At 35.4% G+C, this 57,671-nt stretch carries 55 protein-coding genes, 9 tRNA genes, 2 pseudogenes and 1 riboswitch (1 of these 67 running past the window's edge); of the genes and pseudogenes, 59 read left to right on the forward strand and 7 right to left on the reverse strand.

Features of this window, described 5'->3' with window-relative positions; genetic code table 11:
- Nucleotides 1-171: 171 nt before the first annotated feature.
- The 57 genes and pseudogenes from RDV78_09245 to RDV78_09525 all read left to right on the forward strand — a co-directional run bounded on the left by RDV78_09245 (nucleotide 172) and on the right by RDV78_09525 (nucleotide 54,724).
- On the forward strand, nucleotides 172-1,182 hold the full coding sequence (locus RDV78_09245; protein ID MDS1030648.1) for an acyl-CoA dehydratase activase-related protein: 1,011 nt from the start codon (nucleotides 172-174) through the stop codon (nucleotides 1,180-1,182).
- Nucleotides 1,136-2,245, forward strand: coding sequence for a CoA protein activase (locus RDV78_09250; protein MDS1030649.1), 1,110 nt, complete (start codon nucleotides 1,136-1,138; stop codon nucleotides 2,243-2,245). The genes RDV78_09245 and RDV78_09250 overlap by 47 nt, the downstream gene beginning before the upstream one ends.
- A complete protein-coding gene (locus tag RDV78_09255) occupies nucleotides 2,230-3,201 on the forward strand; it encodes an acyl-CoA dehydratase activase (GenBank protein MDS1030650.1) in 972 nt (323 codons plus the stop codon). The genes RDV78_09250 and RDV78_09255 overlap by 16 nt, the downstream gene beginning before the upstream one ends.
- A gap of 107 nt (nucleotides 3,202-3,308) precedes the next feature.
- Nucleotides 3,309-3,500, forward strand: a riboswitch (Lysine riboswitch).
- An 85-nt stretch (nucleotides 3,501-3,585) separates the two neighbouring features.
- Nucleotides 3,586-4,932 (forward strand): diaminopimelate decarboxylase, encoded by a 1,347-nt coding sequence (gene lysA / locus RDV78_09260; protein MDS1030651.1) that lies wholly within the window; start codon nucleotides 3,586-3,588, stop codon nucleotides 4,930-4,932.
- Between the two features lie 85 nt (nucleotides 4,933-5,017).
- Nucleotides 5,018-7,609: a CBS domain-containing protein gene (locus RDV78_09265; protein MDS1030652.1), complete on the forward strand. Its 2,592-nt coding sequence runs from the start codon at nucleotides 5,018-5,020 to the stop codon at nucleotides 7,607-7,609.
- A complete protein-coding gene (locus RDV78_09270) occupies nucleotides 7,600-8,217 on the forward strand; it encodes a site-2 protease family protein (protein MDS1030653.1) in 618 nt (205 codons plus the stop codon). The genes RDV78_09265 and RDV78_09270 overlap by 10 nt, the downstream gene beginning before the upstream one ends.
- A gap of 24 nt (nucleotides 8,218-8,241) precedes the next feature.
- Entirely contained in the window at nucleotides 8,242-9,228 is a 987-nt protein-coding gene (gene trpS / locus RDV78_09275) for a tryptophan--tRNA ligase (protein ID MDS1030654.1), read from the forward strand.
- A 19-nt stretch (nucleotides 9,229-9,247) separates the two neighbouring features.
- Nucleotides 9,248-9,976: a segregation/condensation protein A gene (locus RDV78_09280; GenBank protein MDS1030655.1), complete on the forward strand. Its 729-nt coding sequence runs from the start codon at nucleotides 9,248-9,250 to the stop codon at nucleotides 9,974-9,976.
- 19 nt (nucleotides 9,977-9,995) lie between these two features.
- A complete protein-coding gene (scpB, locus tag RDV78_09285) occupies nucleotides 9,996-10,529 on the forward strand; it encodes an SMC-Scp complex subunit ScpB (protein MDS1030656.1) in 534 nt (177 codons plus the stop codon).
- 30 nt (nucleotides 10,530-10,559) lie between these two features.
- Complete coding sequence (locus RDV78_09290) at nucleotides 10,560-11,306, forward strand: DUF2953 domain-containing protein (GenBank protein ID MDS1030657.1); 747 nt, start codon at nucleotides 10,560-10,562, stop codon at nucleotides 11,304-11,306.
- The gene (gene ytfJ, locus RDV78_09295) at nucleotides 11,299-11,733 is read left to right on the forward strand and encodes a GerW family sporulation protein (GenBank protein MDS1030658.1); all 435 of its coding nucleotides are present in this window, start codon (nucleotides 11,299-11,301) and stop codon (nucleotides 11,731-11,733) included. The genes RDV78_09290 and ytfJ overlap by 8 nt, the downstream gene beginning before the upstream one ends.
- 107 nt (nucleotides 11,734-11,840) lie before the next feature.
- The gene (locus tag RDV78_09300) at nucleotides 11,841-12,611 is read left to right on the forward strand and encodes an epoxyqueuosine reductase (GenBank protein ID MDS1030659.1); all 771 of its coding nucleotides are present in this window, start codon (nucleotides 11,841-11,843) and stop codon (nucleotides 12,609-12,611) included.
- Nucleotides 12,612-12,663: 52 nt separating this feature from the next.
- Nucleotides 12,664-13,566, forward strand: a complete 903-nt coding sequence (gene rarD, locus RDV78_09305; GenBank protein ID MDS1030660.1) for an EamA family transporter RarD — start codon at nucleotides 12,664-12,666, stop codon at nucleotides 13,564-13,566.
- 61 nt (nucleotides 13,567-13,627) lie between these two features.
- Nucleotides 13,628-14,218 carry a nucleoside recognition domain-containing protein gene (locus RDV78_09310; GenBank protein ID MDS1030661.1) on the forward strand — a complete coding sequence of 197 codons (591 nt, stop codon included), beginning with the start codon at nucleotides 13,628-13,630 and terminating at the stop codon, nucleotides 14,216-14,218.
- A 4-nt stretch (nucleotides 14,219-14,222) separates the two neighbouring features.
- Nucleotides 14,223-14,756, forward strand: coding sequence for a spore maturation protein (locus tag RDV78_09315; GenBank protein ID MDS1030662.1), 534 nt, complete (start codon nucleotides 14,223-14,225; stop codon nucleotides 14,754-14,756).
- A 185-nt stretch (nucleotides 14,757-14,941) separates the two neighbouring features.
- Nucleotides 14,942-15,655, forward strand: a complete 714-nt coding sequence (locus tag RDV78_09320) for a pseudouridine synthase (protein ID MDS1030663.1) — start codon at nucleotides 14,942-14,944, stop codon at nucleotides 15,653-15,655.
- Nucleotides 15,656-15,729: 74 nt separating this feature from the next.
- Entirely contained in the window at nucleotides 15,730-15,969 is a 240-nt protein-coding gene (locus RDV78_09325; GenBank protein MDS1030664.1) for a hypothetical protein, read from the forward strand.
- Between the two features lie 26 nt (nucleotides 15,970-15,995).
- Nucleotides 15,996-16,532, forward strand: coding sequence for a cob(I)yrinic acid a,c-diamide adenosyltransferase (gene cobO, locus RDV78_09330; protein ID MDS1030665.1), 537 nt, complete (start codon nucleotides 15,996-15,998; stop codon nucleotides 16,530-16,532).
- Between the two features lie 56 nt (nucleotides 16,533-16,588).
- Nucleotides 16,589-17,047: a hypothetical protein gene (locus RDV78_09335; GenBank protein MDS1030666.1), complete on the forward strand. Its 459-nt coding sequence runs from the start codon at nucleotides 16,589-16,591 to the stop codon at nucleotides 17,045-17,047.
- 76 nt (nucleotides 17,048-17,123) lie between these two features.
- Nucleotides 17,124-18,101, forward strand: a complete 978-nt coding sequence (gene ilvC / locus RDV78_09340; protein ID MDS1030667.1) for a ketol-acid reductoisomerase — start codon at nucleotides 17,124-17,126, stop codon at nucleotides 18,099-18,101.
- A 130-nt stretch (nucleotides 18,102-18,231) separates the two neighbouring features.
- Nucleotides 18,232-19,509: an NAD(P)/FAD-dependent oxidoreductase gene (locus RDV78_09345; GenBank protein ID MDS1030668.1), complete on the forward strand. Its 1,278-nt coding sequence runs from the start codon at nucleotides 18,232-18,234 to the stop codon at nucleotides 19,507-19,509.
- Nucleotides 19,506-19,922: a HutP family protein gene (locus RDV78_09350; protein ID MDS1030669.1), complete on the forward strand. Its 417-nt coding sequence runs from the start codon at nucleotides 19,506-19,508 to the stop codon at nucleotides 19,920-19,922. Before RDV78_09345 ends, RDV78_09350 begins: the two co-directional genes overlap by 4 nt.
- Nucleotides 19,900-20,289 (forward strand): chorismate mutase, encoded by a 390-nt coding sequence (gene aroH / locus RDV78_09355; GenBank protein ID MDS1030670.1) that lies wholly within the window; start codon nucleotides 19,900-19,902, stop codon nucleotides 20,287-20,289. The genes RDV78_09350 and aroH overlap by 23 nt, the downstream gene beginning before the upstream one ends.
- A 277-nt stretch (nucleotides 20,290-20,566) precedes the next feature.
- On the forward strand, nucleotides 20,567-21,592 hold the full coding sequence (gene aroF, locus RDV78_09360) for a 3-deoxy-7-phosphoheptulonate synthase (protein MDS1030671.1): 1,026 nt from the start codon (nucleotides 20,567-20,569) through the stop codon (nucleotides 21,590-21,592).
- Nucleotides 21,593-21,595: 3 nt separating this feature from the next.
- A complete protein-coding gene (pheA, locus tag RDV78_09365) occupies nucleotides 21,596-22,435 on the forward strand; it encodes a prephenate dehydratase (protein ID MDS1030672.1) in 840 nt (279 codons plus the stop codon).
- Between the two features lie 5 nt (nucleotides 22,436-22,440).
- Nucleotides 22,441-23,538, forward strand: coding sequence for a prephenate dehydrogenase (locus RDV78_09370; protein ID MDS1030673.1), 1,098 nt, complete (start codon nucleotides 22,441-22,443; stop codon nucleotides 23,536-23,538).
- Nucleotides 23,539-23,542: 4 nt separating this feature from the next.
- On the forward strand, nucleotides 23,543-24,832 hold the full coding sequence (aroA, locus tag RDV78_09375) for a 3-phosphoshikimate 1-carboxyvinyltransferase (GenBank protein ID MDS1030674.1): 1,290 nt from the start codon (nucleotides 23,543-23,545) through the stop codon (nucleotides 24,830-24,832).
- Between the two features lie 15 nt (nucleotides 24,833-24,847).
- Nucleotides 24,848-25,534, forward strand: coding sequence for a (d)CMP kinase (cmk, locus tag RDV78_09380; protein MDS1030675.1), 687 nt, complete (start codon nucleotides 24,848-24,850; stop codon nucleotides 25,532-25,534).
- Complete coding sequence (locus tag RDV78_09385) at nucleotides 25,524-26,126, forward strand: lysophospholipid acyltransferase family protein (GenBank protein MDS1030676.1); 603 nt, start codon at nucleotides 25,524-25,526, stop codon at nucleotides 26,124-26,126. The genes cmk and RDV78_09385 overlap by 11 nt, the downstream gene beginning before the upstream one ends.
- Before the next feature lie 178 nt (nucleotides 26,127-26,304).
- Nucleotides 26,305-28,266 carry a bifunctional 4-hydroxy-3-methylbut-2-enyl diphosphate reductase/30S ribosomal protein S1 gene (locus RDV78_09390; protein ID MDS1030677.1) on the forward strand — a complete coding sequence of 654 codons (1,962 nt, stop codon included), beginning with the start codon at nucleotides 26,305-26,307 and terminating at the stop codon, nucleotides 28,264-28,266.
- On the forward strand, nucleotides 28,238-29,326 hold the full coding sequence (gene fni, locus RDV78_09395) for a type 2 isopentenyl-diphosphate Delta-isomerase (GenBank protein MDS1030678.1): 1,089 nt from the start codon (nucleotides 28,238-28,240) through the stop codon (nucleotides 29,324-29,326). The genes RDV78_09390 and fni overlap by 29 nt, the downstream gene beginning before the upstream one ends.
- A gap of 773 nt (nucleotides 29,327-30,099) precedes the next feature.
- Entirely contained in the window at nucleotides 30,100-30,864 is a 765-nt protein-coding gene (locus RDV78_09400; GenBank protein ID MDS1030679.1) for a DUF1614 domain-containing protein, read from the forward strand.
- On the forward strand, nucleotides 30,861-32,075 hold the full coding sequence (gene spoIIP, locus RDV78_09405; protein ID MDS1030680.1) for a stage II sporulation protein P: 1,215 nt from the start codon (nucleotides 30,861-30,863) through the stop codon (nucleotides 32,073-32,075). Before RDV78_09400 ends, spoIIP begins: the two co-directional genes overlap by 4 nt.
- Nucleotides 32,076-32,141: 66 nt before the next feature.
- The gene (locus RDV78_09410; GenBank protein ID MDS1030681.1) at nucleotides 32,142-32,603 is read left to right on the forward strand and encodes a DUF3189 family protein; all 462 of its coding nucleotides are present in this window, start codon (nucleotides 32,142-32,144) and stop codon (nucleotides 32,601-32,603) included.
- Nucleotides 32,604-32,624: 21 nt separating this feature from the next.
- On the forward strand, nucleotides 32,625-33,047 hold the full coding sequence (locus tag RDV78_09415) for a DUF3189 family protein (protein ID MDS1030682.1): 423 nt from the start codon (nucleotides 32,625-32,627) through the stop codon (nucleotides 33,045-33,047).
- A 79-nt stretch (nucleotides 33,048-33,126) separates the two neighbouring features.
- Nucleotides 33,127-34,431, forward strand: coding sequence for a DUF512 domain-containing protein (locus tag RDV78_09420; GenBank protein MDS1030683.1), 1,305 nt, complete (start codon nucleotides 33,127-33,129; stop codon nucleotides 34,429-34,431).
- Between the two features lie 24 nt (nucleotides 34,432-34,455).
- Nucleotides 34,456-35,778 (forward strand): ribosome biogenesis GTPase Der, encoded by a 1,323-nt coding sequence (gene der / locus RDV78_09425; protein MDS1030684.1) that lies wholly within the window; start codon nucleotides 34,456-34,458, stop codon nucleotides 35,776-35,778.
- Between the two features lie 23 nt (nucleotides 35,779-35,801).
- The gene (locus tag RDV78_09430; GenBank protein ID MDS1030685.1) at nucleotides 35,802-36,827 is read left to right on the forward strand and encodes an NAD(P)H-dependent glycerol-3-phosphate dehydrogenase; all 1,026 of its coding nucleotides are present in this window, start codon (nucleotides 35,802-35,804) and stop codon (nucleotides 36,825-36,827) included.
- Between the two features lie 211 nt (nucleotides 36,828-37,038).
- The gene (gene spoIVA / locus RDV78_09435) at nucleotides 37,039-38,517 is read left to right on the forward strand and encodes a stage IV sporulation protein A (GenBank protein ID MDS1030686.1); all 1,479 of its coding nucleotides are present in this window, start codon (nucleotides 37,039-37,041) and stop codon (nucleotides 38,515-38,517) included.
- 156 nt (nucleotides 38,518-38,673) lie between these two features.
- Complete coding sequence (locus RDV78_09440) at nucleotides 38,674-39,123, forward strand: ACT domain-containing protein (GenBank protein MDS1030687.1); 450 nt, start codon at nucleotides 38,674-38,676, stop codon at nucleotides 39,121-39,123.
- A gap of 34 nt (nucleotides 39,124-39,157) precedes the next feature.
- Nucleotides 39,158-40,450, forward strand: coding sequence for a homoserine dehydrogenase (locus RDV78_09445; protein MDS1030688.1), 1,293 nt, complete (start codon nucleotides 39,158-39,160; stop codon nucleotides 40,448-40,450).
- A gap of 18 nt (nucleotides 40,451-40,468) precedes the next feature.
- A complete protein-coding gene (thrB, locus tag RDV78_09450; protein ID MDS1030689.1) occupies nucleotides 40,469-41,365 on the forward strand; it encodes a homoserine kinase in 897 nt (298 codons plus the stop codon).
- A gap of 19 nt (nucleotides 41,366-41,384) precedes the next feature.
- Nucleotides 41,385-42,632: an aspartate kinase gene (locus RDV78_09455; GenBank protein ID MDS1030690.1), complete on the forward strand. Its 1,248-nt coding sequence runs from the start codon at nucleotides 41,385-41,387 to the stop codon at nucleotides 42,630-42,632.
- 53 nt (nucleotides 42,633-42,685) lie between these two features.
- Nucleotides 42,686-42,762 (forward strand) — tRNA-Pro (locus tag RDV78_09460).
- A 156-nt stretch (nucleotides 42,763-42,918) separates the two neighbouring features.
- Nucleotides 42,919-43,488, forward strand: coding sequence for a hypothetical protein (locus RDV78_09465; protein ID MDS1030691.1), 570 nt, complete (start codon nucleotides 42,919-42,921; stop codon nucleotides 43,486-43,488).
- 105 nt (nucleotides 43,489-43,593) lie between these two features.
- Entirely contained in the window at nucleotides 43,594-44,727 is a 1,134-nt protein-coding gene (locus RDV78_09470) for a glycosyltransferase (protein ID MDS1030692.1), read from the forward strand.
- A 126-nt stretch (nucleotides 44,728-44,853) separates the two neighbouring features.
- Nucleotides 44,854-45,771: a UTP--glucose-1-phosphate uridylyltransferase GalU gene (gene galU / locus RDV78_09475; GenBank protein ID MDS1030693.1), complete on the forward strand. Its 918-nt coding sequence runs from the start codon at nucleotides 44,854-44,856 to the stop codon at nucleotides 45,769-45,771.
- Nucleotides 45,772-45,925: 154 nt separating this feature from the next.
- A pseudogene (locus RDV78_09480) lies at nucleotides 45,926-46,304 on the forward strand (group II intron maturase-specific domain-containing protein).
- A 361-nt stretch (nucleotides 46,305-46,665) separates the two neighbouring features.
- Complete coding sequence (locus tag RDV78_09485; protein MDS1030694.1) at nucleotides 46,666-47,352, forward strand: metal-dependent hydrolase; 687 nt, start codon at nucleotides 46,666-46,668, stop codon at nucleotides 47,350-47,352.
- Nucleotides 47,353-47,403: 51 nt separating this feature from the next.
- Nucleotides 47,404-48,036: a bifunctional precorrin-2 dehydrogenase/sirohydrochlorin ferrochelatase gene (locus RDV78_09490; GenBank protein ID MDS1030695.1), complete on the forward strand. Its 633-nt coding sequence runs from the start codon at nucleotides 47,404-47,406 to the stop codon at nucleotides 48,034-48,036.
- Nucleotides 48,021-49,337, forward strand: a complete 1,317-nt coding sequence (gene hemA, locus RDV78_09495; GenBank protein ID MDS1030696.1) for a glutamyl-tRNA reductase — start codon at nucleotides 48,021-48,023, stop codon at nucleotides 49,335-49,337. Before RDV78_09490 ends, hemA begins: the two co-directional genes overlap by 16 nt.
- A 24-nt stretch (nucleotides 49,338-49,361) precedes the next feature.
- Nucleotides 49,362-50,303 carry a hydroxymethylbilane synthase gene (gene hemC / locus RDV78_09500; protein ID MDS1030697.1) on the forward strand — a complete coding sequence of 314 codons (942 nt, stop codon included), beginning with the start codon at nucleotides 49,362-49,364 and terminating at the stop codon, nucleotides 50,301-50,303.
- Entirely contained in the window at nucleotides 50,293-51,810 is a 1,518-nt protein-coding gene (gene cobA / locus RDV78_09505; protein ID MDS1030698.1) for a uroporphyrinogen-III C-methyltransferase, read from the forward strand. The genes hemC and cobA overlap by 11 nt, the downstream gene beginning before the upstream one ends.
- A 33-nt stretch (nucleotides 51,811-51,843) precedes the next feature.
- Nucleotides 51,844-52,824, forward strand: coding sequence for a porphobilinogen synthase (gene hemB / locus RDV78_09510; protein MDS1030699.1), 981 nt, complete (start codon nucleotides 51,844-51,846; stop codon nucleotides 52,822-52,824).
- A 14-nt stretch (nucleotides 52,825-52,838) separates the two neighbouring features.
- Nucleotides 52,839-54,137, forward strand: coding sequence for a glutamate-1-semialdehyde 2,1-aminomutase (gene hemL / locus RDV78_09515; GenBank protein ID MDS1030700.1), 1,299 nt, complete (start codon nucleotides 52,839-52,841; stop codon nucleotides 54,135-54,137).
- A gap of 163 nt (nucleotides 54,138-54,300) precedes the next feature.
- Nucleotides 54,301-54,387 (forward strand) — tRNA-Leu (locus RDV78_09520).
- A 116-nt stretch (nucleotides 54,388-54,503) separates the two neighbouring features.
- Nucleotides 54,504-54,724 (forward strand): annotated as a pseudogene (locus RDV78_09525) (beta-eliminating lyase-related protein).
- A 93-nt stretch (nucleotides 54,725-54,817) separates the two neighbouring features.
- Here RDV78_09525 and RDV78_09530 read toward each other — a convergent pair.
- The 7 genes from RDV78_09530 to RDV78_09560 form a co-directional block, all read right to left on the reverse strand.
- A tRNA-Gln gene (locus RDV78_09530) sits at nucleotides 54,818-54,892 on the reverse strand.
- A gap of 7 nt (nucleotides 54,893-54,899) precedes the next feature.
- A tRNA-Tyr gene (locus RDV78_09535) sits at nucleotides 54,900-54,985 on the reverse strand.
- A 7-nt stretch (nucleotides 54,986-54,992) separates the two neighbouring features.
- A tRNA-Thr gene (locus tag RDV78_09540) sits at nucleotides 54,993-55,067 on the reverse strand.
- 38 nt (nucleotides 55,068-55,105) lie between these two features.
- A tRNA-Thr gene (locus tag RDV78_09545) sits at nucleotides 55,106-55,180 on the reverse strand.
- Nucleotides 55,181-55,187: 7 nt separating this feature from the next.
- Nucleotides 55,188-55,264, reverse strand: a tRNA-Asp gene (locus RDV78_09550).
- Nucleotides 55,265-55,269: 5 nt separating this feature from the next.
- Nucleotides 55,270-55,345: transfer RNA gene (locus tag RDV78_09555), tRNA-Glu, on the reverse strand.
- A 15-nt stretch (nucleotides 55,346-55,360) separates the two neighbouring features.
- A tRNA-Pro gene (locus RDV78_09560) sits at nucleotides 55,361-55,437 on the reverse strand.
- Nucleotides 55,438-55,962: 525 nt separating this feature from the next.
- Here RDV78_09560 and RDV78_09565 point away from each other — a divergent pair.
- Together RDV78_09565 and cooS are read left to right on the forward strand one after the other, a co-directional pair.
- Complete coding sequence (locus RDV78_09565) at nucleotides 55,963-56,724, forward strand: P-loop NTPase (GenBank protein MDS1030701.1); 762 nt, start codon at nucleotides 55,963-55,965, stop codon at nucleotides 56,722-56,724.
- Between the two features lie 198 nt (nucleotides 56,725-56,922).
- Nucleotides 56,923-57,671 carry the start of an anaerobic carbon-monoxide dehydrogenase catalytic subunit gene (cooS, locus tag RDV78_09570; protein ID MDS1030702.1) on the forward strand. It continues 1,264 nt past the right edge of the window, so the window shows 749 of its 2,013 coding nt (coding positions 1-749); it begins with the start codon at nucleotides 56,923-56,925; its stop codon lies beyond the right edge, outside the window.

Below are 57,671 nucleotides of genomic sequence, written 5' to 3' on the forward strand. Positions count from 1 at the left end.
AGTACATTAATTCTATTGAACCGCCGTATACCGAACGGTACGTACGGTGGTGTGAGAGGACGCTGAATTAATTAATTATTCAGCTCCTACTCGATTGCTTAAAATTACAAATAAGGAATCAACTATATCGTTTATGGTAATACTAGAGAGGTTTAAAAGGAGGTTTGTAAATTGAAAGTAGGAATACCAAGGTCACTTTTTTATTACTACTATTACCCTTTATGGGCGGCTTTTATCAATGAACTAGGAGGTGAAATAATTTTATCGCCACCGACTTCTAAAAAAATCCTTAATAAAGGCTTAAGTATTGCTGTAGATGAAATTTGCTTGCCAATAAAAGTATTTTATGGGCATGTAGATTATTTAATTGATAAAGTTGATTTGTTATTTATTCCACGTATTGTAAGTGTTGCCCCAAAAGAATTTATTTGTCCTAAGTTTATGGGTTTGCCCGATATGGTTAGACAAAATTTTAAGGTTTTACCTAAGGTGATTGATTTAACAGTGGACTTAAGTAAAAACCCTCTTCTTTTGGCACCTATAGTACAAAAAGTTGGTTCCTATTTCACATTAAGTTTAGAAAAAATCAACAAAGCTTGGGCTTATGCTTTACAACAGCAGCGTTATTTTAAAAAATTAAGCAAAGAATTTGTGCAGCCAGAGGAAGCCTTCAAACAACTAAACGCACAAGATACTATAAGTAAAAAATCAAAAAATAATAAACTTACTTTGGGATTCTTGGGACATGGCTATACAATTTACGATCCTTTTTTAAGTATGGAGCTGATTGATCGTTTAGAAAAGATGAATATTAAGATTTTAACTGCAGAAAGCATTGACGATAGCATAATCAATGCTTATGCAGCGAATTTGCCCAAGAAAATGTATTGGACCGTTGCTAAGAAAATTTTAGGAAGCACTTTCTACTGGTTAGAAAACAAAGCAATCCATGGACTAGTTTATTTATCTGTGTTTGGTTGTGGTCCAGATTCTCTAGTAGTCAACATGGTTCAACGTTATTGTCACCAGCAAGGATTACCTTTTCTTAATTTAACAATTGATGAGCATACGGGAGAAGCAGGTACTTTTACAAGAATAGAAGCATTCCTAGATATGCTGGAAGGAGGTTTTCAGCTTGAAGGTAACATATCCGCATATGGGCAATCTATATCTGGCAGCTAATGCCTTATTAGAAGGACTAGGCTGTGAGGTTATTATGCCGCCTTTTTGTAGTAAAAAAACTCTTAGCCTAGGAACAAAATATGCCCCTGAGTCAGCTTGTTTGCCTTTAAAAATAAATTTGGGCAATTATTTGGAGGCCATTGAAAAGGGAGCTGATACTATAGTTATGATTGGTGGAGTGGGCCCTTGTCGAATAGGCTTTTATGGTCAAACACAAAGTGATATTTTAAATGATTTAGGGAAAAATATTAAGATGGTCGTAATAGAACCTCCTGACGTTAGTTTTAAGGAAGTTTGGCAAAAGATAATGGAACTTAAAAACGCTAGTTGGGTTAAAGTAATAAAAGGAGTTCATCTGGCCTGGGAAAAAATTTATAGTGCAGATAGGCTTGAAAAATATATGGAATGGTTAAGGCCTAGAGCCATTAAGCAAGATGAAGCAGAAAAAATTTATAATGAGGCTTTGATCCTATTAGATAAAACTAAAAATATCAGGCAAGTAAAAAATATAGTTAAGAATACGTTACATAAGCTAGAAGAACTAGCAGATTATCAAGCAGAAAATATTATTAAAATTGGAATTGTTGGAGAGGTTTATACTGTTATCGAACAATATGCAAATTTACAATTAGAGCGTCAATTAGGAAAACTAGGCGTGGAAGTTGAAAGATCGATTTATCTAAGTGAATGGATAAATGATCATCTTCTGTCCGGAATATTGCCCATTAAGTCTTCAAAAAAGATTGATCAACTGGCAAGCCCTTTTTTAAACCATTTTATAGGTGGCCATGGCAAACAGACAATTAGCCATAGTGTTGATTTTGCTCGTCGAGGTTTTGATGGAATTATCCAGGTTGGCCCTCTTACTTGTATGCCCGAAATTGTGGCAGAATCAATTTTACCTGCCATTAATGAAACTTATGGTGTACCTATTATGACTATTTTTGTTGACGAACAATCGGGAGAAGCAGGTTTAAATACTCGGTTAGAAGCCTTCACAGATATGATTAAATATAAAAAAGATCTAAACTTCAAGGGGTGTGAGTTATGTCAGTCTATTTAGGAATAGATGTAGGTTCTGTAAGCACAAATATTGTAGCAATGAGTGAAGACGATAAAATACTGCAAAAAATTTATTTAAGAACCAAGGGACAACCAATTCAAACCTTACTTGAGGGATTAAAACTAATAAAAGAAAAATTGCATAATCCCGAGGTTAAAGGAGTAGGGACTACAGGTAGTGGCCGCCAGTTGGCTGCTGTTATTATTGGAGGAGATGTGGTTAAGAATGAAATTACTGCCCATGCCGTTGCAGCAGCTAAAATGGTACCCGGAGTTAAAACGGTTATAGAGATTGGGGGACAGGACTCAAAAATTATTATTATGAAAAATGGCATAGTTAATGATTTTGCCATGAATACAGTATGTGCGGCAGGGACAGGTTCTTTTTTAGATCAACAAGCTAGTAGACTAAATATCCGTATAGATGATTTTGGTTCTATTGCTTTAAAGGCTAAAAATCCAGTACGAATTGCCGGTAGATGTACAGTTTTTGCTGAATCAGATATGATCCATAAACAACAAATGGGGCATTCCTTAGAGGATATTTTAGCTGGACTTTGTGAAGCTTTAGTTCGAAATTATCTTAGTAACCTAGGTAAAGGCAAATCCCTCTTGGAGCCTGTTGCTTTTCAAGGAGGAGTAGCAGCTAACATTGGTATTAAGCATGCTTTCGAGAAAGCCCTTAGTCTTAATGTTATCGTACCACCTAACTTTGATGTAATGGGAGCAATAGGTGTTGCTTATCTAGCTAAAAGTGCCGTTCAAAATGGGAAATCCAAATTTAAAGGTTTTGATATAAGTGAAGCTCAGTTTCAAGCAAGCAGCTTTGAATGTTCTAATTGTTCAAATGCTTGCGAAGTTGTTCAGATAGCAAAAGATAAGAAAATTATTGCCCGTTGGGGAGACCGTTGTGGCAGGTGGACTGCTTTAGATAAAACCGATAAAATGATTGGCTAATTTTCACTTATTAAGCATTGTAAAGTTAATAATTTTAATATTGACATAGCAACATAATAATGCTAACATAAACCACAACAAATGAATACATTATACCTCATCCAGTGCGGTGAGGTAGAGGCGCGAAGGATCAATAGTACTTACAATGATTATGGGAAAAAAATGATTTGTAAAGAAAGGGGTATTCGCCGAAGTGCAACAGCTTACCTATCTGTTGTGCTGGGTCTGCATTTAATAAATGCAGGACTGTCATCCAGTTATTGTGTATCCTGGTTGCTGGATGGAGTGCTATCTCATGGACAGGATGGTGAGTCATGACTTTTTTGGCTATGGTTTACCATAGCCTTTTATTATTTGTAAATAAATGGCAAAGGAGCTTGGCAGATGAAATTTCACGGTACAATGAAAATCAATGAATTAGGTCACTTGGAAATTGGAGAATGTGATACAGTAGAACTTTCCAAAAGATTTGGAACTCCCCTTATTATTATGGACGAATCACAAATAAGACAAACTTGTCGAAAATACTATCATTATTTTACTGAACGTCATCAAAATACGGAAGTAATTTATGCCAGTAAAGCTTTTATTTCTCCGGCCATTTGTAAAATTATAGAGTCTGAAGGACTAGGTCTAGATGTTGTATCTGGTGGAGAACTTTATACAGCTCTTGAAGCTGATTTCCCTGCTGAAAAAATATATTTTCATGGCAATAATAAAAGTCCCCAAGAACTATCCATGGCCCTTGAAAATAAAGTTGGAAGAATTGTTATAGATAACTTTTACGAATTAGACATGCTGAACAAGCTAGCTGAAGTATTTAAAGTCAAAGCTAATATTTTATTAAGGATTACTCCAGGAATTGAGGCCCACACGCATGAGTATATCAAAACAGGGCAAATCGATTCTAAATTCGGTTTTACAATGCCTAACGGACAGGCATTGGAAGCTGTAAAAACTGCCATTAGTCTGCCTAACATTGAATTGCATGGTTTACATTGTCACATTGGATCTCAAATTTTTGAAATGGAGTCCTATCGTCATGCAGCTAAGGTAATGATGAAATTTATCCAAAAAATTAATAAGGAATTAAATTTTGTTGTTTCGGAACTTAATTTAGGCGGAGGCTTTGGCATTTATTATAAAGATGGAGACAATCCGGCACAATTAAAAAATTATGCAGAAACAGTAATTAATACAGTTAAGGACGAAGCCAGGATTAGAGGATTAGTCATTCCTAAAATAATTGTTGAGCCTGGGAGATCAATTGCGGGTCCAGCGGGGACTACAATATATTCCATAGGTTCAATTAAAGATATACCTGGTGTACGTAAATATGTAGCTGTAGATGGTGGCATGGCTGATAATATTAGACCCGCTCTTTACGAAGCAGTTTATGAAGCAATTGTAGCAAATAAAGCAAATGAACAACCTGAGGAAGTGGTTTCTATCACAGGTAAATGTTGCGAATCCGGTGATATGCTAATTTGGGATATTAAACTACCTAAAGTTGAGGCTGGCGATATACTTGCTGTTGCTTGTACTGGTGCTTATGGTTATTCTATGGCTAGCAATTATAATTCCCTCGGCAAACCTGCAGTAGTTTTAGTTAATGAAGGTGAAGCGGATATAATAATAAAAAGAGAAGCCTATAAAGATATATTAAAAAATCATGTTATTCCAGAAAGATTGAAAAATAATAAAGGTATTTCTTGCGAGTATATGAGCTAGGGCGGTTTTTGGCCGCACCTTTATTTTTGTTGAGCAGACTATAGAAAAATGATATAATCAAAAAAAATGTGGCAGGTGTAGGGTAATGGAAATTATTTGTTCACATCCTAATTTAGATTTTGATGGATTAGGAGCTATGGTAGCAGCTAAAAAAATATTTCCAGATGCTCAATTGATTTTGCCTAACAAACTAAGTCCAGTAGTACGCGACTACCTTGCTTTATACAAAGACGTTTTGCCCATTGGATCACAGAATGAAATCGTTTGGGATGAAGTATCTAAGGTTATTGTTGTTGATACGGCAAATATAGCTCGTTTAGATTTTGCTAAGAATTTAGTTAAGGACGATATAGAGTACATTATTTATGATCATCATCCGTTTAATTATAATGTAAATTCAAATGTTATTTATAAAATCGAAAATATTGGATCGGCAACTACAATCTTAGTAGAGCTTCTGCAAGCACAAAACATAGAAGTTGCGCAACATGAGGCCACTTTGTTTCTACTAGGTATTTACCAAGATACAGGATCCATGCTCTATAATAATACAACTGCTAGGGATGCCCGGGTAGTTGCTTTTTTGCTACAGAAGGGCGCTAATTTAAATACTGTTGCTTTATTTTTAAATCGCCCTTTAAGCTTTCAGCAGCAACAGCTTTATAATTGTTTGCTGCAATCAAAAGAAGAAATAGAATGGCAAGGAACGACAGTTCTACTTTGTTCTACTGAAAGTTTAGAATACATTTCCGGTTTAAATGTTGTTACTACAAGAATTTGTGAACTAGCTAATGCAGATGTTGTTATATGTGTTGTGAAGACACAAAAGCAGATTGATATAGTCCTTAGAAGTAAAACAGAATGGGCAAATGTGGATAAAATTGCAGTGGCCTTAGGGGGAGGAGGGCATCCAAAGGCCTCTTCAGTCAAATTAAAAAATAGCAATCTAGAAGATATCTTGCCTAAAATAAAAGAATTAATCAATGAAATAGTTGCTCCAAGTATTTTGGCTAAAGATATTATGTCAAATCCAGTTCGTTCCTTGGAAGCCAATTGTACTATCAATGAAGCAGCTAAAATTATGCTCCGTTATGGTCATAGTGGAATGCCTGTTTTAAATAATGATGATTTAGTTGGAATCATTTCTAGGAGAGATTTGGATAAAGCAATTCGTCATAAGCTTGGACACGCGCCAGTTAAGGGCTTTATGAGTCGAAAGGTAATATGGATAAGTAAGAATACTACTCTCGCAGCTATTCAAGATTTAATGATAAAGCATGATGTGGGACGGCTACCTGTAGTAGAAGCTGGAAAAATAATTGGAATAGTCACTAGGACTGATGTGTTAAGAGCTACATATGGATTCGACCCTGCTTTTAATGCCTACCGCGTTAAAAGTGATATTCAATTAAGTCTAACTAAAGACCCTCAGCTAAGTAATTTATTGAGGAAAATAGGTGATATTGCTCAAAAGATAAATTTAAAATGTTATTTGATTGGCGGTTCGGTAAGGGATTTAATTCTTGCTGGTCAAATTAAAGATATTGATATTGTAGTAGAAGGTAAGGCTGAACTATTAGCTGAAAAGGTTGCCCAAGAATATGGTGCAAAAATTAATAACAATCAAGATTTTGGTACTGTAACTATTTATTTACCTGATTCATGGAAAATTGACTTTGCTACGGCTCGTCAAGAGTATTACTCGAGTCCCGGTTCTTTGCCAATAGTGGAAGCAACTTCTTTAAAAGAAGATCTATATCGAAGGGATTTTACAATTAATGCACTGGCGTTAGCCCTTAATCCAGAGAATTTTGGAACATTACTAGATTATTTTTCAGGATATGAAGATTTACGATTAGGTGTAATTCGTGTTCTACATAATTTAAGTTTTATTGAAGATCCCATAAGAATTTTGCGAGCCCTTAGGTTTGCTAACAGATATCATTATACTATAGAAGAGCAGACTTGCAATTTAATTAAAGTTGCCCTTGAGCAAAAGGTATTTACAAGGATTAAGGCTAGCCGAATTTGGCAAGAAGTATATAGTCTGATTAAAAGTAGTAATTCTGTTGATTCTTTAATCAAATTGGCACAAGCTGGTTTTTGGGGTCAATTACTACCTGATAGAAAATGGGTAGAACTGTTGCCGGAAGAATGGAAAAAAGCACAGATATTAATTGATCAACTTAGAACTGCGAATTGCTTTGTTAAAGAATGGTTAATCCTATTTATAATTTTATTTTTTAGAATTGAAGATACTAGTTTAAGTAATATTATGAAATTTTGTCAAATTAAAAGAGCTGAACGACGGTGTTTAAATGAAATTAATAAATTATTAGTAATAAAAATTAACGACCAAGTATCATCTAAACAGTTAATGTATGAACTTCATTTAGTTCTTAAGGATATTATACCTGAGGTTATTATTGCACTGTCAATATTTGTTGAAGAAAAATATGGTAAAATACTTATCAATTATCTAATTAAGCGTTATCACCTGAAAATACATTTAAAAGGTAAGGATTTACTAGCTTTGGGTTTTAAACCAGGTCCTGAGATCAGTAGAACACTGATCTTTATTGAAAGTCAATTCTTAGAAGGTCGAGTTCTATGCTTGGAAGATGAATTAAATCTAGCCATGAATATTTTAAAGCTGGGAGGGAAATTATGTTTTTAACTGATTGGGTTCATTTAATCTTTAGTGTCCCAGCAATTTTAGTTGCCATTACATTTCACGAGTACGCTCATGGTAAAATGGCTGCTTTATTAGGTGACCCAACGCCGGCTGGCCAGGGAAGACTTTCTTTAAATCCCCTAAAGCATCTGGATCCCCTAGGGGCATTGCTCTTAATACTCGTTGGTTTTGGCTGGGCCAAACCGGTTCAAGTCAATCCCTTTTACTTTCGAGGTGACAAGCAAAAAGGTATGCTGTATGTTGCCTTAGCCGGTCCTTTAATGAATTTAGTATTAGCCTACCTAAGTACCGTCGCTTTAAGGATTTCTTTTGACCAATGGTACTACATTGGTATATTTTTTAATTTGTCTATGTGGTATAATACTATGTTAGCTGTATTTAATTTGATACCGTTACCACCCCTTGACGGGTTTAAAATATTGGTTGGTTTATTACCAAATAGGAATGAAATTTTGTATAAATTAGAAAGTTATGGGCCAATAATATTAATTTTATTATTAGCAACCAATGTGTTAGGAAATATAATTACTCCAGTAGTTCATGGCGTTTTGCAATTGCTGACAGCAGCTGCTGGTTTGGCCATCTACTAACTAAGTTAAAAGAAGGTGCTTAAAATGACCAAAGGGAAAATTTTTAGCGGAATGCGCCCTACAGGGAAATTACATATAGGGCATTTAAGTGTACTTGAAAACTGGATAAGTTTGCAGGATGAATATGACTGTAATTTTGGCATAGTAGATTTGCATGCTTTAACAACTGCATATGAAGATACATCTGCTATTAGAGAAAATATTTGGAATATGGCTTTAGATTGGTTAGCTGTAGGACTTGATCCTGAAAAATGCGCCATATTTATTCAATCTCATGTAAAAGAGCATATAGAACTTCATTTAATATTATCTATGCTTACTCCCCTATCTTGGTTGGAAAGATGTCCAACTTACAAGGACCAAATCAAGCAGTTTGGGTCAGAAGGTAAGGATATTTGTAATTATGGTTTTTTAGGCTATCCTGTTCTAATGGCTGCAGATATTCTTGTTTACCGGGCTAATGTAGTTCCTGTGGGAGAAGATCAACTTCCCCATTTAGAGTTGTGCAGAGAAATAGCCAGACGTTTTAATTATCTATATAATACGGACCTATTTCCTGAGCCACAGGCAAAGCTTGCTAAGGTAGCTTTGCTGCCAGGCATAGATGGTCGTAAGATGTCAAAAAGTTATCATAATGATATAGCACTTGATGCTTCTGAAGAAGAAATTATTTCAAAAGTAAGACAAATGACTACAGATCCCGAGAGAATTCATAAAACGGATCCAGGTCATCCTGATGTATGTATAGTTCATGTCTATCAAAAATTTTATAATGCCGAATGTGTTGAAGATATTTGTTCAAGTTGTAAATCAGGTACTATAGGTTGTGTTGCCTGTAAAAAGCAATTAGCTGCTAAATTAAATGAAAAATTAAAGCCTATTCGTGAAAAGAGGGCAGAACTGGTTGCAAATCCTCAGAAAGTTAAAGAAATTTTAGCTTATGGTGAAGAAAAAGCTAAAAAGCAAACAGCTGAAACCTTAGAATTAGTCCGTGAGGTTATGAAAATTTGATTATTTAATGGTGAAATAAGTGAGTTATCATATCAGTTTAGAAATTTTTGAAGGTCCTCTAGATTTGCTTTTACATTTGATACAAAAACAAAAGCTTGACATTTACGATGTTCCAATTGCAAAAATTACTCAGCAATATTTGAACTATTTGGATACAATGCATAATCTTGATATTGAAATAGCAAGTGAGTTTTTAGTCATGGCAGCCACTTTGCTCTCTATCAAAGCTAAAATGTTACTTCCTAATCCAAGCACCGAGAAAGAAGATGAAATCAGTACTGAAGACCCTAGGGAGGAACTAATTAACCGTTTGCTAGAATATCAACAATATAAAGAAGCAGCAGTATTTTTAAGAGAACGAGGACTGTTTTTTGCTCAAAGGTATTTTAGGTCTTTAGACCACACGCTCCTTGAAGCTGTATTTTCCAAAATAAACCCATTGGAAAATGTAGAAGTCAGTGATTTATTGGCTGCTTTCAATAAAGTTTTGATCCGCCCCAAAAAAGATTTTAAACCTATTAAGCAAATTAAAAGGAAAAGTATAACTATCTCTGGACAAATTAAACTTATTCTGCAATTGCTCAATTCTAACAAAAATGGTCTAAAATTCGAGGAAATATTTCAAACTGGAGCCTCTCGTTCTGAAATAATTCTTACCTTTTTAGCTTTATTGGAACTGATCCATCTTAAAAAGGTTATAGTAGAGCAGCAAAAAAATTTTTCTCCTTTAATTTTATATTTAGCTTGAATTGTAAAGGAGGATAATGATGCTATTTAATGATGATAAAAAAGCTATTTTAGAATGTTTGCTCTTTGTTGCTGATGAACCCCTAAGTATAGCAAAATTGTCCGAAATAATGGAGTTGGGGCTAGAAGATATAATGCTGCTAATTGAAGAGATGCAGTCAGAATTGCAAAAACCTAAACATGGTTTAGAACTTATTCAAGTTGCTGATGGCTTTCGGTTAACTACTAAACCCCAGCTCTTTGGTAATATTGAAAAACTATATAAACCAAAAGCGACTGTTTTATCGCAGGCTGCGCTAGAAACATTAGCAATTATTGCTTATAAGCAACCAATAACGAGAGCTGAAATTGAGATGATTCGAGGTGTCAAGGCTGATGGGGTTTTAACAAACTTAATGGAACGTAATTTAGTGCAAGAAGTTGGGCGCAAAGATAGTCCTGGGAAGCCAATCCTTTATGGTACTACTGTCGAATTTTTGAGTTACTTTGGTTTAAAAAAAATAGAGGAGCTACCAAAACTAGAAGAACTGAATTCATTACTTCACGCAAATTGAAACAATTAAGCTGCCTAAAGGGCAGCTTTTATGATATTGAATAAGCATATGTTAATTGGGAAAATTAAACTTGTTAACTTTGGAAAAGGAGGGAGATTAAAAACGGGTTCTTTTGCCCAATTAATGCTTGCTTTAATTGTTGCGGGAATTTGCTTGTTTTGGCTACCTCTAACATTTCAAGTGTTTTATCGAAGGAAAAATAATAATGATATTTTTGAATGTAACTTATTTCTTACATCATATTGGAAAATAGCTCATTTTATCATACCCAAAATAAATTTTGATCTAAGTATTTTCCATGATAGTGTTTTAGATTTAGAAACTAAAATGCCTGAAGGGTTGGGAAAGATAGATAAGCAGCACATTCAAGTAAAAAAACCAAGAAAAATACTTCGAGATATTTTACCTAAAATTAAGGTAATAGAAAAAATTACCAAGATTCTTGTGAAAATAAACAAAAAACTTTTTAAAAAAATTGTCTGTAAAAAGCTAGTATGGCAAACTGAATTTGGGTTGGGAGATGCGGCTTTAACAGCTATATCATCCGGACTGCTTTGGAGCTTTAAAGGAAAATCTTATAGTAATATACGAAGAAATGTTAATGTGTCTTTTCGGAGACCGGTTTTGGAAGTAAAACCTAGCTTTTCTGCACAAGTGTTTAACGTAAATTTTAAATGTATATTTATTGTTCAATTAGGCCATGCTATATTTGCATTAATAAAATTTTGCATAATGATGTTACTGGCCAAAAAAAGGGGGTATGTAAAACTTGAGTGAACATCCTATTGAGGCACTTATGAAGACCGCTATGGAAAGCATTAAAGAAATGGTAGATGTGAATACTGTAGTAGGTGACCCGGTTGAAACTCCTGATGGCAGTGTAATTGTGCCAGTATCTAGGGTGAGTTGTGGATTTGCAGCAGGAGGTGGCGAATACGATACAAATAAGAATAAAGAAAGTGAAAATTCTTTACCTTTTGGCGGAGGAAGTGGAGCGGGAGTTTCCGTTCAGCCTGTTGGATTTTTAGTTGTGGGGCATCAACAAATTAGGCTCCTACCTGTAGATGGTAATGCTGTAATTGACCGGTTAATTGATATAACTCCTCAAGTTATATCTCAAGTACAGTCAATGTTTAATAAAAAGCCTACAAATGTAAATACTCAGCAACAAACTGGAGCAACGGGTCAAGGTAATATTCAATAAAAAACAGGAAGTGTGATAAAACACGCTTCCTGTTTTTTAGTTTTTCAATTGCAATAAAAACTGTTATATTAAAATAGATATATAAATCACATGTTAGGAGTTAGAAAATGGAAAAATTAATAGCGGCCCTTCTGAAAAATTATATCAAAGAATATCATATTAAAAATAATCTTAAAGAATTTTGGAGTGAGCCTTTACTTGCTTACGCTGATAGTAGGGATAAGTTGTTTACCAGCTTAAAAGAAATTGTTAGCCCTGAGCATAGATTACCTACTGATGTTTTACCCGAGGCAAAATCCGTTATTACATATTTTATTCCTTTCGAAAAATCTATTGTTGAAAGCAATATTCCAACCAGTGAAAGTTCTCGAGAGTGGGGGCTTGCCTATCTTTATACAAATCAACTAATTTTAGATGCAAATAATTTTATCAAAAATAAACTTGCGAAGTTAGGTTATATAGCTATTGTTACGCCTGCCACACATGATTTCGATGAAAATAAATTAATAAGTAACTGGTCTCATCGACATATAGCTTATATTGCAGGGTTAGGGACCTTTGGTCTGAATAATATGTTGATAACAGAAAAGGGTTCTTGTGGAAGGATAGGTAGTATAATCACTGATTTAGAGCTAAAACCAACACCCCGACAGGAAATGGAATTTTGTCTCTATAAGCAAAAAGGAATTTGTAAACAGTGTGTGAAAAGATGTATTAATGGGGCATTGCAAATTGATTCTTATGATCGAAAAAAATGTTATGAAATGTGTTTAAAAAATGCTGACAATTTGGCTAATATAGGTTTTGCTGATGTATGCGGTAAATGTTTAGTCAAATTACCATGTTCAACACAAAAGCCTTTTAAAGAAAATAGCTGAATTTTAAATCTTATATTTAACAAAAAAATCATAGTAAACAGGTGGATAAAAAATGAATAGATCAATTTCATTATGCAAAGGGGTTAGCGGCATTTATTATTCTGTCGGGGCGTATATGCTATGGGGGTTTTTACCTCTTTTTTGGAAAGCATTACAGGGTGTTCCCCCTCAGGAAATTCTCGCACATCGTATTTTTTGGTCATTTCTATTCGTGTTTATAATTTTAATATTTTCCTCTAAATGGAAACAGTTGAAACCTATTATGACAGTAAGAGGAAATTTAATTAGACTAATGTTAAGTTCTTTTTTGATTAGCGCCAATTGGTTTATTTATATTTGGGCCGTAAATGCCAATAAAATTGTGGAAACAAGTTTAGGTTATTATATTAATCCACTTTTTACTGTTTTTTTAGGAATAACAGTATTAAGAGAAAAAATAGATCTCGGACAAATAGTAGCTTTAGCAATAGCATGTATAGGAGTAATTATTATTTCCTTAGAATATGGAAAAATTCCGTGGGTTGCACTTTTATTGGCGTTAACTTTTGGGCTTTACGGTTTAATTAAAAAGTTAGTTAATGTAGACTCAACTATTGGGTTATGTATTGAAACTTTGTTTGTATTTCCGGTTGCCGCAATCTATATAATCTTTTCCCAACTATCTAGTACTGGATCCTTTGGGGTATCACTACAAGTTACCATATTTTTAATTTCTTCAGGTGTAGTTACTGCTATACCACTACTGTGGTTTGCTGCTGGTGCCAGGCGTATTTCACTTACAACACTAGGTTTTATTCAATATTTGTCTCCCAGTATCAGCTTACTATTAGGTGTCTTTGTTTATCATGAACCATTTACAAAATTACACCTGCTCAGTTTTAGCTTAATATGGTGTGCTATTTTTATTTACTCTTTTACCAGAACTAATGGTTATTTAATTCAAACTGATAGATAAGTGCGTAAATAGTTCTACCTGTAGTTAAGTAATCATAGATTTACTTATAGGGGGGATCCTTTTGGTAAATCTTATTTGGTTTTTTTTGCTTGCAGCTGGAATAATTACGGCAGGTATAAATGGGCATATCGAAGTAGTAACAAAAGCTGCCTTAGACTCAGCCAAGGATGCTGTCAATATAGCATTGGGGTTAGTAGGTATGATGGCACTTTGGCTGGGGCTGCTGAAAATTGCAGAGGAAGCTGGATTAGTAAGCTTTATAGCACGGCTTGTTAATCCGATTATGAAATTTTTATTTCCTAGTATCCCAAAAGGACACCCTGCTTTAGGGGCTATTGTTATGAATTTAAGTGCAAATATTTTGGGGCTAGGTAATGCTTCAACTCCGTTAGGTTTAAAAGCCATGCAAGAATTGCAAAAACTTAATAAAAATTGTGATGAAGCCTCAGAAGCTATGTGTACTTTTTTAGGATTAAATACTTCATGTATTACACTAATACCAGCTACCATAATTGGAATTCGAGCTGCAGCCGGTTCTACCGATCCTACTTCTGTTGTTGGTACAACGATTTTTGCTACTTCTGTTGGTATGTTGACAGCTATTTTAGCAGATCGACTTTTACGACGAGCTTTTCGCAAAAAGGCGGGGTAAAGTTATGGATTTTATTGAGCTGATTTCCCGCTGGGCCATACCACTGCTGCTCTTAGTCATTCCTTGTGTAGGCATATTAAAAGGTGTAAAAGTATATGAAGCTTTTGTCGCAGGGGCAGAGCAGGGATTTAATACGGCGATTAAAATAATTCCTTTTATGGTAGGAATGTTAGTAGCAATTGGTATTTTTCGTGCTTCAGGTGCAATGTATTATGCTGTTCAAATCCTAGAACCAATTTTAAAAATCTTTCATTTTCCGCCAGAAGTTATTCCTCTTGCTGTAATGAGACCCCTTTCCGGAGGGGGATCATTGGCTCTAGCTGCGGAATTAATTCGCACTCACGGACCAGATTCTTTTCTGGGAAGATTAGCATCGACAATGCAAGGAAGTACAGATACAACTTTTTATGTCTTAACAGTATATTTTGGATCTGTTGGCATCCGAAAATATCGGTATGCTGTTACATTAGGAATTATTGCAGATTTGACAACTTTAATTGCGGCTTTATTTATTACTAATTTAGTTTTTTCCGGTTGAAAATATCATAGAATATTTTTATTGATATAAAAGACAATTAGTTTTAACCAGCTAATTGTCCTATTTATTTTCTGTAAATTCAAGTATTATTTTATTAATAAATGTAAGTTTTTATATATCTTAGCAGGTAAAATACCACAATGGGTTTAATAATATAAACAATATATTATTAGGGATGATGAATATTGAAAGAACGCATCCAAAAAGTACTAGCTCGTGCCGGTGTCGCTTCAAGAAGGGCAAGCGAAGATTTAATTACACAGGGTAAGGTTTTTGTAAACGGAGAAAAAATAACCCAGCTTGGATATAAAGTAGATCCGGAAGAGGATGAAGTTGTTGTTGAAGGACAAAATATTAAAATAAATAAGAATAAGATCTATATTTTGTTAAATAAACCAACAGGTTATGTAACAACTCTTAAAGACCCTCAGGGTAGGAAGACAGTTATTGATTTATTAAAGGATGTGCCAACAAGATTATTTCCTGTGGGAAGGCTTGATTTAAATACAGAGGGATTATTGATTTTAACTAATGATGGGGATTTTACATATAAATTAACTCACCCAAAACACCAAGTAAAAAAAACATATATAGCACTAGTCAAAGGGATACCAGATCAGAGGGGGATAAGGCGTTTGCAAAAGGGCATTGAGTTAGAAGATGGAATGACAGCCCCGGCGATTGTAAGAATAATCCAGAAATTTAAAAATAGTGCTAAAGTTGAGGTGGTTATCCACGAGGGTAGAAACCGGCAAGTAAGAAGAATGTTAGCAGCCATTGGACATCCCGTTCTTAGTTTAAAAAGAACTAAAATAGGGAATTTAAATATTGGTAATCTAAAAACTGGAGAATACCGGCTATTAAAACCTGAGGAAGTTAGGGAATTGCTTCAATCTTAATTATTTAAGGATATTGTTTTGTGTTATTGCAAACATTATAAGGTAATAGTATTGTAAAAAGGAGGGAGTTTAATATGCCTCGTTGTTTAAATTGTGGTAATTTATCTTATTTTACTAGCAGTGCAATACCTAAAATAGTTCCTTGGAATAATGGTCCTACCTCAGGACTCGTTGCTGTTTTTAACGGTACTGAAGTTTCACATGTGGAGAATTGGGGAGCAGATTACATGCAAATTCAGGATGCTTGTAACAATCCTTATAACTTTTTTGATTCCTGTGGTTGTTGCGGTTCTTCTAATATCCTTTGGCCATAGAAATAGTTTTTTGGAGGTTTAAATCGATGAGTGAGAAACTGGAAAAAGGGTTAATTCAAGTTTATACGGGGAATGGAAAAGGAAAAAGTACTGCTGCTTTTGGATTAGCATTGAGAGCTTTAGGTTGTGGCCTAGATGTAGTTATAATCCAATTTATGAAAACTGGAATTGATTACGGTGAAATTAAAGCTTTGGATATTTTCAAACCAAAACTAACACTATTATCATTTGGCCGACCAGGTTTTATTTCTAGAACTGGAGCAACAGAACAAGATATTGAACTGGCACAACAGGCAATGGAAAAAACAACTAACATTATTCAAAATAGGCCAGTAGATTTACTTATCTTAGATGAAATTAACAATGCACTTTATTATCAACTTCTAGAAACTAAAAATGTACTTAATTTTTTAGAGCAAAAGCCTGAGCGAACTGAAATAGTGTTAACTGGACGCCATGCCCCCGAGGAAATCATTGTTAAAGCAGATTTAGTTACTGAAATGCTTGAAATTAAACATCCTTATAAAAAAGGTATTAGAGCAAGAAAGGGCATTGAATATTAATCCACCGAAATACCTGCTTACATATTTGGTAGTGTTTAAAATAAGGGGGGGGAAAAGTGAAGGTTAGGGTTAATGATCAGATTGTTAATAAGGATTTGCAGGTTAAATTAAGGCTGGATTACAAGGGAGAAGCACATAACAAATTCTTTTTAAAAGGAAAATCAAGCGAACGTGCTGCAGATGAGGTAAGAGAACAAAGAGCTGCACTTTTACGTAACGTACCTTTTCAGGGTATTACCATTAATAATTTAGATATTAATTCTGAAATATACACGGTCCAAGATGACGCTGATGGTACGGAAATTGCGTATGCTCCAATAAACCTTGATTTATCTGCATCAAGTATAGAAGATCTTATTTGTTTTATTGTTAGAGACGAATTTAGAAAAGTTGAAGTTTTAGAACAGAATGAAATTGTTTTAACTGGACAAGACTTAGAACGTTTGTTATTTAAAATTAATTTTGAAATACGAAGATTTCGCGATTCTTTGGAAAAAAAATATAATAGTAAATAAAAAAAAGGATTTTTCAAAGTTATTAAGAATATATAACGCTATAACTATTTTTAATTTGTGTTTGGAGGAAGGCAGAATGGTAAAAATGTATTATGATCAAGATGCAGATCTATCTTTATTGCAGGGGAAAAAAATCGCTGTTTTAGGTTATGGCAGCCAAGGACATGCCCAGGCCCAAAATTTGAGAGACAGTGGTTTAGATGTTATTGTTGCTACTAAAAATATAGATGACGCTGAAAAAGATGGCTTTAAAGTTGTCTCTGTAAATGAAGCTACTAAAGAGGCAGATATTATTCAGATTTTACTACCTGATGAAATACAAGCAAATGTATATAAACAGGAAATTTTACCTAATTTAGTTGAAGGAAATGCTTTAGTTTTTTCCCACGGGTTTAACATTCATTTTGGACAAATTGTACCACCTGAAAATATAGATGTATTCATGGTAGCTCCTAAAAGCCCTGGTCATCTAGTAAGAAGAATGTATGCCCAGGGAGCTGGTGTACCGGGTTTACTTGCTGTTTTCCAAAATTATTCTGGAAAAGCTAAAGAAATTGGATTAGCTTATGCCAAAGGTATTGGTTGTACTAGAGCTGGAGTAATCGAAACAACCTTTAAAGAGGAAACTGAAACCGATTTATTTGGAGAACAGGCAGTACTTTGTGGTGGAGTTGCATCTCTAATTAAGTGTGGCTTTGAAACTTTGGTTGAAGCTGGTTACCAACCTGAAATTGCCTATTTTGAATGCTGCCATGAATTAAAATTAATTGTGGATTTAATTTACGAAGGCGGACTTAGTAGAATGAATTATTCTGTAAGTGATACTGCAGAATTCGGTGGTTTAACAAGAGGACCTAGGGTAGTGGATGAAATCTCAAAACAAGAAATGAAGCAAATATTATGGGAAATCCAATCAGGTACTTTTGCTAAGGAATGGATTTTAGAAAACCAAGCCAATAGGCCGCAGTATAATGCACTAACTGATATGGAAAAAGAACACTTACTTGAAAAGGTTGGGGCGGAGCTTAGAAAAATGATGCCATGGCTTAAATAAAAAGTGAAAGGCTTGCCTTTCACTTTTTTTAGTTGGTGCGCCCTGCATGGGCGCTTGCTTGTCGGTGAAAGTCCGATACGGGGGTTGATAGTGCCAACCGTTAGCCTAAGACTTTTAGGGAGGAAGCAGTTTGCCAAAAATTGTTATTGTAGGTGGCGGGGCGGCAGGGATTTTTGCTGCTATTGGAGCAGCAGAACTTGGAGCACCCGTTGTATTATTTGAAAAAAATGCGCAACTAGGAAAAAAAATTTTAATAACTGGCAACGGTCGCTGCAATTTAACAAATATCAAAGATATACAATATTTCTTTAAGGAATTTCCTGGAAATGGGTCATTTTTACATAGTGCTTTTAAATCCCTTTCTAACCTAGATTTAATAAAATTTTTTAATGGAATTGGAATTACTACAAAGGTAGAAGATAAGGGGCGAGTTTTTCCAAAAACAGATCGGGCTCAGGATGTTGTGCAGGCTTTGACAAATTATTTACACAGCCTTAATGTCCAAATTGAATTTAATAGTCCAATTCAGGAAATTATTACTCAAGACAAGGCAGTAAAAGGTTTTGTTGTCAATGGGAAATTCCACTCCGCTCCAGCTATAATAATAGCCACTGGTGGGTTATCTTACCCTAGAACAGGTTCTACAGGTGATGGCTTTCGGTGGGCAGCTAAACAAGGCCACACTATAGTAGATTTAAAACCATCATTAATTCCCTTAATAGTGCGAGAACAATGGTGCAAGTCCTTAGCTGGACTCAGCTTAAAAAATGTAGAATTGTCAGTTTTTAGCACTTCCGATAAAAATAAAATTGCCGAGGAAACAGGAGAAATACTATTTACTCACTTTGGACTATCCGGTCCTGCAATTCTCTCATTAAGTAGAAAAGTAGTGCCTTATTTAAGTCTGAATAAACAGGGTTTAAAAATAGAAATCAATCTATTTCCTACTTTAAATAGTAAGGATTTGGATAAAAATTTACAAAATTTATTAACTACAAATTCTAAGAAAAAAATAAGCAATTCTTTAAATGATTTGTTGTCTAATAAATTGTTATTACAAATATTTAGTTTAGCAGGTCTAAATAAAGAAAAATTTAGCTACCAAATTACAAAAGGTGAACGCTTCAATTTAGGAACACAATTACAACATTTTTCTTTAACTATTACTGGTACACGTCCTATGACTGAAGCTATTGTTACTTCCGGTGGAATTTGCGTTAAAGAACTTGTACCCTCTACTATGGAGTCACGTCTTATAAAAGGGTTATTTTTTGCTGGAGAAGTTATAGATGTTGATGCCTACACAGGTGGATATAATTTACAAGCCGCTTTTTCTACCGGGTATGTAGCTGGCAAGTCTGCAGCTAAAAAGTTTTTCGAGCGAGAAGTAAGGAGTGATTTAAGATGAGTAACCACGGAAGTAAAAAAGTGGCTACTGTAGCAATCCAAATGGCACTTACTGATTCACGGGAAGAAGAAAACTCTTTAAAACAAAAATTTTTGGCGCAGGGAATCAAAACGGCAGCAGTTGATTACGGTGGAGAATATATTTCTTCGGTGAAAAAAATTGTTGAAAGAGCCGTAGTAGCTGCCAAAAGAGAAGGGGTTATTGCTGAAACTCATGCTGATGAAGGTGCTGTTGCAGGTGCAACAAGAGAGGCATTGGCCCAAATAATGCCTAAAGCAATAGGTTTAAACGTAGGTGGAAAAATAGGAATAGCTAGGCAGCAGGATCATGTTAGTGTTGCAGTTTTTTTGGGAATAGGGTTGTTACATTTAGATGAGGTAGGGATAGGTCTTGGGCACAGAGCTGTACATTAAAAGTGATAACATGGCTGTTCGAGGTATAAGGGGAGCTATAACAGTAGAAAAAAACAGTAGAGAAAATATATACGATGCCACTAAAGTTTTGCTAACTGCAATGTTATATGAAAACGATATATTATTAGAAGATATAGCTAGTGCTTTTTTTTCTGTAACTAATGATTTAGATCAGGCTTATCCTGCCGAAGCAGCTAGAAAAATGGGCTGGGTAAATGTACCCTTGCTCTGCCTAAATGAGGCGAACATTTCTGGTTCGTTGCGTAAAGTAATTAGAGTATTACTGCACGTTAACACTACCAAAAAACAGCAGGAGATTAAGCATATTTATTTAGGTAAAGCTAAAGAACTGCGTAAAGATTTATAAATACATATTATTGCATTACTATTTTTTTAATGCTATTATAGCTTTACTAAAAGTCTTAAGAGGCTTTTGGCGATTTATGTAGCTTTGTAGTACGGTATTTTTATAAGTATATGAAGGAGGTAGGATGGTAGGATGGTTTATTATATAGGTCAGAGATCATTCTTGGTCACTCTTCCAGGGTGGCTTTTTCATTTTCAGAACGAGTGAAGTGCGCCATTCGGATGTTATTATAACTTATTGTAGATACTAATTAAAGATATTTTAAGGAGGTATTTAGATGATTGTTGTAATGGATCATTGTGCTTCACAAGAACAGATTCAGAGAGTTTTGGACCGTCTTACTAATGAAGGTTTTAAAATACATCTTTCTCAAGGAGATAAGTGCACAGTTATTGGTGTTATTGGTGAAGACATTAAAATAAAGTTACCTGGATTGGCATTAGAAGCATTACCAGGGGTCGAAAAAGTAGTGCCAATTTTACAACCCTATAAATTAGCAGGTAGAGACTTTAAACCTGAGGGGACTAAGATTAAAGTTGGTAATATAGAAATAGGTGGAAACCAATTACAAATTGCAGCTGGACCCTGTGCTGTTGAAAGCAGAGAGCAGTTGTTAGAAACAGCATGGGAAGTTAAAGAAGCAGGAGCAACCATTCTTAGAGGAGGTGCTTATAAACCTAGGACTTCCCCATACTCATTTCAGGGCTTAGGCGAGAAGGGTTTAAAGTTATTAGCTGAAGCGAAAGAAAAAACTGGCTTAGCTATTATTACTGAAGCAACAGACACTACAAATTTAAAGGTAGTTGCTGAATATGCTGATATTATTCAAATTGGAGCTCGAAATATGCAAAATTTCCATTTGCTGAAGGAAGCAGGCAAATTAAACAAGCCTGTGCTTCTAAAAAGGGGCCCCAGCGCAACTATTGAAGAATGGATATTGGCTGCAGAATACATAATGATGGAAGGCAATTATCAAGTTATTTTTTGCGAGCGCGGTATTAGAACCTTTGAAACTTATACTAGAAATACATTGGATCTAAGCAGCATTCCTGTTATTAAAAAGTTAACTCATTTACCAATTTTTGCTGATCCAAGCCATGGTACAGGTAAATGGCATTTAGTGGATCCCATGGCCAGGGCAAGTATTGCTGCAGGAGCTGATGGCCTAATTGTAGAAATACATCCAAGACCAAGTGAAGCGTTATCTGATGGATTTCAGTCATTAACTCCTGATAATTTTAAAAAAATGATGACAGAGATTAAGGATATTGGAAAAATAATGAAGAAAGAAGCAAGTTGGTGAGTTATGGTAAAAGTAGGTTACTTAGGACCGGAAGGGACATTTTCAGCACAAGCTGCACAGAAATGGGTAAAAAGTGTTGGCTTAAAGAATTATATACTTCAGCCTATTAATAGCATCACTTATCAAATTAGTCAGGTAATGGAGGGAAAGTTAAATTATTCTATACTTCCTATAGAAAATTCTGTGGAAGGAACAGTAAACATTGCTTTAGATACTTTAGTTAAATATGAAGTATTGATAGTTGGAGAATTTGTGCTACCAATAGAACATTGTTTAGCTGTAAAAGAGGCAGGAATTATTCAACCAGAAGTTGTTTTTTCTCACCCACAAGCTTTAGCTCAATGTTATGATTACTTAGCCAAGAACTTTACAGAAATAAGTACAGTACAAGTAAGTAGTACTGGCGAGGCAGCACGTATGGTAGCTGAGGGCCCCTTAGGCTGGGCTGCCATCTGTTCCAAAAATGCTGCGGAGCGCTACGGCTTATATATAATGGCCCAGAACATTCAGGATTATGCTGGGAACAAAACTAGATTTTTAGTAATCGGGAAGGATAGTCCCCAACCAACTGGCAATGATAAAACATCTTTAGTCATTGCTTTGCCACAAAATCAGCCAGGCGGATTATATAGAATCCTGCATAGCTTCGCCGTAGAAAATATTAATTTAACTAAAATAGAGTCACGCCCTACAAAACGGGAGCTGGGAGAATACCTTTTTTATATTGACTGCGAAGGCCATCAGCAGGATAGTAAATTATTTAAAGTAATTGAAAAACTAAAGCAAAACGCAGTTTTTTTAAAAGTTTTAGGTTCTTACCCAGCAGATAGGGGGATGCGATAGATCCTATGGTTAATAAAGCTGTTGTTATTGGCCTGGGTTTAATTGGCGGTTCACTGGCTATGGCTATGAAACAGTCATGTTTTGTTAAACAAATCGTTGGTATTGATACAAATGAAAACAGCATTGCAGAAGGAATAAAACTAGGAATAATAGATGAGGGTACAAAGCATCTTACTGCAGGGGTTAATGGTGCTGATCTAGTTATTTTAGCAACGCCAGTTGGGCAAATCATTCCTATAGCCGAAAGAATTTCACCTTATCTACCACCAGGCTGTGTTATAACTGACGTGGGAAGCTGTAAATCCTTATTAGTCTCACCCTTAGAGAATATTTACGGTGCCCAAAAGCACTATATAGGTGGGCATCCCATGGCTGGTTCAGAACGAGCAGGGATCGAAGCAGCAACCCCTTTTTTATTTGAGAATGCTGTTTATGTTTTGACACCAACTAAAAATACTAACAAGCAAGCATTGCATACCATGGAATCTCTGATTAAAGCTATAGGTGCAAATAAAATTAACTTAGATCCCCATAAACATGATTACATAGTAGCGGCAGTAAGTCATTTACCACATATCATAGCTGCCAATTTAGTAAATACAGTGGGAGAATTGGCCAAGGAGGAGCAGTTAACCTTAATGTTGGCTGCAAGCGGGTTTAAAGATACAACCCGTATTGCTATGGGCGATATAACAATGTGGCGCGATATTTGTTTATCCAACAGAAAAATGCTTAAAAAGATGCTTACATTATTCCGCCAACAATTAGATGAATTTGAAAAAGTAATTGACGAAGAGAATAAATCCTTGCTAGCCGACTTATTAGGACGTGCCCAAACCTTAAGAAAACAAATACCTAGTAAAGCAAAGGGTCTTTTGCCCAGTATTTATGAATTGGAAGTGATTATTCCTGATCGGTCAGGTATGTTAGCTGAAATAACAAATATACTTGCTGTTAATAATATAAATATTATCGATATTGAAATTTTACGTGTAAGAGAGGCTTTAGGAGGTACAGTAAGAATTGGCTTTGCAGATGAAAAAGAGCTGACTTCAGCACTTGAAGTTTTAAAGCAACAAAATTTTCAGGCAATGAGGCGGTGATATTATGCTAAGACAAATAAGTGCTGTTCAGGCCCTGAAGGGTGAAATATCCGTACCAGGCGATAAATCCATTTCTCACAGAGCGTTAATAATAGGTGCTTTAGCCCAAGGGAAAACTGAAATTCATGGTTTTTTACCGGGAGCAGATTGTTTAAGTACCTTAAATTGTTTGCGTCAAATGGGTATTGAAATTGAATTAATTAATAACACTACCTTAATTGTAAATGGCTCCGGATTATATGGTTTGAAAGAACCTAATGATTGCTTAGACGCAGGTAATTCAGGTACAACAGCACGTCTATTATTAGGCATTCTAGCAGGACAAAATTTCTTCACTGTGCTTACAGGAGACGGCTCTTTACGCTCTCGTCCCATGTCAAGGGTAATTCAACCATTACAAACTATGGGAGCTCAAATATTTGGACGTAATAATAATAAGCTTTTGCCAGCTGTAGTCTTAGGTCAGAAAAAGTTAAAAGGTATTACATATAATTCATCTATTGCTAGCGCCCAACTTAAATCTGCATTACTTTTAGCTGGTTTATATGCTGAAGAACCTACGACAATATTTGAACCATCCAGATCAAGAGATCATAGCGAAAGAATGCTAAAGTCGTTTGGAGTTTCAATAGATATCCATAATAACGTGGTGACTATTAATCCTTCTTCTAAGTTAGAGGCTGGTAAAATTTTAATTCCTGGAGATATTTCCTCTGCTGCTTTCTTTATAGTTGCCGGCTTAATTGTGCCTAATTCAGAAATCATGATAAAAAACGTAGGAATAAATCCAACAAGATCTGGAATTATTACAATTTTGAAGGAAATGGGTGGAAATATCTCAATTCTAAACGAAAGAAAGATGGGGGAAGAGCCTGTAGCTGATCTTTTAGTTAAAAGTTCCGAGTTAAGAGGAACTGAGATTAAAGGAGATATTATCCCCACATTAATTGATGAAATTCCAGTTCTAGCAGTGGCCGGTCTTTTTGCTCAAGGTGAAACTATAATTTCAGATGCAGCTGAGCTTCGGGTTAAGGAATCTGACCGAATTGCTGTAATGGCCAAAGAATTAAATAAAATTGGAGGACATGTTACAGAACTTCCTGATGGTTTAAATATAAAAGGAGACCAAGAGCTACACGGTGCTCGTTGTTCTTCCCATCATGACCATAGAATCGCCATGTCTTTAGCCATTGCAGGCTTAAGAACTGGTAACTTAGAAATAGAGGATTACGAATGTATTGATATCTCATACCCTAACTTCTTTTCCGATCTTAATATGTTAATGAATAATTGAGGAGAAGAAATGTAAATGTTAAAAAAAGGTAATATAGCCATAGATGGACCTGCGGGAGCAGGCAAAAGTACGGTAGCTAAGCTTATAGCAAAAAAATTAGGTTACTTATATGTTGATACAGGGGCAATGTATAGAGCATTAGCATGGAAAGCATTGCAGGAAAAGTTTAGTTACCAAGATGTTAAAAACATAATAAAGCTTGCCCAAAAAACAGAAATCGTTCTTACTAAAAGTAAGCACACAAGTGCCCAAAAAGTATTTTGTGATGGTTTTGATGTGACGGAAGAGATAAGAACGCCTGAAGTATCTGAGTTTGTTTCTCAAATTGCCCAGATTCCAGAAGTTAGGGAGGTATTTTTGCATCAGCAAAGGAAGTTTGCTAAGGATGGTAACGTAGTTATGGATGGGCGAGATATTGGTAGCAATGTTTTGCCAGATGCTGCACATAAGTTCTTTTTAACCGCTTCATTGGAAGAAAGAACCAAAAGGAGATATAATGAGCTAAAATGCAAAGGCTATAATCTAACTATGGAACAAATTAGACAAGATATTGCTAGGCGAGACCAATTAGACAGTAAACGAAAGGCCGCGCCTTTAGTAAAAGCACTAGATGCAGTAGAAATTGATACAAGCAACCTCTCCCCACGGCAAGTAGCATCTGTTATAGAAAATATAATTAAGGGTGAGAGTTATGATTTATAATTTAATTAAAAAATTTTTTTGCTTTCTTTTTAATTATATTTGTCATTGGGAAGTGAAGGGCAAACAAAACTTTCCGCAACAGGGACCAGTTTTAGTTTTAGCAAATCATAGAAGTTTGTGGGATCCCATAGCAGTAGCAGCATCTTTAGATAGGCCAGTTCATTTTATGGCGAAAGAGGAACTATTTAAAGTTCCTCTTTTAGGCATGCTGCTGAAAGTAGTTGGTACTTTTCCGGTGAAACGTCAAAAATCTGACCGTGCTGCCTTAAAAACAGCACTACAAGTGTTGCATAACCAGGAAGTCCTAGGTATGTTCCCAGAAGGAACTAGAAGTAACAGCTATGAATTACTTCCTTTTCACTCTGGAGCAGCTTTGATTGCTTTGCGTACGGGAGCACCCATACTGCCAGTAGCATGCATTGGTACTAAAAATATTTGGGAAAAAGGCGCATTTCATTCTTTTAAAGTAATAATTGGAGAAGTCATATATTTAAATGAACATGTCATAATGGATGGTACAGAAATTGACCAAGGTACCCAATTATTACAGGATACTATCTCTGCTATGCTTAAATCTGTTGAAGGTAATTAACCTTTAAGTATTAAATTTGTGCTTAGGTGGTTTATCGATTAATTATAGCCTTTATTGTGTACAGTTTGTGGTGTTTTTAATTAAAATTGCAGGAATTTTATTATTTTCCACGAAAAATTAATAATGTTTGGCAAAATGTTATAAACTAGATACAGAATTATTTTAAGTTGGTGAACAGATGCTACATATTATTGTTGCTAAAAAATCGGGTTTTTGCTATGGTGTTCGTCGTGCTTTAAAATTGACCGAAGGTGCACTTCGTAGTTGCAAAAAACCCGTTTATACATATGGCCCTTTAATTCATAATCGCCAAGTAGTTGAAAAGCTAGCACAGCAAAATATTTTAGCATTAGATAATTTGGAGGTTATTAAGGAAGGGTGCATTGTTATACGTTCCCATGGAGTTAGTCCAAAAGTAAAAAAATCATTAGAGGAAAAGGTTCATGTTATTGATGGAACTTGTCCCTATGTTGCGAAAGTACAAAAAATTATACCTGAACTGCAAAATCAAGGGTATCAAGTCGTAATTTTAGGGGATAGATTACACCCAGAGGTACAGGGGTTAGTGGGTTGGTCTGATAGCCAAGCAATTGTTGTGGAGAGTATTGATGATGCTTTAGAATTAAAAGCGTTTCCCAAAATTGCTTTAGTCGCACAAACTACCCAGCAACAAAAAAATCTGCAGGCCATAGCTGACATTTTAAATAACAAATGCAAGGAATTTCAAGTTTTCAACACTATTTGCCTAGCAACAAAGGAAAGGCAGGAAGAAGCTCGGAAATTAGCTGAGAATGTTGATGTAATGTTGGTTGTTGGCGGCAATAATAGTTCTAACACTAAAAAATTAGCAAGTATTTGCCTGAGCACTGGGACTCCTACATATCAGATTGAGGATGCTTCGGAGTTACAGTCTCAGTGGTTTTTAAATATAAAGACAGTAGGGGTTGCCGCTGGTGCTTCTACGCCAGATTGGATTATTGAGGAGGTTGTACAAAAGATGGAAGAGTTTAACGATGTAAAAGAAATTCAAAAAGGTGATATCGTGGAAGGAACCGTTGCCCAAATTAAGGACAACGAGGTTTTGCTAGATTTTGGTGGTAAATCTGAGGGAGTAATACCTCTAACGGAATTATCTATAAAGAATATAGCTCATCCAGCAGAAGTTCTAAAAGTTGGCGATAAGGTTACAGCCCTAGTTATACGTGTGGAAAACGAAGAGGGGCATTCTGTATTGTCAAAGAAAAGAGTTGATCGACAATTAGCTTGGGATCGATTGGCATCTGCTCTGGAAAATCAGGAAGAAATTTCGGCTGAAGTAACAGAAGTTGTCAATGGAGGAGTTTTAGTAGATGTTGGAATAAGGGGTTTTGTTCCTGCATCTTTACTGGAAAGAGGTTATGTGGAAGATTTAAAGTCATACGTTGGTAAAAAGTTAAGATTAAGAGTCATTGAAATTGACAAGGAAAAAAACAAAGTTGTATTATCTCAAAAAGCAATTTTGGATGAAGAATTTAATCGTTTACGGGTAGAAACATTGAATAATTTAAACGTTGGAGAAATTCGTAAAGGAATTGTGCGACGTTTAACGGATTTTGGTGCCTTTGTGGATATTGGTGGCGTTGATGGATTGCTACATGTTTCTGAAATAGCCTGGAACAGAATAGACCATCCCAGAGAAGTTTTACATGAGGGACAAGAGGTTGAGGTTAAGATTTTGAAAGTAGATCGAGAAAAAGGCAAAGTTTCTCTGAGCATCAAAGAAGCATTGCCTAACCCATGGGATAAAGTAGCAGAAAAATATAAAGTAGGTGCTATTGTTCATGGAAAAGTACTTAGAATAGCACCCTTTGGTGTTTTTGTAAGTTTAGAACCCGGTGTTGAGGGTCTTGTTCATATTTCCCAACTGGCAAACCACCATGTAAATAAAGCAGAAGAAGTAGTTAGTATTGGCCAAGAACTAGAGTTAAAAGTACTAAATGTTGACTTAAATGCTCAAAAAATTGGTTTAAGCTTAAAAGCTGTTCAGAATGATCGGGAAAAGAAAGTTCAAGAAGAAGTTTTAAGAGAATATAAGACAAATGAAACCAATGTTACGTTGGGAGACGTTTTTGGTGACTTATTTACAAAAAAGCATGAATAATAACAATTTAAGAGAAAAAAGAAAACTTGATCATATTAAACTTGCTTTAGAACTTCCGACAGGGCCAGTAGAAAATGGATTTTCTGACATACATCTTATTCATAATGCGTTGCCTGAAGTAAATTATGCTGATGTAGATCTTACTTGTACATGGCTTGGTAAAAGATTAAAGGCTCCTCTTATAATTAATGCTATTACAGGTGGAGCTCAAGAAACACAGAGTATAAATGGGGCTTTAGCAAGGACAGCAGGAAAATTAGGAATTGCTATGGCTGTTGGTTCACAGACATCAGCATTAAATAATAATGAATTGAAAAAAACTTATAGTATTGCCCGACAGGAAAATCCTGCCGGGTTATTGTTAGCCAATGTAGGAGCTCTCGTTTCTTGGGAAAAAGCTCTAAGTGCAGTTGAAATGATTGAAGCTGATGGATTACAAATTCACCTTAATTCACTTCAAGAATTGCTTATGCCGGAAGGAGATAGATCTTTTAAGGGAATTTTACACAATATTGCAGAAATAATCGCCAGATGCCCTGTTCCAGTAATAGTTAAGGAAGTAGGATTTGGAATTTCAATGGATGTAGGCCGCAGCTTATTTGAAGTAGGTGTTAAAGAGATAGATATTAGTGGTTTAGGTGGTACAAACTTTGCTGCCATTGAAATAGCTAGGTCAAAGCAAAAGTTTACCGAGGATTTCATAACTTGGGGAATTCCAACTGCCAAAAGCATACTGGAAATAGCAAATTTAAATTTGCCTTTACAAATAATTGCTTCAGGTGGTATTGTTAATGGAATAGAAATTGCAAAAGCATTACGAATTGGAGCAACTATGGTTGGAATAGCAGGAAGAGCCTTGAAATTCTTATTAGAAAAAAATGAAGCAGATTTATATTCATATATTGAGGATATAATTACTGAATTGAAAATGACCTTACTCTTAACCGGCAGTGAGAACATTAAGTGCTTCCGTGATGTTCCTATAGTTGTTACGGGTGATACTGTTGAATGGATTAAACAGAGAAAGCTAAACTTAAGACATTTGAATATTAATGTATGAAAAGTAAGATTTTAAAGACTGATGTATAACATTAGTCTTTTTTTAGTTTGCCCGGCATGTTTGCTGAGCCGATGGGCTGAAAGAAACCCTATCGCCTAACCGGCAGGAAGATAACTCGTAAGCAAGGGCGTCACCGGTAACTGTGGGGTTTGAAGGAAGCCGAAGGGGGAACTTGGAACATAGCGCAAGCAAACCGAGGTTGGCTAGTCAGGCGGGTAACCATGTAAAAAGTGGGAAAGCCCAAAAGCCGGTAACAGACCGGAGGATAAAACCGGGAGGACACTGCACCAAGTTGTAGTGAGGCATGAAAGTCCAAAGCTTTTATGTAATGCGAAGGGGCGAAGATAAATCAAAGAATCTGACTGCAGATATAAATATTTATGCAAAGAGAAGATAACCGAGGCTGGAATTGCATAGGCGAGGATATAAAGGTCAGTATGAGAAAATATCTATGACAACCCGGCGTAGCTCCGCAAGCCCATTGAAAAGTATGGCCTTATCAAACAGTTGGTTTAAGGAAATGGGTTAATTGATTTGGAAACATACAATGTCGGCGTTTTGTCTCCCTGCTGCGAGAAGTAACTGAAGTTTATCAAGAGCCGTATACGAGGCCTGTACGTACGGTTCTGTGAGAAGGTAAAGCCGAAGCAAATTACTTCGGCTTTACCTTACTCGATATGTACAGAGGTTTTGTATAATTTGACTTTTTAGAGGGAAATCTAACCACTGTATTAGTTAAGTGATTAATAATTTGACGAAAGGAGAGTACTTTTATGACAGGTTTCCCTGTAGGGATGATTGCATTACTAATAATATCTATACTTGTATATTTTGGTTTAGCACACCGAGTATTAGACAGAATGAGGTTAACTGATAAGGCAGCTTTGGTTATTTTATTGGGTATTATTGTAGGAAGTTTTATAAACATACCACTTTATTCAGGACAAACTAATGCTTCGATAAATGTTGGTGGCGGTATTGTACCGATTGCATTAGCTATTTACGTTCTAAGCAAGGCTGGAACGGCGAAAGAATGGATTAGAGCTATTGGAGCTACCATAGTGACAGCAGCAGTTGTATATTTTATTAGTTCAACTTTAATGAGTGGAGATCCATGGCAGACAGGAACTGATTTTATTGATCCCCTTTATGTTATTCCAATTGTTGCAGGTTTAACTGCTTACATAGTAGGTCGTTCTAGACGCTCAGCATTTATTGCGGCTACATTAGGTGTGTTAACACTGGACATTATTTCTTTTATTCGCTTAATTAGTACAGGAACTCGAGGCACAATTAATATAGGTGGAGCCGGGGCATTTGATGCCATTATTTTGTCAGGGATTATTGCAGTTTTATTGGCAGAAATAATTGGTGAAACTAGAGAAAGACTACAGGGAGGTCCTGCCTCAGAAAATAGGCCTTCCGAATTAATTGAAGGGCTGGAAGATATAAAAACAGAAAAGTACGATGCTCAACCTGCTTTCAAAAGGGATCTTAAAGATGCTGAGAGAAATGACAAGGAGGAGGGAGAAAAATGAAAGTAAACAAAAAAGTTCGAATATCATTGATATTATCAATGTTTATTCTGGGCAGTTTCTTTTTGGGAAAAGTAGCTCAAAACTATTATAAGCAAACGCAACAAGATGCTGCTGTAATAAATTTACCTGGAATAGGATTTTGGGAAAATGAAAGGGAAGATGGCGGATATTTTACTATTGTAGATCAAAAAGGTAAGATACTTGATAAAACTGCACGAGTCGTGTATGTGGGAGATCGATTTATAGCAGAAGATAATAAAGAATATAGAATTGACAAAATTGTTAAGGATCGGGCAATAGCAACATTAATTGCTCAGGATGCGTTAGCGGGGTTTCATAACTTAAGTTTACCAGTTGATACAAAAAATAATAGTAATAATTTAATAGCAATCTACCACACACACTCAGCTGAATCTTATGTACCTACTGATGGGACGGATAGTATTCCGGGTAATGGTGGAATTTTTAAAGTAGGTGACACGGCAACAGCTACTTTTGAACGAGAGGGTCTTGCTGTAGAGCATAGTAAAAGATCTCACGAACCGAGAGATTCCCAGGCATATATTCGTTCTCGCCGAACGGCCGTTCAACTGTTAAAAGATCGACCGGCAGCAATTATTGATATTCACCGTGATGGTGTTCCTGATCCAGATTTCTATAAAGGAAAAATTTCAGGTAACTCTTTAGCTAAAATCCGTATAGTAGTAGGAAGACAAAATCAAAATATGCAGGCTAATTTAGATTTTGCAAAGCAGGTAAAAGCTGGAATAGATAAAATTTATCCTGGCCTTGTAAAAGGCATTTTTATGGCAAAAGGAAATTATAATCAGGATTTATCGCCTCGTTCTATGCTAATTGAAGTAGGTACCCATACTAATGATAGATATAGGGCGGAAAATGGTATAAAACTATTTGCTGATGCTCTACCTCAAGTATTAGGTTTATCAACAGGTACAACTACACCTAATCAAACTGGTTATACAAAAACTCCTGCCAATAAAGGTGACTGGTCAGCTTTATGGTGGGTGTTAGGGATAGCTTTAATAGGTGGTGCTGCCTTTTTATTCATTAGCACAGGCAGTCTTAAAGGAGCTGCTGATAAGCTTAGACAATTCTCATCTACGGAATGGGCAAACTTTTTAGGTAGTTTACCAAGGAAAAGAAATAATGAAGATAAAATAAGAAAGGAAGAAGACCTGAACAAAAAGTAATTTAATGTTTAAATTTAATGCCGGGGAAAGCTCCGGCTTTTATTAACTAACTAATAGGTGAAAACGATGAACATTATTTATCACTGCTTTGGAGGTGCCCATTCTTCAGTTACGGCGGCAGCAATACATTTAGGGTTGCTTTCAACTACACATATTCCATCTGTTACTGAATTAATGAAAGTACCTTTCTTTGATTATCAAATAAACGCTGATCATGGGCAATTTCGTTTAATGGGAACTGACGAATTGGGCAATAAAGTTTTTTTTATAGGTCGCAGAAACTTAGCAGTTAATTTTGAAATTTTAATTAAAGGGTTAGTGGAAATGAATAATCTGTCGCAAAAGGACTTTATTCTAATTAATACAATGCCATTAGTTAATTGGAAGATGGTTGTAGGAGGTTTTCTTTCCAGAGGACTTCAAACACCTAGACTTGGACGTCCAATCGTTCTTAAAGGTGTTCAGCATTCTTTTTTTAAATATGTAGGATTAGTAGAAAATGTAAAAAGAATTTACATAAATAAGTAATGTATTCGGGAGTGGCATATATTGAAAATAATTTACTATTGTCAAACAGGAAAGTATGGTGCTTTAGCTGCTGCCGGTTTGCATTTGCAAATTATTGATAGTAAGATCAGTTATAAAGGATTTCGCAAATACATTAAAGAATATAATATAAAACCTTATTTAACATATTATTTCGGAATTGATGGGGATGGCAACGAAATCTATGCTTTAGAGGCTAAAATTGAAAAAAAATTAGTACATAAAATACTATATAGCTTTCAAGATACATTTTGTTCAAATAAAGACATTAAGTCCATAGATGCATTTCCGAAGAATTACTTTTTATTGTTTGTATTATCAAAAATTTTTTCTTTACCTATTTTAAATTGTTTTAATTTTATATTTAATACTTCAATTATTTGGATGAATCTTTCATTTATAAAAAAACAAGTGCTTAAGCCTTAAAAAGATTGACTTGACTTATGTAAATAATAGATAATTAGTTAATGTGTGTTAAGGGGTGAGAAAGCTGGCTAAGGAATTAATGGCATGCATTGCTGGTATTATACCTGGCAGTATTGCAGATGAACTACATTTAGAACCAGGGGATAAAGTAGTGAAAATTAATAATCAAATAATAGAAGATCAAATTATTTATCGATATTTAGAAATTGATGATTATATTGAATTAGAAATTAAGAAATGTAATGGTGAGCATTTGGTATATGAAATAGAAAAAGAACTTGATGAAGACTTAGGAATAATTTTTAGCGATGCAACTTTTAACGGTATCAAAAGATGCCAGAATAATTGCATCTTTTGTTTTGTTGATCAAATGCCAAAAAACTTAAGAAAAAGCTTATATATTAAAGATGACGATTATCGCTATTCCTTTCTTTTTGGTAATTTTATTACTTTAACAAATTTAAAAGAATGTGACTTAAAAAGGATTGTAGATTTAAAACTAAGTCCCTTGTATGTTTCTGTACATACGACAAACCCAACTCTAAGAGCAAAGATATTAGGCAATAAGTCTGCTGGAAGAATCATGGAACAGTTAAAATTTCTAGTAGAAAATGGTATTATAATTCATGCACAGGCTGTTTTAGTACCAGGTGTAAATGATGGCAAGGAATTAATGCAAACAATAAAGAGTTTAGCATCCTTATGTCCAGGCGTTGCCTCGCTGGCAGTTGTACCTGTCGGTCTTACTAACCAACGTCTGGAACTTGAACCTTTACAGACTTTTAATCGAGATAAAGCAGCAGATGTTTTGAAAATAGTTGAAGATTTTCAACATAATTTCTTGTCTGAGCTAAAAACTAGATTCGTATTTGTTGCTGATGAATTTTTCATTTTAGCAAGGGAAAAATTACCCGAAGATAGTTACTATGAAGATTATTTACAGTTAGAAAATGGTGTTGGAATTGCACGGTTGTTTATTGATGAGTTTAAAAGGCTCTTAAAAATTACCCAACCTAAAGTTGATAGACATAACCCGATTATAATAGTAACAGGAAAATCAGCAGAAGATATTTTAAAGGAACTTATTTTGGATTTGCAGAAAATTATTCCAGATATAAATGTAAATGTTTTAGCTTTGGAGAACAATTTTTTTGGACATACAGTTACGGTGGCAGGTTTACTCACTGGGCAAGATTTAATTAATGGTCTTAACAAAGCCCATCTTGCTAAAAATACTAGAATCTTAATTCCCGATGTTATGCTTAAAGACGGGGAATTATTTTTGGATGATTTAAAATTGGGACAGGTACGACAACAACTGCATTATAAATTACAAGTAGTATCGAACACCGCTAAAGGTTTGCTTGACGCAATCTTGGAGTAAATATTTAAGATAGGGGCTGATGAAATGGCCAAACCGATTGTAGCAATTGTTGGCAGGCCTAATGTTGGAAAATCCACATTGTTTAATCGAATAACTGGGGAACGGGTTGCTATCGTTGAAGATATCTCTGGGGTAACAAGAGACAGAATTTATCGAGACGCTGAATGGCAAGATAATAAATTTACTCTTATTGATACTGGTGGTATTCAATGGGAGGATAATAAAATATCAACTCAGGTTAAAAAGCAGGCAGAAATAGCTATAACTGAGGCGGATATTATTATATTCTTGACCGATGCCAAAACAGGTTTGTTACCAGATGATTATGAGGTAGCTTCAATTCTTCGGAAAACTGACAAACCAGTAGTCTTAGCTGTTAATAAAGTAGAAAATTTTTCTAACCCTGAGTTCTATGAGTTTTATAAATTGGGATTGGGAGAGCCCATTCCCGTTTCGGCTATCCATGGTATGAATACGGGGGATTTGTTAGATGCAGTTATAGCAAACTTTCCTGCAGAAAAGGACGAAGAAAACTTCTCAGATACAATTAAAATTGCAGTTATTGGTCGCCCAAATGTAGGTAAATCTACGATGACTAATTTTCTTTTAGGAGAAGAACGAGTTATAGTAAGTGATATACCGGGTACAACGAGGGATGCTATAGATTCTGTTTTAAGCAGAGAAGGCAAAGAATATTTAATAATTGATACTGCAGGGATGAGAAAAAGAGCTAAAATCTATAATACAACGGAACGCTATAGTGTATTAAGATCGCTAAAAGCAGTAGAAAGAGCAGATGTAGTACTTATTCTGATTGATGCAACTGAAGGGGTTACAGAACAGGATAAAAAGATTGCTGGTTTTGCCCATGAAAATGGGAAAGGTTCCATTATTGTAGTTAATAAATGGGATCTGGTTATTAAAAATGATAAAACAATTAATAAGTTTGATGAAAGAATTCGTGAAGAATTATCTTTCATGCAGTATGCGCCAATTATGTACGTTTCTGCTTTAACGGGTCAAAGGGTGTGGAAAATATTTGATTTAATAGATTTTGTAGCAGAGCAAAGTGCGAGAAGGATCTCTACAAATTTATTAAATAAATATATAGCGGAAATAATGGCTCTTAACCCTCCACCAGGGGATAAGGGGAAGTATTTAAAAATACTTTATGCCACTCAAAGCGGGGTAAAACCGCCAACTTTTATTCTTTTTGTTAATGATCCAGAGCTGATGCATTTTTCTTACCAAAGATATATTGAAAATCAATTAAGAAAGTCATTTGGGTTTGAGGGAAATCCTATTAGATTAATAACTAGAAAGAAAAAAAATCATAAAGAAGATTAAATATTTAAAGGACGGATCAAAAAATGAAAAATATATGTGTTTTAGGAGCAGGAAGCTGGGGGACTGCTCTTGCTGTCCATTTAGCAAAAAAAGGACTATTAGTTCGCCTGTGGTCAATAGATAAAGAACAAGTTGACATTATGAATGAGACCAGATTCAATCAACATTTTTTACCAGATATTGAACTTGCTAATAATATTGAACCTACTTGTGATTTAGATTTTGCTTTGCATGGTGCTAAGCTAGTTGTTTTATCAGTGCCGTCAAATGCAGTACGAGAAGTAGTACAACTTTTTAGTCCTAAAATTAACAAGGATGTTGTAATTGTTAATACTGCTAAGGGTCTCGAAGAAAAAACATTAATGCGTATGAGCCAAGTTATTATGGAAGAAACAAAGGGGTTGCCCCCAGTGGCAGTTCTTTCTGGTCCCAGTCACGCGGAAGAAGTTAGCCGTTTTCTACCTACGGCTGTTGTAGCAGCAGCAAAGCAACGAAAAGTTGCGGAATTTGTACAAGATATTTTTATGGCGGTTAACTTTAGAGTGTATACCAATCCTGATATTTGTGGTGTGGAAATTGGAGGGGCCTTAAAAAATGTTATTGCCTTGGCAACTGGTATAGCAGATGGGTTAGGATTTGGTGATAATACACGGGCAGCTTTAATGACTAGAGGTATTACAGAGATATCACGTGTAGGAATTCGACTTAAAGCTGATCCCTTAACTTTTGCTGGTTTGACTGGAATTGGTGATTTAATTGTAACCTGCAGCAGTATGCATAGTAGAAATCGCAGAGCTGGTATCCAGCTTGGACAAGGAATACCATTAGATACTATATTAAAGAATATGGGTATGGTAGTAGAGGGAGCAAATACTGTGAAAGCAGCTGTTAAATTGGCTAGGCAGTTATGTGTGGAGATGCCAATTACCCAGGAAGTCCATGATGTCTTATATAAAGGTAAGAAGCCTATTGAAAGCGTTAACAATCTTATGAAAAGAAATAGAACTCATGAAGTGGAAGAAGTCGTTACTAATTGCAATTTTATTTAGTTTAGAAGTGCAGCAATGCACTTTTTTTTATTTAGGGTAATATTCCCAAATTAAAGACATATATATGTAATGTTAATACATACCAATAAAACGAATAACAAACAAAAAGATAATTATAACTTTTTGTTTTTAAAGTATGGAAAAGGAGGGATGGGTGGATTTTAACCCACATAAGTATTATAGGAAAGATTTAATTAAAGGAGGGGAAACAATGGAAAACTATGACATATTCAGGGATATTGCTGAACGCACTGGGGGAGACATATACCTGGGTTTTGTTGGTCCTGTTCGTACTGGAAAGTCAACTTTAATTAAGAAATTTATGGAGTCAATTGTTTTACCTAATATAAAAAATCCTAACGAGCGGGACAGGGCTAAAGATGAGTTACCTTTAAGCAGCGAAGGAAAGACTATTACTACTACCGAGCCTAAATTTATACCAAATGAGGCAGTGGAAATAGTTATCAAAGAAGGTTTAAAATTAAAAGTTAGAATGGTAGATTGTGTTGGCTATAAAGTTGAAGGAGCAATTGGCTACGAAGAAGATAACGGTCCAAGAATGGTACATACACCATGGTTTGAAGAAGCAGTAACTTTCCAAGAAGCAGCAGAAGTAGGGACTAGGAAAGTAATTACAGACCACTCGACAATTGGTATTGCTGTATTTACTGACGGTAGTATAAGCGATATTGCAAGGGAGAATTATTTAGACGCAGAAGAAAGAGTTATTTATGAATTAAAAGAGCTAAAAAAACCCTTTGTAATTATTTTAAACTCTACCCACCCTGAGCAAGAAGACACAATACAATTAGCCCATTCTTTAGAAGAACAGCACAACGTACCAGTATTACCAATGAATTGTGCCTATTTAACGGAAAAAGATGTTTTGAATATACTAGAAGAAGCACTTTATGAGTTTCCTGTGACAGAAGTTAATGTTAACCTACCTAAATGGGTTGATGAATTAGAAAATAGTCATTGGTTAAGAGCAAGTTACGAGGAATCAGTTCATGAGGCCATTGAAAAAGTCACCAGATTAAGAGACATAGATGGAGTAATTGATGAATTGGCTTTAAACACCAACGTCGAAAAAGTTTATCTTAAAAATGTTGATCTTGGAACAGGAAGTATTGAAATTGAGATATATGCTCAGGAAGGACTTTTCCATAAAATTTTAAATGAGTTAACAGGCTTTGAAATTGAAGGGGATCATACCTTACTTCGGCTAATGCAAGAGTTAAGCGTAATCAAAAAAGACTATGATAAAATTTCTTACGGTTTACAAGAAGTACGCAATATGGGTTATGGTATGGTAGTACCTACTGTTGAAGAAATGGAACTGCAAGAACCAGAATTAATTAAACAAGGACGTGGTTTTGGGGTTAAACTAAAAGCAGTAGCACCATCTTACCATTTAATCAAAGCAAATATTACAACTGAAATAACTCCTTTAATTGGAACAGAAAAACAATGTGATGACTTAATTAAATACATTATGGATGAATTTGAAGAGAACCCACAAAAGATATGGGAAACTAATGTTTTTGGAAAATCCTTAAGTGATTTAGTACGGGAAGGAATTCAAGGTAAGCTTTATCATATGCCTGAAAATGCCCAGCAGAAGTTACAGGAAACGTTAGAGAGAATAGTAAATGACGGAAGTGGTGGATTGATTTGCATTATTATATAAGTCGGTTTAAACCGACTTTTTTATTTTTTAAGAGTTATTTACTGAAGAGTTTCATAAAATGTTGGGAAATAGTTATTGACAATTAAACGCATCCTATGGTAATGTCTACTGTATAAAACCAAATGTTCACCATGCAAAGACGAGTAGGTGAGAAAGGTGCCTAAAACAGAAAATGAACGTTTTTACATCGTAAGTGCAAATATATTACCTGAAGCTATTAAAAAAACTGCTGAGGTAAAGGAAATGCTTAAAAAAAATGAGGCCATGACAATTAATGAAGCGGTAAAGAAAATTGGACTTTCGAGAAGCGCCTTTTACAAGTACAAAGAAGGTGTTTTCCCTATCTATTCTAGTGGGACGAGTCAGATTACTACTATTTCGTTAATTTTAGAGCACCGTTCTGGCATTTTATCTCAAGTTATTAATTCAATTGCTGACGTTCAAGGGAACGTTCTAACTATTAATCAAAGTATACCACTACAGGGCTTGGCCAACGTAACAATATCTATTGAAGTAGGTAATTTGACTTTAGGGTTAAATGAGCTCATACTGTTACTTAAAAATATAGATGGTGTTAATAAAGTTGAAATATTAGGTAACAGTTAATTATTAAACAATATAGTTATAGGGTGGGATAAGTTTGGAAACTATTAAAATTGGAATTTTGGGTTGCGGTACTGTAGGCAAGGGCGTAATTAAAGTACTTTGCAATAATAGAGATAGTATCGCCAGAAAAATTGGCAGCTATATAGAAATTGTTAAAGTGTTGGAGCGAGATCAGCAAAAAATTCAAGATCCAACTTTTCGCCAGATTTCTTTTACTTCAAACGCTTATGAAATTTTAGATGATCCCGAAATAAATGTTATTGTTGAGGTAATGGGAGGAATTGAACTTCCACGGGAATATATTGTATATGCATTGCGAAATGGCAAAAGTGTTGTTACTGCCAATAAAGATTTAATGGCCATAAATGGTGAGGAGCTTTTCGCTGCGGCTGAGGAAGGAAAAGCTGATTTACTGTTTGAAGCCAGTGTAGGAGGCGGAATACCCATTATCGGACCATTAAAAGAATCCCTAGCAGGCAATAAAATTAATACGGTAATGGGCATCATTAATGGCACGACTAATTATATTCTAACAAAGATGGCTAACATGGGTAGTGATTTTGACGAAGTATTAGCAGAAGCGCAAAAGTTGGGTTATGCAGAAGCAGATCCTACTTCAGATGTGGAAGGATTAGATTCAGCTAGAAAAATCGCTATTCTTGCCTCAATTGCATTTAATACTAGAATCACTTTTCCTAATGTTTATGTAGAAGGGATTACAAAAGTATCTGCAAGCGACATTCTTTATGCAAAAGAATTGGGTTATGTTATAAAACTATTAGGTATTGCCAAAGAAGAACAAAAAGAAATTGAGGTAAGAGTACATCCAGTATTTTTGCCTAAAAATCATCCATTAGCTAGTGTAGATAATGTTTATAATTCAATTTATATTAAGGGAGATGCAGTTGGAGATGCCATGTTTTTTGGCCGTGGAGCTGGAGAACTGCCTACGGCTAGTGCAGTAGTTGGGGATATAATGACTATTGCTAAAAATATAAAGAACGGTTTAATGGGAACAAATCAATGTACTTGTTTTGAACACAAAAGAATTAAAACTATTTTTGAAACAAAATCAAAATATTATTTAAGACTTAGCGTTAAAGATAAACCTGGAGTCTTAGCTAGCATTGCCAGTGTTTTAGGTAATCAAGAGGTCAGTATTGCCTCTGTAATACAAAAGAAAAGACAAAACGAAATAGCAGAGATTGTTTTAATAACCCATGAGGTCAAAGAGGCCAACTTGCAGGATGCTTTAAATATTATTCGAGGTTTGTCAGTAGTTAACGAAATTAGAAATGTTATTCGAGTTGAGTCTGGTGAAGAATAAAATATTGGGGGAAAAAATATGATAAAAGTTCGGGTGCCTGCTACAACTGCAAATCTAGGTCCTGGGTTTGATACATTAGGAATGTCCTTAGATTTATATAATTATCTAGAATTAGCTGAAATAGAAAAGGGTTTAGAGGTATATGTTCAGGGTGAGGGAGAGCAGGTAATACCTAAGAATTCGGACAATATAGTTTTAAAAGCTATAGTTGAAACACTAAATCGCTGTAAGTATAAACGTAAAGGTTTACAAATTAAGCTTATTAATCATATTCCTGTAGCAAGGGGCTTAGGCAGCAGTGCGGCGGCAATAGTCGGTGGAGTTTATGCTGCTAATTTATTAGCTGGAAATAAATTATCTAAGGAAGAGCTCTTAGATATTGCAGTTGGACTAGAAGGACATCCTGATAATGTGGCACCTGCCCTATTAGGCGGGATACTAGTAAGCAGTGTTAAAAACAACAGCATAATTTATCGTCGAATAAAGCCTCCGGAGGAAATTTCTACTGTTGTAGCTATACCTAATTTTTCTTTATCCACTAAAGTTGCGAGAAATGTACTTCCGGAAAAAATTTTACTTAAAGATGCGGTGTTTAATGTCGGCAATATTGCTTTACTTGTTCTGGCATTGGCCTCACAAGATTACGATTTATTGGGGCAAGTCATGGAGGATAAACTGCATCAGCCTTACAGAATGAAACTAATACCTGGAATGGATCATGTATTTAAAGCTGCAATAAGAAAGGGTGCCCTAGGTGTAGCATTAAGCGGAGCAGGTCCGACTTTAATAGCTTTTACGCGAGGGTATAAAAAGGAAGTTGGGGAAGCCATGCAGGAAACATTTCAAAATTATGGTGTTTCTTGTTCCATTAAAAATTTAAAACCCACTTTTTTAGGTGCAGAAACAGTCGTTTAAACAAATGGGGGTATGTAACATGGGAATAGTGGTGCAAAAATTCGGAGGCAGTTCAGTTGCCAATCCCGAACGTATACAAAGAGTTGCTCAAAGAATTGTAGAATGTTATAAATCCGGTAACCAAGTTGTTGTGGTTGTTTCGGCACTTGGTGATGCGACCGATAATTTAGTTGCACTATCTCGAAGGATTACTACCAATCCTTCAGATCGGGAAATGGATATGCTTTTGGCAACTGGTGAACAAGTATCTATTGCCTTATTAACTATGGCTATTCATGCTCTGGGCTACGAGGCAATATCTTTAACCGGTCCCCAAGCCGGTATTATTACGAGTAATGTTCATACAAAAGCTAAAATAATAAATATTAATAGTGCACGCATTCAAAAGGAATTACATCAAGGAAATATTGTTATTGTCGCTGGTTTTCAAGGAAAAACTGCTAATGGAGAAATAACAACATTGGGACGCGGAGGGTCAGATACTTCTGCTGTTGCCTTGGCCGCTGCCTTAAAAGCAGACATCTGTGAAATTTTTACAGATGTAGATGGAGTTTACACTACAGACCCTAGGATAGAAGTTAATGCTCAAAAACTTTCCTCGATATCCTATGAGGAAATGCTTGAATTAGCAAGTCTTGGGGCCTTAGTTTTACAACCTAGAGCAGTAGAATTTGCAATGCAATTTAATGTTAAATTACACGTTCGTTCCAGTTTTAACTATAATGAAGGTACAATTGTGCAGGAGGTTAGTAATATGGAAAGAGATATAGCAGTAAGCGGTATAGCACATGATTCTAATGTAGCGAAAATTACTCTTTTTGGTGTACCCGATGAACCAGGAGTCGCCTGTAAACTTTTTACTGCTTTAGCTGATGGAAATATTAACATTGACATGATTATCCAAAGCAGTTCCCGGAGTGGGCATAACAACATTACTTTTACAGTTGCAAAGGATGATGCGGCAAAAGCTTTGGCTATTACTGAACAAATAAAAGAGATAATTGGTGCTGAAGGAACTGCTTGTGATGACACAGTAGCAAAAGTTAGTATTGTTGGAGCTGGAATGGTTGCTAACTCAGGCGTTGCAGCTAAAATGTTTGAAGCCTTATCCAAAGAAAAAATTAATATTCAATTAATATCCACATCTGAAATAAAAATATCTTGTATTGTTGGCATCAATGATGTTGAGAAGGCTGTCAGAGCTATCCATGCTAAATTTAAGCTTAATAAAAAACAAAATCAGTTGGATCTTGCCACTATTAACTAAATAGAGAATTTTTCTTGACATTATTATTACAAGATAGTAAAATATAATTTGTTCGGGGCGTGGCTCAGTTTGGTAGAGCGCTACCTTGGGGTGGTAGAGGTCGCACGTTCAAATCGTGTCGCTCCGACCAAATACTTTTATAGCAAAATTTATTTTTTGCGAAACTCCTCTCGAAATGAGAGGCTTTTTTGTTTTACTTGCTAAATATGTTTTGTTAACATTAGTATAATTAATGTTATTTATTAACAATATATTAAATGGATTATAATAAAGGGGTAAGGAACTGATGGAAATTAACAGCTTAAAAAATGAATTTAAAAGTATATTTAAAAAATTTAACGAATTGTGTAGAGAGGTAAGCGAAAAGAACAATTTAAAAAAGCAAGAATTATTACAGAAATTAATTAATGATTTTTACAGCTATTTTTCTAATAAGGGTTATAGGATAATTTCAGGAGAGAATAAGTATACAGCCGAAAAAAATGATTTTGAAATATCTTTAATATTTAATGATGATGATACTTTTTTGCTTGAAATCCCACAAAAAGATGTCACGTATAGCCTAGAAATCAGAGCTGGGTATGATGCACAGAAAATGATATTTTGGAAACATCCTTTAACCTACAAAGCTGAATTTTTAATGATCAACGGGAATGTAGATGAATTTTTAGGTGAAATTACTGACCTTGAGGTCCTAAAAAAGCTGTATCAGAACCTACATGAAAATATCTTACATTACGAACAAACTTTAAAGAATTATGATGAAGTCGACTTTGTTTATTCATTTTTAGATTCAAATATTGAAATTACTGACTTTACTGATATAATGGAAAAACATCTTCAGTTTGACCAATAATTAATGCTAAAAAATACTCCTACTACCATAGGAGTATTTTTTAGCATTAAAACCACTTTTTTGAGAAAGAATTACTTTAAATAAAAAAATTAATCGGTGGATTAAATGAATAAAATTAATCTTTTATATTTAGTAAGGCCAGTGGCAGGTGGCATTAAAACTCATCTTATAAATCTTTGCAATGGATTAGAAGAAGAAAAATATAATATATATTTAGCTACTCCAAATATCCAAGATTTTATTCCCCATTTACCGAAACAAAATGTACAGTTATTGTCCTGTGGGATAACGGGCAATTTGAATTTACCGTTAGATTATAAGGTTGTACATGAAATTGCTCATTTTTTGAGACAGTACCATATTCAAATTATCCATACCCATGGCTTTAAAGCAAGTTTACTAGGACGTATTGCTGCCCGAATGGTAAAAACCCCAATTGTAATAACAACTGCTCATAATTTTATTTATAATAACTTAAATAATAGCATAACAAAATTATTGGTTAGAAATTTGCAAAAAAAATTAGCTACCGGTACTGATCATTTTATTGCCGTTTCCCAGGCTTTAGCGGAAGATATTATTAAAAATGAAGGAATTTTGCCTAAAAAGGTTACCACGATATATAATGGAATAGATACTAGAATTCAACGAAAACGAATTATACTTCTAGAAAATTTAATTGACCCTTCGTTTCAAAATATTGTTGTGATTGCGCGCCTCATACCTGAAAAAGGTGTACATTTATTTATACAGATGTCTAAAATAATTGCAAATTTATTCCCACTTGCCAGGTTTTATATTATTGGTGATGGCCCAGAGAAAAATAATTTAAAATTGCAAGTTAAGGAATATGATTTAGAGGAAAAAATATTTTTCTTGGGTTATAGAAATGATGTTGCCGATTTGCTTTCTCAATTTAAAATAGTTGTTATACCTTCATTAAACGAAGGTTTATCTGTAACTGCTTTAGAAGCAATGTTAGCACAAAGGGCAATTGTTGCTTCAAATGTTGGCGGACTTCCTGAATTAATTGAACATGGAAAAACAGGTCTCCTTTTTTCGAAAGGAAATGTAATTGAAGGGGCAAATCAAATTATCAATTTACTTAACAATAAAAATTTAGCAGCTTATCTAGCTCATAATGCATTGCAAAAGGTTCTAAAAAATTTTAGTCGAGAAAAAATGTGTCAAGAAACAAGTGAGATTTACGAACATTATTATCTAGTAAAGAAATTATAAGAAAAACTTTTTTAAGTAATGAGACATATTGTTTTTGAATAAATTATATTACGTTGACATTAATATGCTGATTTTTTTTTATTTTACTGCTTTTGGCCTTAAAATAGTAGTGTAGGGGGTTAGAAAGTGAAAGTCAAAAAAGCAATAATACCAGCTGCTGGGCTGGGAACGAGGTTTCTACCTGCGACAAAAGCACAACCTAAGGAAATGTTACCAATTGTTGACAAGCCAGCTATTCAATATATTGTTGAGGAAGCTGTAGCGTCGGGTATTGAAGATATACTTATTGTAACAGGCCGTAATAAAAGAGCTATAGAAGATCATTTTGATCGCTCAATTGAACTAGAAATTCAGCTCAAGGGAAAAAACTCCACTAAGCTTTTAAATCAAGTTGTAGAAATATCCGAAATGGCAGATATTCACTATATTAGACAGAAGGAAACCAAAGGACTAGGACACGCGGTTTATTGTGCTCGTAAATTCATAGGAAATGAACCATTTGCTGTTCTCTTAGGTGATGATATTATTTCAAGTAAAATTCCCTGTTTAAAACAAATGTTAGAAATTCATGATCAGTTAGGAGGAACCATTTTAGGTATCAAAGAAGTATCAGCAGAAGAGGTAAATAAATACGGTATTTTAGATGCGCAATTTATAAAAAAAGGATTGCACCGAGTAACTAATTTAGTAGAGAAACCAAAAGCGGAGGAAGCTCCCTCAAGTTTAGCTGTAATGGGTAGGTATATTATCCAGCCAGAAATTTTTTCAATCTTAGAACAAACTCCTCCAGGTTCAGGCGGTGAAATCCAGCTTACTGATGCACTAAAGGAGTTATGTAAAACTCAGCCTATTTACGGATATGAATTTTTAGGACGCAGATATGATATAGGCGACAAGCTAGGATTTTTAATGGCAACAATTGAATTCGCTTTACAACGTGAAGATTTAACTCCTAGCTTTAGTAAATATTTAGCAGAGTTAAAATTTAACCTAACTTCTCCATATCTTGAGGAAACTGCAGCAACCATGGCTGAGAAAGACTAAAAGTTTTGACTTTTAGTCTTTTTAGTTGGTGCGCTCGGCATGGGCGCTTGCTTGTCGGTGAAAGTCCGATACGGGGGTTGATAGTGCCAACCGTTAGCCTAAGACAAGGGTGTCCATCGTGAGGTGGAATCTAAAGGAAGCCGGCGGCAAAGCTCTGGATAAAGAACTTGAAACAAGAGGCCTGAAATTCTGCCGTTATGCAGACGACTGTAACATCTACGTTAAAAGTCGTAAAGCAGCAAACAGAGTAATGGCAAGCATCACTAAATTCATTGAAGGAGAGTTAAAACTCAAGGTCAATAAAAAGAAAAGCACAGTGGATAGACCTTGGAAACTTAATTCTTAAGTTTTTCCTTTTACCATAAAAAGGGTGGAATAAGAGTGCACCCGAAGCCCGTTAAGAAATTTAAGCAAAAACTAAAAAAGCTAAAGGCAGAAGCAACGCTATGAGTATGGAGCAAAGAATGTTAAAGCTAAAACAGTGCATAACAGGATGGGCTAATTACTTTAGCATTGCAGATTTGGGAACTCTTGCAAAACAATGGATGAGTGGCTGAGAAGAATACCAGTTTGAGAAAATATCTATGACAACCTGGCATAACTCCGCAAACCCATTGATAAGTATGGCCTTACCAAACAGTTGGTTTAAGGAATAGGGTTAATTGATTTGGAAACATAAAATGTCGGCGTTTTGTCTCACTTCTACGAGAAGTGACTGAGGTCTATCAGGAGCCGTATACGAGGCCCGTACGTACGGTTCTGTGAGAAGGATAAAGCCGAAGCAAATTATTTTGGCTTTACCTTACTCGATCTATAAATTTACCTTTAAACTTTCGCTTAGATATTAAATTAATTATAATAATGGTAATATCACTTTTAGATGGGGAGATTAACATGAAATTAGTTTTCCATGGGCATTCATGTTTTGAAATATGCTTAGCTCAAGATAATATTATAATTGATCCCTGGCTTAATAATAACCCTCAGGCAAAGGTTAGACCAGAAGAGATAAATGTTTCCGCAGTTCTAGTTACCCATGGGCATAGTGACCATTTAGGCGATGCTATTTATATTGCCCGAAATAACAATGCGCTACTTATTGCTCCATTTGAATTGGCTAGCTACTGCAATAATTTTGGGGTTAGAACTCATGGGATGCATATTGGAGGAGCTAACCGCTTTTCTTTTGGCAAAGTTAAGTTGACTCAAGCTTTACATGGTTCAGCTGTGATAGAAGATAAAAACATAATATATACAGGAAACCCCTGTGGATTTATTTTAGAATTAGAGGGGAAAACCGTTTATCATGCTGGAGATACGGGACTTTTTGGAGATATGCAGTTAATTGGCAAAAACTACAATATTGACGTTGCACTTTTACCTATTGGGGATAATTTTACAATGGGAATTGATGATGCAGTACAGGCAGTTGAGTTTTTACGTCCTAAAGTTGTTATTCCAATGCATTATAATACTTTTTCTTTAATTACTCAAAATGTACAAGAATTTGTAGAAAAAGTTAAACTTTGCAATTGTTCTGAAGCAATACCTCTACAATCAGGCAATGCTTTTACGTTATAATTTTGATATAATTAAATAGTTATGGTTGAAGAAAGATGGTGAGTGCAAGCATTGATTAAGTATTTTCCAGTCTTACTAGATTTAACGCAAAAAAAATGCCTAGTAATCGGTGGCGGAGAAGTTGCGCAACGTAAAGTTTTTTCTTTATTAGAATGCGATGCTGAAATTGTTTTAATTAGTCCTACAATAACTGAGAAATTACAATATCTTGTAAAAAACCATAAGATTAGTTATATACCTAGGGAATACAATCCTAAAGATTTGGGTTTACCGTTTATTGTTATTTGTGCAACTGGAAATACAGAACTTAATTTAGCTATCGCTGCCGAATGTTCTAAACGTAACATTTTAGTAAATGTAGTAGACAGCCCTGACAGTGGTAATTTTATTGTGCCGGCTGCCATACGTAGAGGAGACTTATGTATCAGTATATCTACCGGGGGGCATAGTCCTGCTCTCTCTAAAAAGATTAGGCAACAGTTAGAAAGTCAGTTTGGGGAAGAATATATAAAATATCTTGATTTAATGGAGGAAATGCGTAAAACAGTTATTGAAAATATCCCTGAACAAAAAAAACGTGCGGAAATATTTAAAAAATTAGTTGATAGTGATATTTTGGACTTACTCAAAACAGGACAAGATCAACTTGCTAAGGAGAGAGCTAAGCAATGTATATCGTTGTAGTTGGGTTGAACCATAAAACAGCACCTGTGGAAGTAAGAGAAAAGTTATCTTTTTCACATTCAGAATTATCAACAGCCCTAGACCAATTAAAAAAATGTGGTTATATTAATGGATGTGCTATCCTTTCTACCTGCAATAGAACTGAAGTATATGCATCTGTTAGTGATATTGAGCTTGGATTACTAGAAATTTATTCATTGTTAAGTCTAAGTTGTAGTTTACAAGTAGAAAATTTAAAAGAGTATTTATATGTGTTTAATGATTATGATGCTGTTAAGCATTTGTTTAATGTTGCTGCTGGTTTAGATTCTATGATATTAGGTGAAACTCAAATTTTAGGGCAGGTAAGAGAAGCGTATTTGGAAGCCTGTAATTATGGTTCAACAAACGGTGTTTTGAATAATCTTTTCCAACAAGCTATTTCTGTTGGCAAAAGAGTTCGAACAGAAACTAAAATTGATCAGAGTGCTGTTTCTATAAGTTATGCTGCTGTTGAACTCGCCAAAAAATACTTTGGTAACTTGAATGGACGTACAGTCTTAGTAATGGGTGCGGGCAAAATGAGCGAGTTAACAGTTAGATATTTAGTAGCAAATGGTGTTTCAACCGTATTAGTTACAAATCGTTCTTATGAAAAAGCATGTAATTTAGCAGGAGAATTTGGTGGAATAGCTGTAAGATTTGACGAACTAAACAATTACTTACCTACATCTGATATTTTAATTAGTTGTACTTCAGCCCCTCACTATATACTCAAAAAACAAGAATTGGAAATTATGCTGGCAGATAGGTCTGAGGCTATTCTTTTAGTTGATATAGCCGTACCTAGAGATATTGATCCCCAGGTAGCAGAAATTCCATTAGTTAGGTTATATGACATTGATGATTTACACGATGTAGTTGAGCAGAATTTAGAAGAAAGAAAGCAAATTGCTATAATTGCAGAAAATATTATTAGTGAAGAGATAAATGTTTTTTTTGATTGGTTAAATTCTTTGTTTGTTGTTCCTACAGTTATATCTTTAAAAAGAAAAGCTATAAAAATAAAGGAGCAAGAACTTGCAAGAGCCTTACGCCGTTTATCTTCACTGACAGAAAAGGAAAAAAATATTATAGCTTCCATGGCTAATTCTATTGTTAATCAATTAGTACATGATCCAATTGTTAATTTAAAGAATTATGCGTCAACTCAACAAGGTCATTTATATACGGAAGTGTTGCAAAATCTTTTTAATTTAGATGTTCAAGATTTACCACCAACAAACCAGGTTAATATAAAAAAGAAACTTAAACTTAAGTAGCACCAATAAATTGGGGGGAGAAGAGTGCGGGAGATAGTAATTGGAACTAGGGAAAGCGCTTTGGCATTATGGCAGACTAATTGGGTTGTTGAACGATTACGTGCTAGAAACCCAGAATACACTTTTAGAATTAAAAAAATTAAAACACAAGGAGATAAAATTTTAGATGTTGCCTTAGCTAAAATTGGCGATAAAGGACTATTTACTAAAGAAATAGAAATGGCTATGTTGAACAAAGAAATTGATTTAGCCGTCCATAGCATGAAAGACTTGCCAACAGTGCTTCCACTAGGGTTAAAAATTGGTGCAATTTGTGAGCGTACCGATTCAAGAGATGTAGTATTATCCCTTAAAAACTACAGCTTAGATTCTTTACCTAAAGGAGCTAAAGTTGGAACTAGTAGTTTACGCAGAAAATCACAGCTTTTAAATTATAGGCCAGATTTAAAAATTGAAGATTTAAGAGGCAACCTTAATACTAGAATTTCAAAATTAGAACAAGAAGGGTTCGAAGCAATTATTTTAGCGGCTGCTGGTGTCAAAAGAATGGGTTTCGAACACCTTATTACTCAAGTTATACCAAACCATATTTGTCTCCCAGCTGTTGGACAAGGTTCCATTGGAGTTGAAATACGGTCCGATGATGAAGAAATTTATAATATTACTCAAAAAATCGCTCATTCCGAATCTTCTTTAGCAATTGAAGCAGAACGTGCTTTTTTAAAAACTCTAGAAGGAGGATGTCAAATACCAATTGGTGCTTTTGGTGAAATAGTTGGAAATGAATTATCTTTGGTTGGATTAGTAGCTAGTTTAGATGGTAAAAAAATTATTAGAGATAAAGTCACAGGTTTAAGCGCTCAACCTGAAAAAATTGGTCAGTGTTTGGCAGAGAAATTACTGCAAAAAGGGGCAGATGTTATTTTAAATGATGTGAGACGGGAGATTGAGAATAGTGGCAAATAAAGGATATGTATATTTAGTTGGTGCTGGTCCAGGGGACCCAGGACTTTTAACAATTAAAGGACAGCAATGTATACAGAAAGCAGATGTTGTAGTATATGACCGCCTAGTAGGGAAAAAATTACTTGGTTATGTTCGCTCTGATGCAGAACTTATTTACGTAGGTAAATCGCCTGAAAGGCATACCTTACGTCAAGAAGAGATAAATGAACTATTATTAAAGAAGGCTTTAGAAGGGAAAATAGTTACCAGACTAAAGGGAGGGGATCCCTTTGTTTTTGGTAGGGGTGGAGAAGAAGCAGAAATACTTCAGGAAAATGGAGTGCAATTTGAAATTGTGCCTGGAATAACTTCAGCCATAGCTGTTCCTGCTTATGCAGGCATACCTGTAACTCACCGCAATTGTACATCAACTATTGGTATTGTGACAGGTAATGAAGATCCAACTAAAGAAGATTCAAGTATTTCCTGGGATAAAATTGCTACTGGCATGGGTACACTTGTTTTTTTAATGGGTATGGCAAATTTACCTAAAATTGTACATAAATTAGTAACTAATGGAAGATCGGCTGATACTCCTGTAGCTTTAATCAGGTGGGGGACAAGGCCGGAGCAAGAAACTTTAGTCGGTACTTTATCTGATATAGTAGCAAAAGCTGAAAAAGTTGGCTTTAAAAATCCTGCAATTATTATTGTGGGTGAAGTAGTTACCTTAAGAGATAAACTGCAGTGGTTTGAGCAAAAACCTCTATTTGGCAAAAGAATTGTTGTTACTAGATCCCGAGAACAAGCTAGTGCTTTAACAAACTGTTTAGAACAACTAGGTGCGGAAGTCGTTGAATTCCCTACAATTGAAATTACTCCCCCTGCAGACTATTCTCTATTAGATCAAGAGCTAGAGAATATTGCAAGCTATAAATGGATTATATTTACTAGTGCCAATGGTGTTCGAGCATTCTTTAAACGTCTGCGGGATTTAAAAATGGACATCAGGAGTCTTTACGGCATCAACATTTGTGCTATTGGCCCCAAAACTTCTGAAGCTTTAGAAAACTATGGTTTATGTGTTGAATATGTACCTGAGGAATTTGTAGCGGAAGCAGTTATTGCTGGTTTACAAGATAAAATAACAGAAGGGGATAAAGTGTTATTACCGCGGGCTGACATTGCACGCAAAGTGCTGCCTGAAGCCTTGAAAAAGATAGGGGCAGAGATTACAGAAGTGGCTGTTTATAGAACTGTTAGATCTGAAAATAACTTACCAATGTTACTTGAGTTATTTGAGAATAATCAAATTGATATTATTACCTTTACAAGCTCATCTACAGTTAGAAATTTTATTGAAACCCTACCGCAAGGCCAAAAATTAGATTTATTAAATAAGCCGAAAATTGCCTGTATCGGTCCTATAACTGCGCAAACTGCCAAAGATTTTGGATTAGATGTCCATATTGTAGCATCTGAATATACAATCGAAGGTTTAGTACAGGCATTAGTTAAGTCTAAGTAAGGTAAAGCAAAATATTTTATTGGGGGTTATATTATGCCTGAATATCCTATTTATAGACCTAGAAGGTTACGTAAAACTGAAACATTACGCAACCTTGTACGGGAAACAGAGTTACAACTAAAAAATTTAATTTACCCAGTATTTGTTATTGGGGGGAAAAAAGTTAGGAATCCTATAAAATCTATGCCTGGCGTTAGCCAATTATCAGTCGATGAACTGTTAATAGAGGTTAGAGAAGTTGTAAGTTTAGGAATCCAGTCAGTTATTTTATTTGGTATTCCTGACGTGAAAGACCCTTTGGGCAAAGAAGCATATTCAGAGAATGGAATTGTGCAACAGGCAATTAGAGCATTAAAAAAAGAATTTCCCCACTTACTAGTTATTACTGATGTTTGCCTCTGCGAATTTACCGACCATGGCCATTGCGGTGTAGTTAAGAACGGGCAAGTAATTAATGACGAAAGCCTGGACCTTCTTGCTAAAACAGCTCTTTCCCATGTCCAAGCTGGGGCAGATATGGTTGCGCCATCAGATATGATGGACGGTAGAGTCAAAGCTATTCGACAACGTTTAGATGAGCACGGCTATAAGGATATTCCTATTATGGCCTATTCCGCAAAATATGCTTCAGCTTATTATGGCCCTTTCAGAGATGCTGCAGAATCTACTCCTCAATTTGGCGATCGTAAAAGTTATCAAATGGACCCTGCCAATCGGGAAGAAGCATTGCGGGAAGTTGAACTTGACATTCAAGAAGGTGCGGATATTATTATGGTCAAACCAGCTTTAGCCTATTTGGATATTATCAGGCTAGTTCATGATAATTTTAATTACCCTCTAGCTTGTTATAATGTAAGCGGAGAATATTCAATGATTAAAGCAACTGCACAACAAGGCTGGATTGATGAAAAAAAAGTTGTTCTAGAAACTTTACTTGGAATGCGTAGAGCAGGTGCAAGTATGATTATTACTTATTTTGCTAAGGATGTGGCACGCTGGCTTAAGGAAAAATAAAAGGGGGCAGGATAATGAAGTTAGTTAAATCTCAGGAATTATTTCAAAAAGCTCAGAAATTAATGCCTGGAGGAGTTAACAGCCCTGTACGAGCATTTAAATCTGTTGGATTAAATCCTCCTTTTATAAAAAAAGGTTTAGGATCTAAAATTTATGATGAGGATGGAAATGAATATATAGATTATGTTGGGTCTTGGGGGCCCTTAATTTTGGGTCATAGTCATCCCGAAGTTACTACCGCTCTACAGAAGTGCATTTCGAAAGTAGGAACGAGTTTTGGCGCTCCTACAGAACTAGAAGTTATAATGGCTGAGTTAATAACAAAACTTATGCCTTCCATAGAAATGGTTAGAATGGTTAACTCAGGAACTGAGGCAACAATGAGTGCTTTGCGCTTAGCGCGGGGATATACTGGTAGGGATAAAATTATTAAGTTCGAAGGCTGCTATCATGGACATGCAGACCATTTATTAATCAAGGCAGGTTCTGGTGCTTTAACCTTCGGTGTGCCAACTAGTCCAGGCATTCCAGCGAATATTGCAAATAACACAATTGTAGCACCCTATAATAATATTGGGGCATTAGAAGAAATTTTTGCTAAAGATGGGGAAAATATTGCAGGTGTTATTATTGAGCCTGTAGCAGGTAATATGGGCTGCGTTCCGCCTCAGCCTGGATTTTTACAAGACTTAAGGAATTTGACTACCAAATACGGTGCCTTATTGATTTTTGATGAAGTCATGACTGGTTTTAGAGTGAGCCTTGGTGGTGCTCAAGAACGGTATGGAATTACCCCTGATTTAACTTGCTTAGCTAAAATTATTGGTGGTGGCTTACCAGTAGGTGCTTTTGGCGGGAAGAGAGAAATTATGGAGCATATTTCCCCAGCTGGTCCCATCTATCAAGCTGGTACTCTATCTGGAAACCCTTTAGCTATGACAGCCGGTATTACTACGTTACGACTTTTGGCCCTCCCAGGAGTATATGAAGAATTGGAGGAGAAAGCAGCTAAGCTAGAAAAAGGGTTACGAGAAGCAGCAACTGAAGCAGATATAGAAGTAACATTTAACCGTGTAGGAGCAATGTCTACTACATTCTTCACTAACCATGCAGTAGTAGATTTTGACACAGCACTAACCTCTAACTTAACAGCTTTTACAGCGTACTTTAAATCAATGTTGGAGCAGGGCATTTATTTGGCTCCATCACAATTTGAGGCTGGATTTATTTCCTTAGCTCATAGTGATGAAGATATTGAGCGAACCGTTGAAGCTAGTGTAAAGGCCTTTAAATCTGCTTTAAATTCTCAATAATTATATGTATTAATCTTGCCAGGTAGGTAATACTACAATTATACACTCACTTCTTCATAGACCTCCTTTTAACCAACAAGTGTTAGCTTGTTGGTATTTTTTTAGTCTTGTCTTCATTGACATTAATAATTTATATGGTATAATTAATACTGCTTTAAGTAATGCGGCTGTGGCGGAATTGGCAGACGCGCTAGATTCAGGTTCTAGTGAGAGCAATCTCATGGGGGTTCAAGTCCCTTCAGCCGCACCATAATATCATATTTTAATAGGGATCTAATGTATAAAAATACATTAGATTTTTTTGTACTTGTATTGTATTACTTATAAGGATATAAGTGCAAAATAGAGAGCAAGGAGTGGATTAACATGGAATTTATTGACTTAAGAAGCGATACTGTAATAGAACCAACACAAGCAATGCGAGAAGCTATGTACAAAACCAAAGTAGGTGATTCTATTTATAATGATGACCCAACTATGAAGGAATTGGAAGAGTAGCAACTGCTTTGGTAGGTAAAGATGGGGCCTTATTTGTACCAAGTGGAACTTTTGGGAATCAATTAGCATTGTTTACCCATTGTACACGTTAGAAAACGCGCATTCCAATGGTAGGGTTATTCCCTTATAAAATTAATATCATAAAAATAAATAAAAAAAGAACCTACTCAGAGGTCCTCTTTTGGCTGGGGCGGCTGGATTCGAACCAACGGATGGCGGATCCAAAATCCGCTGCCTTACCACTTGGCGACGCCCCAAAAAAAATGGTGGAGAGAGCTGGATTCGAACCAGCGAAGGCGGTGCCAGCAGATTTACAGTCTGCCCCCTTTGGCCAACTCGGGAATCTCTCCATTTTGGTGGAGCCGACGATGGGATTTGAACCCGCAACCTGCTGATTACAAGTCAGCTGCTCTGCCGTTGAGCTACGTCGGCTTTAAGATAAAATATATATAATTAAAAAAGAAGAAAAATGGAGCCGACGATGGGATTTGAACCCGCAACCTGCTGATTACAAGTCAGCTGCTCTACCGTTGAGCTACGTCGGCTTTTAAATGGCGACCCCGATCGGATTTGAACCGACGATCTCCTGCGTGACAGGCAGGCGCTTTAAACCACTAAGCTACGGGGCCATTGATGGTGACCCGTAGGGGATTTGAACCCCTGTTACCGCCGTGAAAGGGCGGTGTCTTAGACCACTTGACCAACGGGCCTTTATTAATTTTGTGTGGTCGGGGCGGAGGGATTTGAACCCCCGACCCTCTGGTCCCAAACCAGATGCGCTACCAAACTGCGCTACGCCCCGCCGACGACAATGGTTATTATATCTAAAGTTTTTTAAAATGTCAACACGTTTGATAAAAAATATTTACTATGCATATTTATTATAAATTATTTACTGATGATACCTAATATTTCTATATTCTAAGTTCTGATCAATAAATTTAATTAATAAACTAGAAAAGTAGTAAACTAATACTTTTTAAATCAGAACAAATAGTATATTATTATATTGTGGTTTTCAAAAACAATTATTCTTAGTATTGCTGATTTTTAAAAAAACCTAGTAAACAACTAAAAATGGCTGAAATTAGTGTTTGTATATTTCTGCAAATTATTATAAAATAACTATTGGACATTGAGATTAAATTCACTTTAATTCCAATATTATTTTTTATTCTTGGACAAGTACCAATTAAAGTTGATAGATACTTCCTAAAGAATCATATATATTACCAGGGTATTTTTTTTTTAATGTAGAAACATGATAATAATAGTGTCTATTAAGTAGTACTATATGTCTAAGAATAAATAATTAGGAGTGACTGTGGTGAAAATTGCCGTTTCAGGTAAAGGCGGAGTTGGCAAAACTACTTTTTCTGCTGAACTGATTAAGTTTTTTGCCCGAAATAACTATACGGTATATGCGGTTGATGCAGATCCAGATTTAAGTTTGGGAACCTTATTAGATTTTCCTGAAGAACAAATTAATAATTTAACACCTATCTGTGATATGCGGGAAGATCTTTTGGCAACAACAGGCGAGGGGGCGTTTTATTCACTTAATCCTGAGGTTGATGAATTATTGAACCGCTTTGTCCTGGAGAAAGATAATATCAAGTTTTTAAAAATGGGTGCATTAAAAAGTGGCGGAACAGCATGTTACTGCAGAGAAAATTCTGTACTACGGGCTGTTATTTCTAAACTTTTATTAGACAAAAAAGAAGTTGTTATAATAGATATGGGGGCTGGCATTGAGCATTTAACAAGGGGTACATCTTCAGGAGTTGACATTATGTTCATTGTAACAGAACCCACTAAAGTTAGTGCCCAGTCAGCTAAAGTCATAGCTAAACTAGCTAATGATCTTGGCATAAAAAATATACAATTTATAGGCAACAAAGTTCACAGCAATGCTGACTATAATTTCTTAAAGCAAAACTTTCCAGAAAACTTAGCATTAGCCATTGAATATGAGGAAGAAATTTTATTAGAAGCCAGAGGGGAAGCTGTTAAAAATAAAAAGCTTACCGAGGCGGTGGAAAGTTTGGGGAATACTCTAAAAGGGAGGGAAGAAGCACAATTAAAATAACTTAAGAGTTTTGAAATACAGAAATTTTGTTAGAAGTACAGAAATTTGTTATATGTTTAATTTGTTATATGTTTATTGAAAACTTATTTTTAACAAAGATATATAAAATTTACCTTTTACACCCAATTGTTATTTATATGTATTTTTAATAATTATTATTTTTAAATAATTATTATTTTCAAAAAGGGGGTTCTTGTAATGCCTAGATTTAGAGATTTAACTCTCACTTCAAAACCCTCAGACACTCCTAGAGTTACTGAGGGAAAAGTTAGGGAGCGTACTGTTGATGAAGCAGCATTAGCGATGTTGGAAGAAGCCAAATCTAAAAATATTGAAACTGCTTTTGACCGCTTTGTTGCTCAACAACCACAATGTAAAATTGGTTATCAAGGAATCTGCTGTCGTATATGTTTGCAAGGTCCTTGCCGTGTAAAACCAGGTGATGGACCTGGAAGCAGAGGTATATGTGGTGCTAATGCATATACAATTGTTGCTAGAAACCTAATTAGATTAATTGCCGGTGGCGCAGCTGCCCACTCTGACCATGGTAAGCACATTGCATTGGCATTATACGAAGTTGCTCAAGGTAAAGCACCTGATTATAGCATCAAAGATCCAGCTAAACTTCGTAGAGTTGCTGAAAAAATTGGTATTAGTGTAGAAGGCAAAACAGATTTACAAATTGCTTATGAAGTTGCAGATGCAGCATTAGAAGATTACAGACGCATAGATGCTAGCAAACCTGCTACTTGGGTAGCTACTTCTATTACTGAAGGACGTAAAAAGAAATTTGCCAGCACTAATATTATGCCTTTCAGCATCAATGGTAATATTGTTGAATTGATTAGTGGTACCCACATGGGTATGGATGCTGATCCGGTTAACTTAATTTTCCAAGGCTTGAAAGTTGCATTATCTGACTATGATGGTAGTTATATTGGAACAGA

This window comes from Bacillota bacterium LX-D (assembly GCA_031628995.1).
Classification (GTDB): domain Bacteria; phylum Bacillota; class DUOV01; order DUOV01; family Zhaonellaceae; genus JAVLUO01.

What these genes read in the sequence shown, in the direction of transcription:
- RDV78_09270 (MDS1030653.1), top strand. Translation starts at nt 7,600, where the DNA reads ATGTTTTTAACTGATTGGGTTCATTTAATCTTTAGTGTCCCAGCAATT.
- spoIVA (MDS1030686.1), top strand. Translation starts at nt 37,039, where the DNA reads ATGGAAAACTATGACATATTCAGGGATATTGCTGAACGCACTGGGGGA.
- RDV78_09265 (MDS1030652.1), top strand. Translation starts at nt 5,018, where the DNA reads ATGGAAATTATTTGTTCACATCCTAATTTAGATTTTGATGGATTAGGA.
- cobO (MDS1030665.1), top strand. Translation starts at nt 15,996, where the DNA reads ATGAGTGAGAAACTGGAAAAAGGGTTAATTCAAGTTTATACGGGGAAT.
- hemL (MDS1030700.1), top strand. Translation starts at nt 52,839, where the DNA reads ATGAAGTTAGTTAAATCTCAGGAATTATTTCAAAAAGCTCAGAAATTA.
- RDV78_09420 (MDS1030683.1), top strand. Translation starts at nt 33,127, where the DNA reads ATGGCATGCATTGCTGGTATTATACCTGGCAGTATTGCAGATGAACTA.
- RDV78_09350 (MDS1030669.1), top strand. Translation starts at nt 19,506, where the DNA reads ATGAGTAACCACGGAAGTAAAAAAGTGGCTACTGTAGCAATCCAAATG.
- hemA (MDS1030696.1), top strand. Translation starts at nt 48,021, where the DNA reads ATGTATATCGTTGTAGTTGGGTTGAACCATAAAACAGCACCTGTGGAA.
- RDV78_09410 (MDS1030681.1), top strand. Translation starts at nt 32,142, where the DNA reads ATGAACATTATTTATCACTGCTTTGGAGGTGCCCATTCTTCAGTTACG.
- RDV78_09290 (MDS1030657.1), top strand. Translation starts at nt 10,560, where the DNA reads ATGATATTGAATAAGCATATGTTAATTGGGAAAATTAAACTTGTTAAC.
- rarD (MDS1030660.1), top strand. Translation starts at nt 12,664, where the DNA reads ATGAATAGATCAATTTCATTATGCAAAGGGGTTAGCGGCATTTATTAT.
- RDV78_09465 (MDS1030691.1), top strand. Translation starts at nt 42,919, where the DNA reads ATGGAAATTAACAGCTTAAAAAATGAATTTAAAAGTATATTTAAAAAA.
- RDV78_09485 (MDS1030694.1), top strand. Translation starts at nt 46,666, where the DNA reads ATGAAATTAGTTTTCCATGGGCATTCATGTTTTGAAATATGCTTAGCT.
- hemB (MDS1030699.1), top strand. Translation starts at nt 51,844, where the DNA reads ATGCCTGAATATCCTATTTATAGACCTAGAAGGTTACGTAAAACTGAA.
- RDV78_09255 (MDS1030650.1), top strand. Translation starts at nt 2,230, where the DNA reads ATGTCAGTCTATTTAGGAATAGATGTAGGTTCTGTAAGCACAAATATT.
- RDV78_09400 (MDS1030679.1), top strand. Translation starts at nt 30,100, where the DNA reads ATGACAGGTTTCCCTGTAGGGATGATTGCATTACTAATAATATCTATA.
- thrB (MDS1030689.1), top strand. Translation starts at nt 40,469, where the DNA reads ATGATAAAAGTTCGGGTGCCTGCTACAACTGCAAATCTAGGTCCTGGG.
- aroF (MDS1030671.1), top strand. Translation starts at nt 20,567, where the DNA reads ATGATTGTTGTAATGGATCATTGTGCTTCACAAGAACAGATTCAGAGA.
- pheA (MDS1030672.1), top strand. Translation starts at nt 21,596, where the DNA reads ATGGTAAAAGTAGGTTACTTAGGACCGGAAGGGACATTTTCAGCACAA.
- RDV78_09430 (MDS1030685.1), top strand. Translation starts at nt 35,802, where the DNA reads ATGAAAAATATATGTGTTTTAGGAGCAGGAAGCTGGGGGACTGCTCTT.
- RDV78_09455 (MDS1030690.1), top strand. Translation starts at nt 41,385, where the DNA reads ATGGGAATAGTGGTGCAAAAATTCGGAGGCAGTTCAGTTGCCAATCCC.
- RDV78_09470 (MDS1030692.1), top strand. Translation starts at nt 43,594, where the DNA reads ATGAATAAAATTAATCTTTTATATTTAGTAAGGCCAGTGGCAGGTGGC.
- RDV78_09390 (MDS1030677.1), top strand. Translation starts at nt 26,305, where the DNA reads ATGCTACATATTATTGTTGCTAAAAAATCGGGTTTTTGCTATGGTGTT.
- cmk (MDS1030675.1), top strand. Translation starts at nt 24,848, where the DNA reads ATGTTAAAAAAAGGTAATATAGCCATAGATGGACCTGCGGGAGCAGGC.
- ilvC (MDS1030667.1), top strand. Translation starts at nt 17,124, where the DNA reads ATGGTAAAAATGTATTATGATCAAGATGCAGATCTATCTTTATTGCAG.
- RDV78_09300 (MDS1030659.1), top strand. Translation starts at nt 11,841, where the DNA reads ATGGAAAAATTAATAGCGGCCCTTCTGAAAAATTATATCAAAGAATAT.
- RDV78_09385 (MDS1030676.1), top strand. Translation starts at nt 25,524, where the DNA reads ATGATTTATAATTTAATTAAAAAATTTTTTTGCTTTCTTTTTAATTAT.
- trpS (MDS1030654.1), top strand. Translation starts at nt 8,242, where the DNA reads ATGACCAAAGGGAAAATTTTTAGCGGAATGCGCCCTACAGGGAAATTA.
- scpB (MDS1030656.1), top strand. Translation starts at nt 9,996, where the DNA reads ATGCTATTTAATGATGATAAAAAAGCTATTTTAGAATGTTTGCTCTTT.
- RDV78_09325 (MDS1030664.1), top strand. Translation starts at nt 15,730, where the DNA reads ATGCCTCGTTGTTTAAATTGTGGTAATTTATCTTATTTTACTAGCAGT.
- spoIIP (MDS1030680.1), top strand. Translation starts at nt 30,861, where the DNA reads ATGAAAGTAAACAAAAAAGTTCGAATATCATTGATATTATCAATGTTT.
- der (MDS1030684.1), top strand. Translation starts at nt 34,456, where the DNA reads ATGGCCAAACCGATTGTAGCAATTGTTGGCAGGCCTAATGTTGGAAAA.
- lysA (MDS1030651.1), top strand. Translation starts at nt 3,586, where the DNA reads ATGAAATTTCACGGTACAATGAAAATCAATGAATTAGGTCACTTGGAA.
- aroA (MDS1030674.1), top strand. Translation starts at nt 23,543, where the DNA reads ATGCTAAGACAAATAAGTGCTGTTCAGGCCCTGAAGGGTGAAATATCC.
- RDV78_09315 (MDS1030662.1), top strand. Translation starts at nt 14,223, where the DNA reads ATGGATTTTATTGAGCTGATTTCCCGCTGGGCCATACCACTGCTGCTC.
- RDV78_09370 (MDS1030673.1), top strand. Translation starts at nt 22,441, where the DNA reads ATGGTTAATAAAGCTGTTGTTATTGGCCTGGGTTTAATTGGCGGTTCA.